Source organism: Lederbergia sp. B243.17, from assembly GCF_057657925.1.
This window is the reverse complement of record NZ_JBWBKF010000097.1, coordinates 1-57,201: the sequence shown is the minus strand read 5'-3', so window position 1 is coordinate 57,201 and position 57,201 is coordinate 1. Positions and strand designations below refer to the sequence as shown.

60 protein-coding genes, 1 other RNA gene, 1 pseudogene and 1 other annotated feature (1 of these 63 only partly in view) are annotated in these 57,201 nt (G+C 47.4%); of the genes and pseudogenes, 55 read left to right on the top strand and 7 right to left on the bottom strand.

Annotated elements, in window-relative coordinates:
• From secDF to dtd, 6 genes are all read left to right on the top strand, one after another.
• Positions 1-1,271, top strand: the 3' portion of a protein-coding gene (gene secDF, locus AC0TWI_RS20440; protein WP_488128188.1) for a protein translocase subunit SecDF. The gene continues 997 nt to the left of window position 1, outside the view; 1,271 of the gene's 2,268 nt are visible here — the last part of the coding sequence; the start codon falls outside the window, past its left edge; it ends in the stop codon at positions 1,269-1,271.
• A 123-nt stretch (positions 1,272-1,394) separates the two neighbouring features.
• Positions 1,395-2,294 carry a cation diffusion facilitator family transporter gene (locus AC0TWI_RS20435; RefSeq protein WP_488128187.1) on the top strand — a complete coding sequence of 300 codons (900 nt, stop codon included), beginning with the start codon at positions 1,395-1,397 and terminating at the stop codon, positions 2,292-2,294.
• A gap of 60 nt (positions 2,295-2,354) precedes the next feature.
• Positions 2,355-4,724 carry a single-stranded-DNA-specific exonuclease RecJ gene (gene recJ / locus AC0TWI_RS20430; RefSeq protein WP_488128186.1) on the top strand — a complete coding sequence of 790 codons (2,370 nt, stop codon included), beginning with the start codon at positions 2,355-2,357 and terminating at the stop codon, positions 4,722-4,724.
• Positions 4,715-5,227, top strand: a complete 513-nt coding sequence (locus tag AC0TWI_RS20425; protein WP_488128185.1) for an adenine phosphoribosyltransferase — start codon at positions 4,715-4,717, stop codon at positions 5,225-5,227. The genes recJ and AC0TWI_RS20425 overlap by 10 nt, the downstream gene beginning before the upstream one ends.
• A 207-nt stretch (positions 5,228-5,434) precedes the next feature.
• Positions 5,435-7,624, top strand: a complete 2,190-nt coding sequence (locus tag AC0TWI_RS20420; protein WP_488128184.1) for a RelA/SpoT family protein — start codon at positions 5,435-5,437, stop codon at positions 7,622-7,624.
• A gap of 15 nt (positions 7,625-7,639) precedes the next feature.
• A complete protein-coding gene (gene dtd / locus AC0TWI_RS20415; RefSeq protein ID WP_488128183.1) occupies positions 7,640-8,077 on the top strand; it encodes a D-aminoacyl-tRNA deacylase in 438 nt (145 codons plus the stop codon).
• 47 nt (positions 8,078-8,124) lie between these two features.
• Here the strand turns inward: dtd and AC0TWI_RS20410 are convergent, their stop codons facing one another.
• Positions 8,125-9,396 (bottom strand): N-acetylmuramoyl-L-alanine amidase family protein, encoded by a 1,272-nt coding sequence (locus AC0TWI_RS20410; RefSeq protein WP_488128182.1) that lies wholly within the window; start codon positions 9,394-9,396, stop codon positions 8,125-8,127.
• A 256-nt stretch (positions 9,397-9,652) separates the two neighbouring features.
• Here AC0TWI_RS20410 and AC0TWI_RS20405 point away from each other — a divergent pair, with 256 nt between their 5' ends.
• The 5 genes from AC0TWI_RS20405 to AC0TWI_RS20385 all read left to right on the top strand — a co-directional run bounded on the left by AC0TWI_RS20405 (position 9,653) and on the right by AC0TWI_RS20385 (position 14,670).
• Positions 9,653-9,829, top strand: a complete 177-nt coding sequence (locus AC0TWI_RS20405) for a hypothetical protein (RefSeq protein WP_488128181.1) — start codon at positions 9,653-9,655, stop codon at positions 9,827-9,829.
• Between the two features lie 51 nt (positions 9,830-9,880).
• Positions 9,881-10,119 (top strand) — a binding site (T-box leader).
• Between the two features lie 60 nt (positions 10,120-10,179).
• Positions 10,180-11,454 (top strand): histidine--tRNA ligase, encoded by a 1,275-nt coding sequence (gene hisS, locus AC0TWI_RS20400; protein WP_488128180.1) that lies wholly within the window; start codon positions 10,180-10,182, stop codon positions 11,452-11,454.
• Between the two features lie 14 nt (positions 11,455-11,468).
• Positions 11,469-13,262, top strand: a complete 1,794-nt coding sequence (gene aspS / locus AC0TWI_RS20395; protein ID WP_488128179.1) for an aspartate--tRNA ligase — start codon at positions 11,469-11,471, stop codon at positions 13,260-13,262.
• A gap of 65 nt (positions 13,263-13,327) precedes the next feature.
• Positions 13,328-13,516: non-coding RNA, 6S RNA (ssrS, locus tag AC0TWI_RS20390), on the top strand.
• A 380-nt stretch (positions 13,517-13,896) separates the two neighbouring features.
• Positions 13,897-14,670, top strand: a complete 774-nt coding sequence (locus AC0TWI_RS20385) for a tRNA threonylcarbamoyladenosine dehydratase (protein ID WP_488128178.1) — start codon at positions 13,897-13,899, stop codon at positions 14,668-14,670.
• Between the two features lie 52 nt (positions 14,671-14,722).
• Here AC0TWI_RS20385 and AC0TWI_RS20380 read toward each other — a convergent pair whose 3' ends face one another.
• Positions 14,723-15,994 carry a replication-associated recombination protein A gene (locus tag AC0TWI_RS20380; RefSeq protein WP_488128177.1) on the bottom strand — a complete coding sequence of 424 codons (1,272 nt, stop codon included), beginning with the start codon at positions 15,992-15,994 and terminating at the stop codon, positions 14,723-14,725.
• A gap of 217 nt (positions 15,995-16,211) precedes the next feature.
• On the opposite strand from AC0TWI_RS20380, the gene AC0TWI_RS20375 reads away from it, so the two are divergent.
• From AC0TWI_RS20375 to mtnN, 26 genes are all read left to right on the top strand, one after another.
• The gene (locus AC0TWI_RS20375) at positions 16,212-16,868 is read left to right on the top strand and encodes a YczE/YyaS/YitT family protein (protein ID WP_488128176.1); all 657 of its coding nucleotides are present in this window, start codon (positions 16,212-16,214) and stop codon (positions 16,866-16,868) included.
• The gene (gene cymR, locus AC0TWI_RS20370; protein WP_488128175.1) at positions 16,868-17,293 is read left to right on the top strand and encodes a cysteine metabolism transcriptional regulator CymR; all 426 of its coding nucleotides are present in this window, start codon (positions 16,868-16,870) and stop codon (positions 17,291-17,293) included. The genes AC0TWI_RS20375 and cymR overlap by 1 nt, the downstream gene beginning before the upstream one ends.
• Before the next feature lie 21 nt (positions 17,294-17,314).
• On the top strand, positions 17,315-18,457 hold the full coding sequence (locus tag AC0TWI_RS20365) for a cysteine desulfurase family protein (RefSeq protein WP_488128174.1): 1,143 nt from the start codon (positions 17,315-17,317) through the stop codon (positions 18,455-18,457).
• A gap of 14 nt (positions 18,458-18,471) precedes the next feature.
• The gene (mnmA, locus tag AC0TWI_RS20360; protein WP_488128173.1) at positions 18,472-19,587 is read left to right on the top strand and encodes a tRNA 2-thiouridine(34) synthase MnmA; all 1,116 of its coding nucleotides are present in this window, start codon (positions 18,472-18,474) and stop codon (positions 19,585-19,587) included.
• Positions 19,588-19,697: 110 nt separating this feature from the next.
• Positions 19,698-20,375: a tetratricopeptide repeat protein gene (locus tag AC0TWI_RS20355; protein WP_488128172.1), complete on the top strand. Its 678-nt coding sequence runs from the start codon at positions 19,698-19,700 to the stop codon at positions 20,373-20,375.
• A gap of 12 nt (positions 20,376-20,387) precedes the next feature.
• Entirely contained in the window at positions 20,388-22,775 is a 2,388-nt protein-coding gene (gene recD2, locus AC0TWI_RS20350) for an SF1B family DNA helicase RecD2 (protein ID WP_488128171.1), read from the top strand.
• A gap of 79 nt (positions 22,776-22,854) precedes the next feature.
• Positions 22,855-23,325, top strand: coding sequence for a PRC-barrel domain-containing protein (locus AC0TWI_RS20345; protein WP_488128170.1), 471 nt, complete (start codon positions 22,855-22,857; stop codon positions 23,323-23,325).
• Between the two features lie 21 nt (positions 23,326-23,346).
• Positions 23,347-23,535, top strand: a complete 189-nt coding sequence (locus AC0TWI_RS20340) for a hypothetical protein (protein WP_488128169.1) — start codon at positions 23,347-23,349, stop codon at positions 23,533-23,535.
• 166 nt (positions 23,536-23,701) lie between these two features.
• Entirely contained in the window at positions 23,702-24,619 is a 918-nt protein-coding gene (locus tag AC0TWI_RS20335; protein WP_488128168.1) for an ArsR/SmtB family transcription factor, read from the top strand.
• Between the two features lie 197 nt (positions 24,620-24,816).
• Positions 24,817-26,076 (top strand): extracellular solute-binding protein, encoded by a 1,260-nt coding sequence (locus AC0TWI_RS20330; protein ID WP_488128167.1) that lies wholly within the window; start codon positions 24,817-24,819, stop codon positions 26,074-26,076.
• A 129-nt stretch (positions 26,077-26,205) separates the two neighbouring features.
• Entirely contained in the window at positions 26,206-27,111 is a 906-nt protein-coding gene (locus AC0TWI_RS20325; RefSeq protein ID WP_488128166.1) for a carbohydrate ABC transporter permease, read from the top strand.
• Positions 27,112-27,114: 3 nt separating this feature from the next.
• Complete coding sequence (locus tag AC0TWI_RS20320; protein WP_488128165.1) at positions 27,115-27,945, top strand: carbohydrate ABC transporter permease; 831 nt, start codon at positions 27,115-27,117, stop codon at positions 27,943-27,945.
• A gap of 14 nt (positions 27,946-27,959) precedes the next feature.
• Positions 27,960-29,765 (top strand): glycoside hydrolase family 2 protein, encoded by a 1,806-nt coding sequence (locus tag AC0TWI_RS20315; RefSeq protein ID WP_488128164.1) that lies wholly within the window; start codon positions 27,960-27,962, stop codon positions 29,763-29,765.
• Positions 29,765-30,709 carry a glycoside hydrolase family 43 protein gene (locus AC0TWI_RS20310; RefSeq protein ID WP_488128163.1) on the top strand — a complete coding sequence of 315 codons (945 nt, stop codon included), beginning with the start codon at positions 29,765-29,767 and terminating at the stop codon, positions 30,707-30,709. Before AC0TWI_RS20315 ends, AC0TWI_RS20310 begins: the two co-directional genes overlap by 1 nt.
• Positions 30,710-30,899: 190 nt before the next feature.
• Positions 30,900-31,973, top strand: coding sequence for an AI-2E family transporter (locus tag AC0TWI_RS20305; protein WP_488128162.1), 1,074 nt, complete (start codon positions 30,900-30,902; stop codon positions 31,971-31,973).
• Between the two features lie 507 nt (positions 31,974-32,480).
• Positions 32,481-35,114, top strand: a complete 2,634-nt coding sequence (gene alaS / locus AC0TWI_RS20300; protein ID WP_488128161.1) for an alanine--tRNA ligase — start codon at positions 32,481-32,483, stop codon at positions 35,112-35,114.
• An 81-nt stretch (positions 35,115-35,195) separates the two neighbouring features.
• Positions 35,196-35,462: an IreB family regulatory phosphoprotein gene (locus AC0TWI_RS20295; protein ID WP_488128160.1), complete on the top strand. Its 267-nt coding sequence runs from the start codon at positions 35,196-35,198 to the stop codon at positions 35,460-35,462.
• Between the two features lie 3 nt (positions 35,463-35,465).
• The gene (gene ruvX, locus AC0TWI_RS20290; RefSeq protein ID WP_488128159.1) at positions 35,466-35,882 is read left to right on the top strand and encodes a Holliday junction resolvase RuvX; all 417 of its coding nucleotides are present in this window, start codon (positions 35,466-35,468) and stop codon (positions 35,880-35,882) included.
• 13 nt (positions 35,883-35,895) lie between these two features.
• A complete protein-coding gene (locus tag AC0TWI_RS20285; protein WP_488128158.1) occupies positions 35,896-36,180 on the top strand; it encodes a DUF1292 domain-containing protein in 285 nt (94 codons plus the stop codon).
• Between the two features lie 902 nt (positions 36,181-37,082).
• Complete coding sequence (gene mltG / locus AC0TWI_RS20280; RefSeq protein WP_488128157.1) at positions 37,083-38,243, top strand: endolytic transglycosylase MltG; 1,161 nt, start codon at positions 37,083-37,085, stop codon at positions 38,241-38,243.
• A 7-nt stretch (positions 38,244-38,250) separates the two neighbouring features.
• Positions 38,251-38,892, top strand: coding sequence for an O-methyltransferase (locus tag AC0TWI_RS20275; protein WP_488128156.1), 642 nt, complete (start codon positions 38,251-38,253; stop codon positions 38,890-38,892).
• Between the two features lie 18 nt (positions 38,893-38,910).
• On the top strand, positions 38,911-39,546 hold the full coding sequence (gene udk, locus AC0TWI_RS20270) for a uridine kinase (protein WP_488128155.1): 636 nt from the start codon (positions 38,911-38,913) through the stop codon (positions 39,544-39,546).
• A 167-nt stretch (positions 39,547-39,713) separates the two neighbouring features.
• Entirely contained in the window at positions 39,714-40,190 is a 477-nt protein-coding gene (gene greA, locus AC0TWI_RS20265; protein ID WP_488128154.1) for a transcription elongation factor GreA, read from the top strand.
• Positions 40,191-40,327: 137 nt separating this feature from the next.
• Positions 40,328-42,103, top strand: a complete 1,776-nt coding sequence (locus AC0TWI_RS20260; protein WP_488128153.1) for a peptidoglycan D,D-transpeptidase FtsI family protein — start codon at positions 40,328-40,330, stop codon at positions 42,101-42,103.
• Positions 42,104-42,159: 56 nt separating this feature from the next.
• Positions 42,160-42,822, top strand: coding sequence for a YrrS family protein (locus AC0TWI_RS20255; protein ID WP_488128152.1), 663 nt, complete (start codon positions 42,160-42,162; stop codon positions 42,820-42,822).
• Between the two features lie 21 nt (positions 42,823-42,843).
• A complete protein-coding gene (gene mtnN / locus AC0TWI_RS20250) occupies positions 42,844-43,536 on the top strand; it encodes a 5'-methylthioadenosine/S-adenosylhomocysteine nucleosidase (protein WP_488128151.1) in 693 nt (230 codons plus the stop codon).
• A 256-nt stretch (positions 43,537-43,792) separates the two neighbouring features.
• On the opposite strand, the gene AC0TWI_RS20245 is transcribed toward mtnN, so the two are convergent.
• On the bottom strand, positions 43,793-45,586 hold the full coding sequence (locus tag AC0TWI_RS20245; protein WP_488128150.1) for a M3 family oligoendopeptidase: 1,794 nt from the start codon (positions 45,584-45,586) through the stop codon (positions 43,793-43,795).
• Between the two features lie 314 nt (positions 45,587-45,900).
• Between AC0TWI_RS20245 and AC0TWI_RS20240 the strand changes: the two are divergent.
• Positions 45,901-46,254: pseudogene (locus AC0TWI_RS20240) on the top strand (sigma factor); the annotation flags it as partial.
• A gap of 377 nt (positions 46,255-46,631) precedes the next feature.
• Here AC0TWI_RS20240 and AC0TWI_RS20235 read toward each other — a convergent pair.
• From AC0TWI_RS20235 to AC0TWI_RS20220, 4 genes are all read right to left on the bottom strand, one after another.
• Positions 46,632-47,588, bottom strand: a complete 957-nt coding sequence (locus AC0TWI_RS20235) for a DUF6414 family protein (RefSeq protein WP_488128149.1) — start codon at positions 47,586-47,588, stop codon at positions 46,632-46,634.
• 22 nt (positions 47,589-47,610) lie between these two features.
• Positions 47,611-48,186, bottom strand: coding sequence for an ImmA/IrrE family metallo-endopeptidase (locus tag AC0TWI_RS20230; protein WP_488128148.1), 576 nt, complete (start codon positions 48,184-48,186; stop codon positions 47,611-47,613).
• Positions 48,187-48,213: 27 nt separating this feature from the next.
• Positions 48,214-48,906 (bottom strand): hypothetical protein, encoded by a 693-nt coding sequence (locus AC0TWI_RS20225; RefSeq protein WP_488128147.1) that lies wholly within the window; start codon positions 48,904-48,906, stop codon positions 48,214-48,216.
• A 98-nt stretch (positions 48,907-49,004) separates the two neighbouring features.
• Entirely contained in the window at positions 49,005-49,427 is a 423-nt protein-coding gene (locus tag AC0TWI_RS20220; RefSeq protein ID WP_488128146.1) for a helix-turn-helix domain-containing protein, read from the bottom strand.
• 165 nt (positions 49,428-49,592) lie between these two features.
• On the opposite strand from AC0TWI_RS20220, the gene AC0TWI_RS20215 reads away from it, so the two are divergent.
• The 17 genes from AC0TWI_RS20215 to AC0TWI_RS20135 all read left to right on the top strand — a co-directional run bounded on the left by AC0TWI_RS20215 (position 49,593) and on the right by AC0TWI_RS20135 (position 57,162).
• Entirely contained in the window at positions 49,593-49,823 is a 231-nt protein-coding gene (locus AC0TWI_RS20215) for a helix-turn-helix transcriptional regulator (protein ID WP_488128145.1), read from the top strand.
• Positions 49,823-50,518, top strand: coding sequence for a BRO family protein (locus AC0TWI_RS20210; RefSeq protein WP_488128144.1), 696 nt, complete (start codon positions 49,823-49,825; stop codon positions 50,516-50,518). Before AC0TWI_RS20215 ends, AC0TWI_RS20210 begins: the two co-directional genes overlap by 1 nt.
• Positions 50,518-50,649 (top strand): hypothetical protein, encoded by a 132-nt coding sequence (locus AC0TWI_RS20205; protein ID WP_488128143.1) that lies wholly within the window; start codon positions 50,518-50,520, stop codon positions 50,647-50,649. The genes AC0TWI_RS20210 and AC0TWI_RS20205 overlap by 1 nt, the downstream gene beginning before the upstream one ends.
• A 64-nt stretch (positions 50,650-50,713) precedes the next feature.
• On the top strand, positions 50,714-50,986 hold the full coding sequence (locus tag AC0TWI_RS20200; protein WP_488128142.1) for a helix-turn-helix domain-containing protein: 273 nt from the start codon (positions 50,714-50,716) through the stop codon (positions 50,984-50,986).
• The gene (locus AC0TWI_RS20195; protein WP_488128141.1) at positions 50,968-51,246 is read left to right on the top strand and encodes a hypothetical protein; all 279 of its coding nucleotides are present in this window, start codon (positions 50,968-50,970) and stop codon (positions 51,244-51,246) included. Before AC0TWI_RS20200 ends, AC0TWI_RS20195 begins: the two co-directional genes overlap by 19 nt.
• A 286-nt stretch (positions 51,247-51,532) precedes the next feature.
• Positions 51,533-51,748 (top strand): YqaI family protein, encoded by a 216-nt coding sequence (locus tag AC0TWI_RS20190; protein ID WP_488128140.1) that lies wholly within the window; start codon positions 51,533-51,535, stop codon positions 51,746-51,748.
• 98 nt (positions 51,749-51,846) lie between these two features.
• The gene (locus tag AC0TWI_RS20185) at positions 51,847-52,023 is read left to right on the top strand and encodes a hypothetical protein (protein WP_488128139.1); all 177 of its coding nucleotides are present in this window, start codon (positions 51,847-51,849) and stop codon (positions 52,021-52,023) included.
• Entirely contained in the window at positions 51,998-52,897 is a 900-nt protein-coding gene (locus tag AC0TWI_RS20180) for a hypothetical protein (protein ID WP_488128138.1), read from the top strand. The genes AC0TWI_RS20185 and AC0TWI_RS20180 overlap by 26 nt, the downstream gene beginning before the upstream one ends.
• Positions 52,854-53,675 carry a PD-(D/E)XK nuclease-like domain-containing protein gene (locus AC0TWI_RS20175; protein WP_488128137.1) on the top strand — a complete coding sequence of 274 codons (822 nt, stop codon included), beginning with the start codon at positions 52,854-52,856 and terminating at the stop codon, positions 53,673-53,675. The genes AC0TWI_RS20180 and AC0TWI_RS20175 overlap by 44 nt, the downstream gene beginning before the upstream one ends.
• A 15-nt stretch (positions 53,676-53,690) precedes the next feature.
• A complete protein-coding gene (locus tag AC0TWI_RS20170; RefSeq protein ID WP_488128136.1) occupies positions 53,691-54,686 on the top strand; it encodes a hypothetical protein in 996 nt (331 codons plus the stop codon).
• Positions 54,652-55,449 (top strand): ATP-binding protein, encoded by a 798-nt coding sequence (locus AC0TWI_RS20165; RefSeq protein ID WP_488128135.1) that lies wholly within the window; start codon positions 54,652-54,654, stop codon positions 55,447-55,449. Before AC0TWI_RS20170 ends, AC0TWI_RS20165 begins: the two co-directional genes overlap by 35 nt.
• Positions 55,450-55,451: 2 nt before the next feature.
• Positions 55,452-55,640 (top strand): hypothetical protein, encoded by a 189-nt coding sequence (locus AC0TWI_RS20160; RefSeq protein WP_488128134.1) that lies wholly within the window; start codon positions 55,452-55,454, stop codon positions 55,638-55,640.
• On the top strand, positions 55,637-55,792 hold the full coding sequence (locus AC0TWI_RS20155; RefSeq protein WP_488128133.1) for a hypothetical protein: 156 nt from the start codon (positions 55,637-55,639) through the stop codon (positions 55,790-55,792). The genes AC0TWI_RS20160 and AC0TWI_RS20155 overlap by 4 nt, the downstream gene beginning before the upstream one ends.
• Complete coding sequence (locus AC0TWI_RS20150; protein ID WP_488128132.1) at positions 55,789-56,193, top strand: hypothetical protein; 405 nt, start codon at positions 55,789-55,791, stop codon at positions 56,191-56,193. The genes AC0TWI_RS20155 and AC0TWI_RS20150 overlap by 4 nt, the downstream gene beginning before the upstream one ends.
• Entirely contained in the window at positions 56,148-56,765 is a 618-nt protein-coding gene (locus AC0TWI_RS20145) for a dUTP diphosphatase (protein WP_488128131.1), read from the top strand. The genes AC0TWI_RS20150 and AC0TWI_RS20145 overlap by 46 nt, the downstream gene beginning before the upstream one ends.
• Positions 56,755-56,988, top strand: a complete 234-nt coding sequence (locus AC0TWI_RS20140) for a helix-turn-helix domain containing protein (RefSeq protein WP_488128130.1) — start codon at positions 56,755-56,757, stop codon at positions 56,986-56,988. Before AC0TWI_RS20145 ends, AC0TWI_RS20140 begins: the two co-directional genes overlap by 11 nt.
• Before the next feature lie 12 nt (positions 56,989-57,000).
• The gene (locus tag AC0TWI_RS20135; RefSeq protein ID WP_488128129.1) at positions 57,001-57,162 is read left to right on the top strand and encodes a DUF6011 domain-containing protein; all 162 of its coding nucleotides are present in this window, start codon (positions 57,001-57,003) and stop codon (positions 57,160-57,162) included.
• The last annotated feature ends 39 nt before the right edge of the window (positions 57,163-57,201 follow it).

Below are 57,201 nucleotides of genomic sequence, written 5' to 3'. Positions count from 1 at the left end.
TGAAAGAAGAGATCAAGGTCGGGCGTACGATCAAATCGGCATTCCAGGCCGGCAACAAATCGTCATTCGTTGCCATCCTTGATGCGAACCTTACAACCTTGCTGGCAGCAGCCGTCCTGTTCTATTTCGGGAATAGCTCAGTTAAAGGCTTTGCGACGATGCTCATTATTTCCATTCTTATGAGCTTCCTGACAGCCGTGTTCGGCTCTCGTCTACTGCTTGGTTTCTGGATCGACAGCAGACTGTTCAGAAATTCTCCAGGCTGGTTCGGCGTCAAGAAGAAGGATATCCATGATATCTCCGAAAACTTTAATACACATAACCTGAAAACACCGTTTGACCGTTTTGACTTTGTAAAAAATCGCAAAAAGTTCTATATCCTTTCCACTGCACTGCTCTTGGCCGGAATCATCGTCCTCGGTGTATTCCGTCTCAACCTTGGAATTGACTTTTCGAGCGGAACACGGGTGGAAATCGATGCAGGCAAAACCGTTACAACCGAAGAAATTAAAAAGGATTTGGATGCAATTGACATGCCTTCCGATAACATTGTCCTTTCCGGCAACAAATCGGATATCGGGGTTGTCCGTTATAAAGGCGTGATGGACAAGCAGGAGATCGCCTCATTGAAGGACCATTTTAGCAAGAAGTACGGTTCAGAACCGAACGTGAGCACTGTATCTTCGACTGTTGGTAAGGAGCTTGTGAAAAATGCGATCTATGCGCTGCTGATCGCGGCAGTGGGAATTGTCATCTACGTGTCGTTCCGTTTCGAATGGCGGATGGGACTTTCCTCAATCCTCGGCCTAGTGCATGATGCGTTCTTCATCCTTGCGTTCTTCAGCCTGACCCGGCTTGAAGTCGACATCACGTTCATTGCAGCCGTTCTGACGATTGTCGGATACTCGATCAATGACACGATTGTCACTTTTGACCGGATCCGCGAAAACATGACCGATAAGCGGAAGATTAAGACGGAAGAAGAAATCGCTGAGATTGTCAACAAGGGCTTGCGCCAGACGCTGACACGTTCTGTTAATACCGTTCTTACGGTTATCATCACTGTTGTTGCGCTGTTGATTTTCGGAAGCGAATCGATCCGCAACTTCTCGCTCGCTTTGTTAGTCGGCTTGTTGGCAGGAACCTATTCATCTATTTTCATCTCAGCCCAGCTGTGGTATGACTTGAAAGTGAGAGAACTCCGGAAAACGGGACCGATCAGCACAGTGAAAGAAAAGAAGAAATGGACATCTGACGAACCTCAGGTGTAATAAAGATTTACCGATTCGGCAAAAACCGCAGACATCCTGCGGTTTTTTGCATCTGATGGGGAAATGCTATAGCATGGAGCAACTGTTTGTTACAATAGTTCCAAGGAATGTAAGGAGGTAGCCATGACAGAAAAAGACCGTTTCAAGCAGGCTGAATTTGCCGCTTGGCTTGGAATCATCGTCAATGTAATTTTAACGATCGTAAAAGGGGTTTTTGGCGTAATCTCTCATAGTAAGGCGCTGATAGCGGATGCCGTGCACTCAGCATCGGATATCGCCGGATCTCTTGCAGTCTATGTCGGGCTGCGTGCGGCAAAACAGCCGCCTGATGAGGATCACCCGTATGGACACGGAAAAGCGGAGTCGATTGCGGCCATCATTGTCGCTGTCTTGCTCTTTATAGTCGGTGTCCAAATCGGGAAATCCTCTATCGAAGCATTTTTCACGAGAGTCGAAGCGCCAAGCGGGCTCGCGATTTATGCCGTCGCCTTTTCGATTGTCGTCAAAGAGGCGCTGTTCCGTTATAAGTACGCGCTTGGGAAAAAGCTGAACAGCGAGGCGCTTATCGTGAATGCATACGAGCACCGGTCTGATGTTTACTCTTCGATTGCTGCGCTGATCGGAATCGGGGCATCGATCATCGGGAAAAAGGTGGACATTCCCTGGCTTGTCTATGGGGATGCCGTCGCTGGTCTTGTCGTATCCATTCTCGTATTGGTGATGGCATGGAAACTCGGAAAAGACTCGATTCACACAGCGCTTGACCATGTTCTACATAAGGAGGACACAGTTAAGTTTTTCGATATGGTCAGTTCCGTTCCCGGTGTGCTTAGGATCGATGAATTATACGCACGGGAGCATGGATATTATGTCATTATTGATTTGAAAATTTCAGTTGACCCAAACATCACCATCGAAGCGGCCCATATGATTGGAAAGCAGGTAAAGGCGAAGCTGATGGAAATGCCGGATGTCCACAATGTGCTCGTCCACATCAATCCCTATTCGGAAGATGCGCAATGATTCTATCTTCCAATCGCTCTTCCTGGATTGTATAATGAGTTAGTCAAGAGGAGTGAGAAAATGCTTTTGCCAAAAACGCGCTGGGTTGTTGATCAAACGAATGAAGACGCCCGCGCTCTATTAATGGATACATTGAATCTTTCGCCCCTCGTTGCTGCTTTGCTGGCAAATCGGGGCATCACTGACCCCGCAGAGGCGGAATTATTTTTACATTGTGAGAGACAAGATTTTCATGATCCCTTTATGATGGAGGGAATGGAGAAGGCGGTTGACCGTATTAAAAAGGCAGCGGCATCCGGAGAAACGATTCTCGTATACGGGGATTATGATGCGGATGGCGTAACGAGCACATCAATTATGATGACAGTCCTGCGCGATCTTGGAGCCAATGCATCCTACTACATACCGAACCGGTTCACGGAAGGATACGGGCCGAATGAGGCTGCCTTCCGGAAGGCGCATGAAGCGGGTGTATCACTCATCATTACGGTGGACACCGGCATTTCCGCGCTTCATGAAGCGGAAGTGGCAAAGGAACTTGGAATGGACCTGATCATCACCGATCACCATGAGCCGCGGCCGGAATTGCCGGATGCGTTTGCAATCGTCCATCCGAATTTACCGGGGACAGGCTATCCTTTTCATTACCTCGCAGGGGCCGGCACGGCCTTTAAGCTGGCGCATGCTTTGTACGGGGAAGTGCCGGAAGCATTGCTCGATCTTGCCGCTATCGGGACAATCGCGGACCTTGTTCCGCTAAAAGGGGAAAACCGGCTGATTGCCTCTCGAGGATTAAAAAGGCTAACGCAAACGGACCGTCCGGGTTTGAGGGCGTTATGCCAAATCAGCGGTGTGTCGCCGGCTGAGGCGACAGAAGAGACGGTCGGCTTTGCCATCGGCCCGCGTCTTAATGCGGCGGGCCGTCTGGACCATGCCGGTCCGGCGGTTGAGCTGCTTTTGGCGGAGGATTCTGAGCAGGCACGCATGCTGGCAGATGAAATAGATGGAATGAATAAAGAGCGCCAGGCGATCGTTGCTGATATTTCGAAGGAAGCGATCAGGATCGTCGAGGAAAACTTCCCGCTTGAAACGAATTCTGTCCTGGTCGTCGGCCAGGAAGGATGGAACCCGGGAGTGATCGGGATTGTAGCATCCCGGCTTGTCGAGCGTTTTTACCGCCCGGCGATTGTCCTGAGCTTTGACAGAGAGACCGGAATGGCGAAGGGCTCGGCCCGAAGCATCCCGGGCTTCGATCTGTTTAAAAATCTGTCGGCCTGTGCGGATCTCCTTCCGCATTACGGCGGCCATACGATGGCAGCTGGTATGACGCTTGCAATTGATGACGTTGATGAATTGCGTGACAGGCTGAACAGGGCCGCAGAGGAACAGCTTGAAGAAAAAGATTTCATCCCTGTCACCCGGCTTGATGCTGAGGTTGACCTTGGCGACATCAGTCTCTCTTCGATTGCGGAGCTCGGAAAGCTTGCCCCATATGGGATGGACAATCCGAAGCCCGTTATCAAAATCGATAAAGTGAAAACGAAGGATATCCGGAAAATCGGGAGCAGCCATAACCACCTGAAGATGATGCTTGATAATGGCGAGGCACAGCTCGATGCGATCGGCTTCCAGCTTGGCCATCTTGCAGACGGCATTTCACCGGTTTCCGAAGTGTCGGTGATCGGTGAATTGTCGATTAATGAATGGAACCAGATGAGAAAGCCGCAGATTTTCCTCAAGGACGTTGCAGTCAGTGAGTGGCAGCTGTTTGATTTCAGAGGGCATAGACAGCCAAAACAATGGCTTCCGCTTTTGCCGGATAATAACCTGCTATTCGTATTTTTCCGGGCGGAAAATGCCCGCTTGCCATTCCCGATGCCAAAAGGCGCCGAGACGCTGCTTGCAGAAAATGCGGAGGCAGCAAAGGCAGCGATTCTTGACGGCAAGCATATAGTGCTCTATGACTTGCCTGAAAATCTGGCTCAGGTGGAAAACCTGATCGGCGGCAAGTCGCCTGCCCGCATTTATCTTCACCTTGCACATGAACGGGAGCAGTTTTTCAGCCAGCTGCCGACCCGGGAGCATTTTAAGTGGTATTATGCTTTTCTGCTGAAAAGAAAAACGTTCGATGTGAGCAAACACGGGAAAGATCTTGCAGCCTACAGGGGATGGCCAAGCGATACAATTTCCTTCATGTCAAAAGTGTTTTTTGAACTGGGATTTGTTACAATGAATGATGGAGTTCTTTCCATTCAACCAGGAAAAATGAAGAAAGACTTATCCGAGGCTCCCGCTTACAAGAAAAAGCAGGCGGAAATCGAAGTGGAGAATAAATTATTGCTTTCGTCTTTTCAACAGGCCAAGCAATGGTTTGATGAGAGGGTCGCAAACCCTGTCCTACATGAGGAGGAAACAAAAGCATGGACTTAAAACAATATATTACGATAGTAGAGGATTGGCCAAAGCCGGGCATCAGATTTAAAGATATCACGACCCTGATGGACAATGGCGATGCATACCGCTATGCGACCGACCAGATTGTCGAATACGCAAAAGAAAAAGGCATCGACCTCGTCGTGGGTCCTGAAGCACGTGGATTCATTATCGGCTGCCCTGTCGCCTATGCGCTCGGAGTAGGGTTCGCCCCTGTCCGGAAGGAAGGAAAATTGCCGCGGGAAACGATTAAGGCTTCATACGGAAAAGAGTATGGAAAAGATGCCCTTACCATCCATAAGGATGCGATCAAGCCGGGCCAGCGTGTTCTGATCACAGACGACTTGCTTGCTACAGGAGGAACAATAGAAGCGACAATCGAACTTGTGGAAAAGCTTGGCGGTGTCGTGGCAGGTATCGCGTTCCTGATTGAATTGACGTACCTCGAAGGAAGAAATAAGCTAGAAGGCTATGATCTTCTGACATTGATGCAGTTCTGATAGGAGAGACTGCCCGGAAAGCCGCATGCCGGCTTCCCGGGCAGTCTTTATCTTATCTTCAATTTCTACAGCACTTTTCGACAAATTTCTTCAAATGCCAACAAAAATCCAACAATGCCTTTACAAGAGACGCTTCTTTCTTGATAATATAGATTATACCCATTTTCAAAATAGACTTTTTCTAATTTTTATAAAAAGGTGATCCTCATGGCTAATGATCAAATTTTAACGGCTGACGAAGTGATTCAGAAGACAAGCAAATATTTAAATGAGGAACACGTTGCACTTGTTAGGAAGGCATATGAGTTCGCGCGTGAAGCCCATCAGCACCAGTTTCGCAAATCCGGCGAGCCATATATCATCCACCCGATTCAGGTGGCCGGAATCCTTGCCGACCTGGAAATGGATCCGGCGACGGTGGCTGCGGGGTTTCTTCATGATGTCGTCGAAGATACGGATGTGACCATCGCCGACATTTCTGCAGAATTTGGCAGTGAAGTTGCCATGCTTGTCGACGGCGTGACGAAGCTCGGAAAAATCAAGTACAAGTCACAGGAAGAACAGCAGGCGGAAAATCACCGGAAAATGTTTGTCGCCATGGCCCAGGATATCCGGGTCATATTGATAAAATTGGCGGACAGACTTCATAATATGCGGACGCTTAAGCATCTGCCGCCTGAAAAACAGCGAAGAATCGCCAACGAAACACTTGAAATTTTTGCCCCTCTAGCCCACAGACTCGGAATTTCAAAAATCAAATGGGAGCTGGAAGATACCTCTCTCCGTTATTTGAATCCACAACAATATTACCGGATCGTCAACCTGATGAAACGAAAGCGCAATGAACGCGAGCAGTATTTGGAAAATGTCATGAATGAAGTGAAAGAACGACTTGATGAGGTGGAGATCAAGGCGGAGGTCTCAGGCAGGCCGAAGCATATTTACTCCATTTACCGGAAGATGGTCTACCAGCATAAACAATTCAATGAAATTTATGACTTACTCGCTGTCCGGATCATCGTGAACAGCATCAAGGATTGCTATGCCGTCCTTGGCATTATCCATACATGCTGGAAGCCGATGCCCGGCCGTTTCAAAGATTATATCGCCATGCCGAAGCCGAACATGTACCAGTCGCTACATACGACAGTGATCGGCCCGAAAGGCGAGCCGCTTGAAGTGCAAATCCGGACGAAGGAGATGCACCGGATTTCTGAATACGGGGTTGCTGCCCACTGGGCGTACAAAGAAGGGAAACAGATGGACCAGGCTGCCTCTTTTGAGAAGAAGCTATCCTGGTTCCGTGAGATTCTCGAGTTCCAGAATGAATCCGAAAACGCGGAGGAATTCATGGAGTCGCTGAAAATCGACTTGTTTTCTGATATGGTTTTCGTCTTCACGCCGAAAGGGGACGTTATTGAGCTGCCTTCCGGTTCTGTTCCGATTGACTTTGCCTACCGCATCCACTCGGAGATCGGCAACAAGACAATCGGGGCGAAAATTAACGGGAAGATGGTTACGCTCGATTACAAGCTGAAGACCGGCGACATCATTGAAATTCTGACTTCGAAGCATTCCTACGGCCCGAGCCAGGACTGGCTGAAGCTGGCCCAGACTTCACAGGCGAAAAACAAGATCAGGCAGTTTTTCAAAAAGCAGCGGAAAGATGAGAACATCGTCAAAGGCAAAGAAATGGTTGAGAAAGAAATCCGTGAGATGGATTTCGAGCTGAAGGAAATCCTCACTTCGGATAACGTTAAAAAAGTCGCAGAAAAGTTCAACTTCCCGAATGAGGAAGACATGTACGCAGCTGTCGGCTATAACGGCATCTCGGCTATACAGGTCGCCAACCGCCTGACGGAAAAATGGCGGAAAAAGCGAGATGAGGAAGAAGCGATTAAGGAAATTGTCGCTGATCCGAAGCAGGAAGAACGGAAAAAACGCCATGATGCAGGAGTGACTGTCAAAGGAGCGGATAATCTGCTCATCCGACTGTCCCGCTGCTGCAATCCGGTTCCTGGCGATGACATTGTCGGCTTTATCACGAAAGGACGAGGCGTTTCGGTTCACCGGGCGGATTGCCCCAACCTTGATGCGGATGAGATGGAGAACCGACTGATCCCGGTCGAGTGGGAGTCGGGCAACGATCAGGCGAAAGAATACAATGTAGAGATCGAAATTTACGGCTATGATCGAAACGGCCTGCTCAATGAAGTTCTTCAGACAGTCAGTGCCTCGAAAACGAATATTACAGCCGTAACCGGCAGGTCAGACCGAAACAAGATGGCGACGATTATTATGACGATTTCCATCCGCAATATCGCCCATCTCCACAAAGTGGTGGACAAAATCAAGCAAATTCCGGATATATATGCGGTCCGCAGGATCATGAATTAAAGGGGAAAACCGAGCATGAGAGTGTTACTGCAAAGATGTAAAAACGCAAGTGTAGAAGTGAACGGAGAGATTGTCGGCCGGGCGGGCAGCGGCTTTATGCTGCTTGTCGGCGTCACCCATGAGGATACGGAAGAAGCGTGCAATTGGCTGGCTGAGAAGATTGTTCACCTCCGTGTGTTCGAGGATGAAGAAGGGAAGATGAACCGCTCCTTGTTGGACGTGGGTGGAAGCATCCTTTCCATTTCGCAGTTCACACTATACGGTGATTGCAGCAAAGGCAGGAGGCCGAACTTCATGGAGGCAGCCAAACCCGAGCTTGCCGAGAAGCTATACGATTACTTCAACGAACAGCTGAGGGAAAAAGGCGTCCACGTTGAGACTGGTATCTTCGGAGAAATGATGAACGTTTCTTTGACGAACGACGGTCCGGTTACGCTGATGCTGGAAAAGTGAAATAAACAAGCGGGAAGAGACGATTGTCTCTTCCCGCTTGTTTTGTTTTATTGCTTGAAGTAGGCATCTAAACCTTCATAAATCGCCTTGGCTGCTTTTTTCTGGTATCGCTTCGTTTTAATAATGTTTTCTTCTTTTCGATTGCTCATGTAGCCCAACTCAAGAAGAACGGCAGGTGTCGAGTTTTCCCGGATAACGAAATAGTCGCCAAAGCGGACGCCGCGGTCACGAGTGCTGGATGTCGCGGCCAATTCAGTATGAATCGCTTCGGCCATCGCTTTTTCAAAAGGATAATAATAGTACGTAGTATGGCCCTGGATGGTGTCATTTTCAGCGCTGTCATAGTGAAGGCTGATAAACGCATCCGCTTCGTTTGTCACGGCGATGTCTGTTCTGCTCTGGAGGCTTTTGTACTTGTCGCTGGAGCGGGTCATGATTACGGAGGCGCCTGCTTTCTCCAAATAATCGGCCAAATAATCCGCGGTTTTCAGCGTAAGGTCTTTCTCCAATGTTCCTCTTGCACCAGATGCCCCTTGGTCGCGGCCTCCGTGCCCAGGATCAAGAACGATCGTTTTTCCGGCGAGCCCTTTACTGTCGCTTTTCTTTTTTGGCTCGTCCTCTTTTGTGACAATCCAGCTGGCCACATAACCGGATTTTCCGTTTTTAACCTGGATCTTGAACCAATCGCCGATTTGTTCCAGTACTTGAAAAATTTCACCTGATGAAGCCGTTGCGATAACTCCTGATGAGAGGTCGGCACCCTCGCGGATGTTGGTTCCATCATGAACGATTTTGATCGAGCCTTGTGGAGCAGCACTTTCTTTCGCTGTTTCCGCTTTTTCAGAAGAAGAGGAGACGAATTCGGCGCTTACCCAAGCCGATTTTCCCTCAAAATCAATTTCAAGCCAGCCGTTCGTTTTTCTGATGATATGTACTGTGTCACCTTCATGCAATTTCCCCGTGATCGCCGCATCCTGTCCAGGTGCTTCTCGGACGTTCAGCCGATCCGCTGTCACTTTCCCGGTTGATGTTTGCTTGCGCTCGCCTTCTCTGGCGGCGAGCCAGTCCGCTACCCAGCCTTTTTTCCCGTCCGGCAAGGTGATTTCGTACCAGCCATCCCGATGATTTTTAAAAGGATACGTTTCTCCTTCATGAATCTGGGTAATTACAGGATATGAAGTGCCGGGCTGCTCCCGGACATTCACCCCGTTATCTGTGACGATGATTTTTCCTGTTTCCGCTCCAATCTTTGGCGTATTCAATATACAAAACGCCAGGATGAGCAGACCGGCACAGAGTAAAACGATTTTTTTTTGCATTTATTCTGACCGCCTTTCCCATTATGCATTTTACCATCGGCTCGTAAAAAAGGAAAACGTTCTTACGGGCTATATTCGAGAAAAAAGAAGCAAACCCTCTCTGTCCAGCATAATTATTTAAAAATAGGACATACTTAACAGGAATATTGAAGCAAAAACGTTCCGCTGCCAGACTGCCTTTTTGAATCAATAACGTGAAGTTGGCTGCGCAGTCTCATAAGGACAGACCAAAAACGCAGACGAAGGAGGCGTACGGATGAGAGCAGAGGAGAATTTTCGTCAGGCGGCAAACAGAGGGCTTCCGCCTGTAGATTTCAGCTTAAGAAATCAATTGGATATGGAATATACCGCGATCACAGCCGATACGGCGGGAGAGTACGGGATTGCCCCGGCTGATGTGAAGGATTTAAAAGGAAAACTGACAAGATCATAGGGCGGTATTGACAAACGGCGATCCTTTCCACTATGATTGTTAAATAATCATACCAGGCCAATGAGGGAGAGAGTACTCAGAGACCGGGCTGCCAAGAGAGGAAATGCCGTGGCTGGAAGCATTTCTGCAATTCGTTCTGAGGAAAGACACTCCGTAGGCTTCCGCTTTGAACGGGGCTGGACGACAGCGCTCAGTAAAGGATGGACGTGGACAGGCGTTAACTGTTTAAAGTGGAAGCATGAACGCTTCAAAAAGGGTGGCACCGCGGGAATACGGCTCTCGTCCCTTGTTTTTCGGAACAAGGGACGGGAGTCTTTTTGTATTTACATAACGAATAAGGGGGTTAAACAATGTCCATTCAAATACCTAGGGGTACACAGGATATCCTGCCGGGAACGGTGGAAAAGTGGCAATGGATTGAATCGGCTGCACGTGATCTATGCCGGCGCTATCAGTATCACGAAATCCGTACGCCGATGTTTGAACAAACAGAATTGTTTCAGCGCGGGGTCGGCGACACAACCGATATCGTCCAAAAAGAAATGTATTCGTTCCAAGACAGGGGAGGGCGTGATTTAACGCTTCGTCCTGAAGGAACTGCGGCAGTCGTCCGTTCTTTTGCTGAACATAAAATGTACGGAAATGCGGAGCAGCCCGTCAAATTGTATTACATGGGGCCGATGTTCCGCTATGAAAGGCCGCAAGCGGGAAGATACCGGCAATTTGTCCAGTTTGGTGTGGAAGCGCTCGGAAGCAAGGATCCGGCAATTGATGCGGAGGTCATTTCAGTGGCCATGCAATTTTACCGCCAATTGGGCTTGAAAAAACTTCGCCTCGTCATTAACAGTCTGGGGGATGCGGAAAGCCGCACGGCCCACAGAAAAGCGCTTGTCGATCATTTCTCGGGCCGGATCGATGAATTTTGCGGAGACTGCCAGGCCCGTCTTGAAAAGAATCCGCTCCGTATCCTGGACTGCAAGAAGGACCGGGATCATGAGCTGATGGCGACGGCTCCGTCGATATTGGATTATTTGAGCGAGGAATCTGCTGCTTATTTTGAGAAGGTGCAGAGCTATCTGACAGAGATGGGCTTTGAGTTTATCGTCGATCCGACGCTTGTCAGGGGCCTTGATTACTATAATCATACCGCGTTTGAAATCATGAGTGAGGCGGAAGGATTCGGCGCAATCACTACTCTATGCGGAGGCGGCCGATATAACGGGCTTGTCGAGGAAATCATGGACGGTCCGAGCACACCGGGCATCGGTTTTGCACTGAGCATCGAACGTGCACTCAGCGCGTTGGAAGCGGAAAGTGTGGAAATCGACTTTAAGCAGTCTGCTGATCTTTATGTAATTGCACTTGGTGAAAAGGCCCAGGATTATTCTGTCGGTCTTCTGCAAAAGCTTCGCAATGCCGGATATTCTGCAGAACGTGATTATATGGGCCGCAAGCTTAAAGCACAATTCAAATCTGCGGAAAGGCTCGGTGCCAAATATGCACTGATTCTAGGCGATGACGAGCTGGAAACCGGATCGGCATCGTTGAAAAACTTAGAGACTGGGGAGCAGGAACAGTATCCGCTCCATAATTTTATAGAAGAATTCGGCAAAATCAGCCGTTGAGGAGGAAGCACTTCATGTATGGAAGAACGTATTATTGCGGTGAGATCACCGAGAAGGCGATCGGCGAAGAAATAGTGTTAAAGGGCTGGGTCCAGCGGAGGCGCGACCTCGGCGGACTGATTTTTATCGATTTGCGCGACAGATCAGGGATTGTCCAAATTGTGTTCAATCCTGAGGTATCAAAAGAGGCACTGGCGACAGCGGAAAAGATCCGTAACGAGTATGTGCTGGATGTTAAAGGAAAGGTTGTCGGCCGCCAGGAGAATACCGTCAACCCGAATTTGAAAACCGGCAAGATCGAAGTGCTTGTCTCTGACATTACGATTATCAATGAGGCGAAAACACCGCCGTTCGGCATCGAAGACAAATGTGAGGCGGCAGAAGAAATTCGCTTGAAATACAGATACCTGGACCTGCGCCGGAAGGAAATGTTTGATGTCTTCAAGCTGCGCAGCGACATTACAAAAACAGTCCGCAATTTTCTTGACAACGAAGGGTTCCTTGACATCGAAACACCGATTTTGACGAAGAGCACCCCGGAAGGCGCACGCGACTATCTCGTGCCGAGCCGTGTTCATCCAGGCGAATTCTATGCGCTCCCGCAATCACCGCAAATTTTCAAGCAGATGCTGATGGTCAGCGGTTTTGACAAGTACTATCAGATCGCTCGCTGCTTCCGTGACGAAGACCTGCGTGCGGACCGCCAGCCGGAATTTACCCAAATTGACATCGAGATGAGCTTTATGGGCAAAGAGGAAATTCGCGAAATGGTGGAAAGAATGCTCCAAAAAGTGATGAAGGATGCAAAAGGGGTAGAAGTGAGCACTCCGTTCCCAACGATGACCTATGCGGACGCGATGGCAAGATACGGATCTGACAAACCGGACACCCGCTTCGAAATGGAGCTGCAAAATGTATCTGACCTTGTAGCCGACTCAGGCTTCAAAGTGTTTGCCGGTGCAGTGGAAGGCGGCGGCGAAGTAAAAGCGCTCGTCGTGAAAGATGCTGCTTCACGCTATTCACGGAAAGATATTGACGGCCTTGGCGAGTTTGCCGCCCGTTACGGTGCAAAAGGTCTTGCGTGGATGAAAGTCGAGGAAGAAGGATTGAAAGGCCCGATTGCTAAATTCTTTGGCGAAGAAGACCAGGCTGCCCTGACTTCTCGTGTTGGTGCCGAGACGGGTGACCTTCTCCTGTTCGTTGCCGATAAGAAAAAGGTCGTAGCCGAAGCGCTCGGTGCACTCCGCTTAAAGCTTGCGAAAGATCTTGGACTGATCGACGAAGCAAAATACAACTTCCTTTGGGTGACAGACTGGCCGCTTTTGGAATACGACGTGGACGAAGACCGTTACTATGCCGCGCACCATCCGTTCACCATGCCGGTAAGAGATGAACTCCACCTGCTGGAGACGGACCCTGCCAGCGTCCATGCTGAGGCATATGACGTCGTTTTGAACGGCTACGAACTCGGTGGCGGTTCTCTCCGGATTTTCGAGCGCGACATCCAGGAAAAAATGTTCGCGGCACTCGGCTTTTCGCCAGAGGAAGCAAAAGAACAGTTCGGCTTTTTAATGGACGCTTTCGAATACGGCACACCGCCGCATGGTGGAATTGCACTCGGACTTGACCGGATGGTCATGCTTCTGGCCGGCCGCCAAAGCCTCCGTGACACCATCGCCTTCCCGAAAACGGCGAGCGCCAGCGACTTGCTCATGAAGGCACCTGACGAAGTGAGCGGAGCCCAGCTGGAAGAGCTCAGCCTTCGCACAACAGCGACCAAGGAAGAGACTGGTACTAAAGAACGGTAATGCAAAATGAAGCGCTTTCTCGTTGAATTTTCAAAAACGCTGTGCTAATATAAAACCAATAAAAGAAAGTCCTGATGTGTTCGTCTTTACACCTTTTCGTTTTGACCGACAAGTTTTAACCTAGGGAGTCTGGAGTTTCCGGACCGAGCGCAAGCCTCCTCCGAGAGGACGCGCGAGGCCTGGGGCAGGACACCCACCTGCTGAGAGCGGGTTCAAAACATAGGATTTACATGGACGGCACGATTGGGACTTTCCTAAACTGAGAACTTACAAGCAGCCGCTTTCGAGCGGCTGCTTTTTGGTGTTGTTTTGGAGGCTTTGGCTGCAAGAGGGCGGTGTGGCATGTGGGATACGGCCATGTGCCCGATAGTTAAGATGTATCCCAGTGAGGGTCACATAGAATGCTCCAATGTGCCCGATGAGTGAGCAGTTCGCTGGCGAGGGTCACATAGAACGCTCCAATGTTCCCGACGAGCAAGCAGTCCACATGAGAAAGTTACATAGATGCCTGTTCCATCCCAAAAGCATTCAAAAAGAGGAAGTTTCCTGGCTGTCAAAGGTATTTTTAATTGCATGTTTTGCTTTTCTCCATTAATCTGAAAAGATACTACATGAATGTCTGGAGAGGATAGTTATGCTGCATCAATTTTCCCGTAATGAGCTGGCGTTTGGCAAGGAAGGGCTGGATATTCTGAAGGGTTCCACGGTTGCCATTCTAGGTATCGGAGGTGTCGGCACGTTTGCTGCTGAAGCTCTTGCCCGTTCCGGAGTCGGTAAGCTGATTCTCGTTGACAAGGACGATGTGGACATTACGAATGTGAACAGGCAGATTATCGCTTTGCTTTCCACAGTCGGGCAGCCGAAGGCAGATTTGATGAAGGAAAGAATTGCCGACATCAATCCTGATTGTGAAGTGGTTGCACTGAAAATGTTTTATACGGAAGAGACGTATGAGAAGTTCTTTGCCGAGAAGCCCGATTATGTGGTGGATGCATCCGACACGATCGTTTACAAAATTCACCTGATCAAAGAGTGCCTGCGACGCGGCATCCCGATGATTTCTTCGATGGGAGCGGCGAACAAAATGGATCCGACCCGCTTCATGGTCAAGGACATTTTCAAGACGCATACCGATCCAATTGCAAAAGTGATTCGGACAAGGCTTAGAAAAGAGGGCTATAAAAAAGGCGTTCCGGTCGTTTTTTCGGATGAAAGCCCGATTGTCATCCGCGAGGACGTCAAGAAGGTTGTCGGCAAGGAGGATTCCGAAATCCGCAAGGTGCAAATGCCGCCGGCCTCGAATGCATTCGTCCCGTCTGTTGCCGGATTGATCATGGCAAGCTATGTGGTGCGTGACCTGCTGAAGGATATTCCGATTCAGCGTGTATCGGATAAAGGACAAGCGTAAGCTGGAAAACAAACATCCCGTACCAATGCATCGCAAGGTACGGGATGTTTTTTTACGATTTTTTATGGATATTGTCATAGATGGCAGAGAGCGCCTGCTCGAACTTGCCCGTCTTTTTCGGCTCGTAGTACTTTTTGTTTTTCAGCTTGTCTGGGAGATATTGCTGGCTCACCCAGCCGGATTCGTAATCATGCGGATATTTGTAGCCGATCCCTCTGCCGAGCTCAGCAGCGCCTTTATAATGGGCGTCTTTTAAGTGAGCTGGGACTTCTCCGGATAACCCGGCACGGATGTCAGCAAGGGCTGCGTCGATTGCAGTAATCGCCGAATTCGATTTTGGCGAAAGGCATAGTTCAATTACGGCATTGGCGAGCGGGATCCTCGCTTCCGGGAAGCCGATCTTTTCAGCAGTCTCCACTGCTGCGAGCGTCCGCGGGCCGGCCTGCGGATTGGCGAGACCGATGTCTTCATAGGCGATGACAAGCAGCCGTCTCGCAATGCTTGGCAAATCGCCGGCTTCAATCAAGCGGCCGAGATAATGGAGCGCAGCATTCGCATCGCTCCCTCTAATTGATTTCTGAAAACCGCTCAGCACGTCATAATGGGCATCACCGTTCCGGTCGTGAGCGAGTCCCTTTTTCTGCAGGCATTCCGCGGCGATGTCCGCTGTAATATGGATTTTTCCACTGTTCTCAGGCTCTGTTGATAAAACGGCGAGCTCAAGGGCATTCAATGCGCTTCTCGCATCTCCGTTCGCCGCGCGGGCAAAGTAATCGAGGGCATCCTCGTCCAGCTCAAGCGGGTACTCGCCAAGCCCCCGTTCTGCATCATGGATTGCCCGCTCTAATGTTTGTTTCATCTCTTCCTCGGTCAAAGGAAAGAGCTCGAAAATCTGACATCGGCTTCGGATCGCCGGATTGATTGCATGGTACGGGTTGCTCGTCGTCGCCCCGATCAGGACGATTCTTCCATTCTCAAGATGGGGGAGCAGGAAATCCTGTTTTGCCTTGTCCAGCCGATGCACCTCGTCCAAAAGAAGGATGACTTTTCCACTCATTTTCGCCTCTGCCGCGACAATTTCCATGTCTTTTTTATTATTCGTCACTGCGTTCAATGTGCGGAAGGCATAGCGGGTACTCCCGGCAATGGCACTGGCAATCGACGTTTTGCCGATTCCGGGCGGACCGTACAGGATCATGGAAGACAGTTGCTTCGCTTTTACCATCCGGCTGATGATTTTTCCGTCGCCGACAAGGTGCTGCTGCCCGGCAACCTCTTCAATCGTCCGCGGCCTCATACGGTACGCCAATGGCTGTTGATTCATGGACATCTCTCCAAACTTTTGTTCTCATCATCATCTTCCTCCATCATAGCAAATCAACTGCAAATATGCATTCGTCTTTGCATCATCGTTTAAAAGGGGGAAGCAAAATCCAGCACCACACGATTCCAATGATAGGATCTTTGGAGCAGGCCCCTTGCAAATATGCATTCAATGGTGTGAATATGATATAATGTGTGAATGCAAAGGAGCCAGGTACATGCGAAAAAAGGATCATTTGATTGCCCGCTTACTGATATTTACAGTCGGCCTGCTTATTATGGCTCTCGGCATTGTGCTGATGATCAGGTCTGATCTTGGCGCCTCGCCATGGGATGTGCTGCATGTCGGGCTATTTTACCAATTTGGACTTACGGTCGGTTCTTGGTCGATCCTTGTCGGCTTTCTTATCTTGGGAAGCGCCGCGATCATGCTGAGAGAATGGCCGCAGTTCGGCGCTTATTTGAATATGCTGCTTGTCGGCATTTTTATTGATATGTACATGGCAATGCCATTTATAACGCAGCCTCAAACATGGCCGGGAAAAACGGTGATGTTCCTTGTGGGCATGCTTGTTTACGCATATGGAATGGGAATATACTTGTCCGCTCAATTGGGGGCCGGTCCGCGCGACAGCTTTATGCTCGCGCTCACTGAAAAAGCCGGGTGGCCTGTCGCAAAGTCAAGAAGGGCGATGGAAGTGATCGTCCTGGTCATCGGCTGGATGCTAGGCGGCCCAGTATTCATCGGCACCGTCATTTTCAGTTTGGCGGCGGGAACATGCATTGGCATTGCCCTTCCGCAATGCCAGAAGTGGACGGAAAGATGGATGAAACGCGAAGATTCGGGCAAGAAAATAGAACGGGGTGCAAGTTAATGAAGATTTCGACGAAGGGCCGCTATGGTCTGACCATAATGATTGAATTGGGAAAGCGTCATGGGGAAGGACCGATTTCATTAAAATCGATCGCGAAGACGTATAACTTATCCGAGCATTATCTGGAACAGCTCGCCGGGCCGCTCCGGAATGCCGGCTTGATCCGCAGCATTCGCGGTGCTTACGGCGGATATATGCTGGCAGATGAACCGGCAAACATTACTGCAGGCGACATCATTCGGGTTCTGGAAGGCCCGATCAGCCTTGTGGAGGCAATTGATGATGAGGAGCCGGCAAAGCGTGACCTGTGGATGCGCATCCGTGATGCAGTCAAAGGCGTACTCGATCACACGACAGTTGAAGACTTGGCAAATTTCGAAGACGAGAGCCAAGACGGCCTCGATTCCTATATGTACTATATTTAATCGTTGAGAAGGGTGAAAAGGATGGAAAAAATATATTTGGACCATGCAGCGACAACGCCTGTTCATCCGCAGGCCGCCGAAAAAATGGCAGCAATGATGACGGAGAATTTCGGAAATCCGTCCAGCATCCACTCATTTGGCAGAGAGGCAAGGAGAATCCTTGATGAATCAAGGACGATCCTGGCCGACAGCATCCATGCGAAATTTACGGAGATTGTCCTGACAGGCAGCGGCACGGAAGCGGACAACCTGGCGATTATTGGAACCGCTAGAATGAACCGAGAGCGGGGAAAACATATCATCACGACTTCTATCGAGCATCATGCGGTCCTCCATGCCTGCCAATTTTTAGAGAAGGAAGGCTTCGAAGTCACTTGGCTTGAGCCGGATGAAACAGGCAGAATCCTTGTGGAAGATGTGAAAAAGGCGCTCCGTGATGATACAATTCTTGTAACCGTCATGTATGGGAATAACGAAGTCGGCACAATCCAGCCAATCCGGGAAATCGGGGAGCTGCTGAAGGATCATCCGGCCTATTTCCATACGGACGCTGTTCAGGCATACGGGGCTGTCAAGCTTGATGTGGACGAACTGAAGGTGGATCTGCTTTCGGTGACGGCTCATAAAATCAATGGCCCGAAAGGAACCGGCTTTCTTTATGTCCGCACAGGGACGAACCTTGCTCCGGCTACGTACGGCGGTGAGCAAGAAATGAAACGCCGGGCTGGAACGGAGAATCTTGTTTCAATCGCCGGTTTCGCTGAAGCAGTCAAGGTGATGGAAGCATCGCGCGAACAGAAGTTAGAACAATACAAAGAAATGACAAACACCTTTTTGTCGATTTTGGACAGAGAAGGGATTCAATACAAAGTGAACGGGTCAGAGGATTTCCGTCTGCCCCATGTACTCAATATCAGCTTTCCAGGAACGGACGTAGAATCAATGCTTGTCAACTTGGATATGGCCGGTATAGCCGCATCAAGCGGTTCCGCCTGCACAGCCGGATCGGTCGAACCGTCGCATGTGCTTGTGGCGATGTTCGGCAAAGAGTCTGGGCGTGCGCGAAATTCGATCCGTTTCAGTTTTGGCCTCGGCCTTTCAGTCGAGCAAGTGAAGGAAGCAGCCCAAAAAACAGCGGAAATCGTCCGCAGGCTGCAAAAGTGAAAGGAAGATGAAAAATGAACAAAGCACCTGAACAAACACGGGTCGTTGTGGGCATGTCGGGTGGCGTCGATTCATCAGTTGCAGCCCTCTTGCTAAAAGAGCAAGGCTACGAAGTAATCGGCATTTTCATGAAAAACTGGGATGATACCGATGAAAATGGAGTATGCACGGCAACAGAAGACTACCAGGACGTCATCCGGGTATGCAACCAGATCGGCATTCCGTATTATGCCGTCAATTTCGAAGAACAATATTGGAATAAGGTTTTCACTTATTTCCTTGATGAATATAAAGCCGGCAGGACACCGAACCCTGACGTGATGTGCAACAAAGAGATCAAATTCAAGGCGTTCCTTGACCATGCAATGAAGCTTGGCGCCGATTATTTGGCAACTGGCCATTATGCACAGGTCGACCGGAGCGGTGGAGAAGTAAAAATGCTTCGTGGCGCAGATGACAACAAGGACCAAACGTATTTCTTGAATCAGCTGAGCCAGCAGCAGCTGGAAAAAGTCCTTTTCCCGATTGGGGAAATCGACAAAAAGCAGGTACGGGAAATCGCTTTGAAAGCTGGCCTTGCCACCGCAACGAAAAAAGACAGCACCGGCATTTGCTTTATCGGCGAACGGAACTTCAAGGAATTCCTGAGCGGTTATCTGCCTGCACAGGAAGGAACAATGGAGACGCTCGGGGGCAAGAAAGTCGGCAAGCATGACGGGCTGATGTATTATACGATCGGCCAGCGCCATGGTCTTGGCATCGGAGGCGCGGGAGATCCGTGGTTCGTCGTCGGCAAAGACTTGAAGCGCAATGTCCTCTATGTTGAGCAAGGGTTTGATCATCCATCCCTTTACTCCACTTCGATCAAAGCAACAGATCTCAGCTGGGTATCAGATACAGAAAAACCGGTTGAATTCCAATGCACTGCGAAATTCCGTTATCGCCAACCGGACCATGAAGTGACCGTACGGCTTTTGCCTGGAAAAGAAGCGGAAGTGATCTTCAAGGAACCGGTCAGAGCGGTTACGCCAGGACAGGCTGTCGTCTTCTATGACGGCGAGGAATGCCTTGGCGGAGGTACAATCGATCAGATTTTTAAAAATGAAGAAAAATTGCTGTACGTAGGCTGAACATTAGAGCAGTTCCTCCAAGGCCGGATTAGCGGCAGGGAGGAATGCTCTTTCTTTTTTAAAGGATATGATATAATTTCTATACAAAATCAACGTTCGGAGAGTGACATATGGATAAAAACTTTGAAGGCATCCAGTACTTACAGCAAGGAAATATTGAAAAAGCGGTCCAGCTTTTTACAGAAGCAATTGAGGAAAATCCGCAGGACGCGGTCGGCTATATCAATTTCGCCAATGTGCTCATTTCAGTGGGAGACCCGGAGCGCGCAGAACAATTTCTGAAGCGAGCGCTTGAAGTGGACGATCAGGCGTCTGCTGCCTACTACAGTTATGGAAATCTTTATTTTAACAAAGAAGATTTTGAACAAGCGGCAAAAATGTTCGAAAAGGCAATGAAACTTGATCCTGAATCGAATGATATCGCCTATATGCTCGGCATGTGCTTCGTCAACCTTGGCCGGGATGCGCTTGCCCTTCCGTACTTGCAGCGGAGCGTTGAATTGAATGAAGAGGACGCCGAGGCAAGATTCCAGTACGCCATTGCACTGGCTAAAGTCGGAGAATACGATGCAGCGATTCCACAGCTAGAGAAGGTTTTGGAAACCACACCGGATCATGCCGATGCCCTATATAATCTCGGCGTAGCATTTGCCGCGGCAGAGGAGGATGCATCCAAAGCACTTGGATATTTCGAACAGGCCCTCAGCATCCAGCCGGATCATGCGCTCGCCGCGAATGGAAAGAAGTTAATGGAAGCGGTGCTGGCCGAGGAGGAAGGGGAAGAATAAGGAGGGTCCGCAATGGAGCGGCAAGATTCACTTGATCTATTTTCCGAAAATGAACAATACATAAAAGGACGCCACCTCGTGACGATTTTTCACAATGAGCAAAATATGTATTCGGTCGTCCGGATTCGTATTTCCGATACGAATCTGGAAATGACGGATAAGGAAGCGGTAGTCACCGGCTACTTTCCTCGGATCCATGAAGAGGAGACGTATGTATTTTACGGCATCATGAAGGATCACCCAAAATTCGGCATGCAATTCCAGGCGGAGCGTTTCAAAAAGGATATTCCGCAGACGGAAGAAGGGGTCGTCGCCTATCTTTCAAGTGAACTGTTCAAGGGAATCGGACGCAAGACGGCGGAGCGGATTGTCAAGGCACTCGGCGAAGATGCCATCTCCAAGATCCTCTCGCAGCCTTCCCTTTTGGACACCGTCCCGAAACTCCCTCCGGAAAAAGCAAAGGACCTGTATGATACGCTTGTCGAACACCAGGGGCTTGAACAGATCATGATCAGTCTCAACCAGTACGGCTTCGGCCCGCAGATTTCGATGAAGATCTATCAGGCCTATAAAGAGGAAACGTTGTCCATTATCCAGAAAAACCCTTACCAGCTGATTGAAGATGTGGAAGGAATCGGGTTTGGCAGAGCAGATGAACTCGGTTCTCAGCTTGGTATCAGCGGCAGCCATCCGGACCGGATAAAAGCGGCGTGCCTGTATACGCTGGAAACGGAATGCCTGCAGAACGGCAATGTGTATGCGGATGTCCGCGAGCTGCTCGTCAATGTTAAAAAGCTGCTCGAACAAAGCCAGCCGTTCGAGATTGACTATACGAGCATCTCTGCAGAATTGATCAAGCTGGAGGAAGAAGGGAAAATTATCGGCGAGAATAAGCGCGCCTATATGCCCTCCCTTTATTTTTCCGAAAAAGGAATCGTCACAAGCATCCACCGCCTGCTGGAGCAGACTCAATATGCCGACCAGTTTCCTGAATCGGAGTTCCTGCTTGCTCTCGGCGGCCTGGAAGAACGGATTGGCGTCGAGTATGCCCCTTCTCAGAAGGAAGCAATTCGCACGGCGCTTATGAATCCGATGATGATTCTGACGGGCGGCCCGGGTACAGGGAAAACGACGGTCATCAAAGGGATTGTCGAGCTGTATGCGGAGCTGCACGGCCTTTCGCTTGACCCGAAATCATACAAAGAAGAACCGTTTCCTGTCCTTTTGACAGCGCCGACGGGGCGTGCCGCCAAGAGGATGGCCGAGTCAACGGGGCTTCCGGCGATGACCATTCACCGGCTGCTCGGAATGACGGGCCAGGAAGACCTTGATTCAGAAGGGGGGAGAGAGGTCGAAGGCAGGCTTCTCATCGTGGATGAGATGTCGATGGTCGATACGTGGCTTGCCCACCAGCTGCTGAAAGCTTTGCCGGATGACATCCAGGTGATTTTTGTCGGCGATGAGGACCAGCTCCCGTCTGTCGGACCCGGTCAAGTGCTGAAGGATCTGCTCCGTTCAGGTGTCATACCGACTGTACAGCTGACGGATATTTACCGCCAGGCAGAAGGATCTTCGATTATTGAGCTGGCCCATGCAATCAAGCAGGGAGGCTTGCCAGCCAATTTTTCAGCACAGCAGAAGGACCGTTCTTTCATCCGCTGCGGCAGCGGCCAGATCGCCGAAGCGGTGGAGCAGATCGTCAAAAATGCGAGGCAGAAAGGATTTGCAGCCAAGGATATCCAAGTGCTCGCTCCGATGTACCGCGGACCGGCGGGGATCGACAACCTCAATAAGATCCTCCAGGAAATCTTCAATCCGAACCCTGATGGAAGCAGGAAGGAGCTCTCGTTCGGTGAGGTGAAATACCGGATCGGCGACAAGGTCCTTCAGCTCGTCAACCAGCCGGAGCAGAATGTATTCAACGGCGATATGGGCGAAATCATCTCGATTTTCTATGCCAAGGAAAACACCGAGAAGCAGGATATGATGATCGTCTCGTATGAAGGGACGGAAGTGACGTATTCCCGTCAGGATTTCAATCAGATCACCCATGCTTTCTGCTGCTCAATCCATAAATCTCAGGGCAGCGAATTTCCGATCGTCATCCTGCCGGTTGTCAAAAGCTACTACCGGATGCTGCGGAGAAACCTGCTATATACCGCGATTACGAGAAGCAAAAAATTCCTGATTATGTGCGGGGAAGAATCCGCATTCCGTTCAGGTGTTGAACGGGAAGACGATCAGAAGCGCAAAACCTCGCTGTACGAAAAACTGACGGACAGCGAACACCTTTCGGAGGAAACGAAGGCGGCAGCGGAGACGCCTTTGACGGAAGACTCGATTATGCTGATCGATCCGATGATCGGTATGGGTACCGTGACGCCATATGACTTTGTCTAAATATCCGCTTGGAAAATGTTGCGACTAATGAAATCCCGCCAACGGCAAAAAATAAGTCTGTTCGGAAAGGCGGGATACTTTGCGGACATTTTCTCTCTTAAAAGGCATGCCTGTATATGGAAATGACGGTGAAATGCTTGGAGAAGTGCTGGACATCTGCATCCGGGAAGACGGGACTGTAACGGACGTCCTCCTCCTTGGAAAAGGGCTGGTCGGCCGTAAATACCGGGTGCCGGTTGCAGAAATCCGCACGTTCGGGGATGATGCGATTCTGCTGAAAAACAAAGGGGAGCTTCCCCAGTATGAGCAGCAGGAAAATGAATTCACGATGAACTGCAAGCGTCCCCTCTCGGGAAAAACAGCGTTATCGAAAGACGGAGAGCAGCTTGGCCTTCTCGATGATGTATATTTCCTTGAGGAAATGGGCACAATCGTGGCATACGAACTGACCGATGGTTTCTTTTCTGACATATCGCAAGGAAAGAGAGTAATACGGACTCCAAACCCACCACAGATTGGAAAGGACGCCATCATCATGTCGGTTAAATAAGCTGCGAGGTGGCATATACCCATGATGAAATGTCCGAATTGCCAAAGCAAGGATCTGGGGAAGATCGGAATCAACCAATACTACTGCTGGAACTGCTTCATTGAACTTTCTATCGGCGGAAGAACCATCCACACCCATCAGGTGGAAGAAGACGGTTCACTAAGCTCGCTGGATGATTTGTTTGATGAGCGGGAGAGAAAATTGAGTTAGAAAATGGGGGGCTGATGAAGGAAGCCGATAGGCGTTTCCTTCATCCAGTCCCCTTTTTTATTTCCTTTTTTATACACTTTTTTTAAGGCTCACAACTTCTTTCCTTGTATTCACCACCTGTCTAACGATATTATTACAGTAAAGTATGAAATAAAAGGAGACTGACGTGAGAAACTTACAATTAACTTTGCATGAAGCGATTGAAATAGCAAAGGCGCTCTCAAACGAGCATCGGGTGGAGATTTTAAAACAATTGACAGGCGGCCCGAGAAACGTAAATGATATATCGGAGCTGTTAAATATACCTTTTTCGACTGCAGCAGCACATATTAAAAAATTGGAAGAAGCAAATTTAATAAAAACTGAAATTGTTCCGGGAAGAGGAAATCAAAAAGTCAGCTCAAAGCTTTATGACCGTATTACGATTGATCTGGAGGAAAAAGAGCCGTTAGTTGATGATGAAATTACTTTTGAGTTAAATATTGGGGAATATGTTCATTGCCAGGTTGAACCGACTTGCGGCCTAATCAGTGATAAAGGGATTATTCATATTTTGGATGACCCGAGATCTTTTTTTGAACCAGAGCGGAAAAATGCACAGTTGATCTGGTTCCGCTCTGGTTATATCGAATATCATTTTCCGAACCGTGTTCCTTATGGAACAGAAGTGGAAGAGTTAAGTTTTTCTGTTGAACTTTGTTCAGAAGCACCATACCATAATATGGACTGGCCCTCAGATATTTCGTGTTCCATAAATGATCAGGAGATAGGACAATGGACAAGTCCAGCTGATTTTGGTGGTGAGCGAGGATTTTTAACACCCTCTTGGTGGGAAACTCATAATACGCAATACGGCCTGTTAAAATATTGGAATATCAATAGTGAAGGCAGTTTTATTGATGGTGTTAAAATTTCAGATGTCACAATTGATCAGCTCAAGCTTCAGGAGAGGCCTTATATTTCATTAAAACTTGGAGTAAAAAAAGATGCATTGAATCAAGGAGGCATCAATATATTTGGATCGAAGTTCGGAAACTACGAACAGGGCTTGATCATGAAGATAAAATATGCCCGTATCAGTTAAATCCGCTCATAGTGAATGGTTTCAGTGTAGCTCCTTGAAGGGGCTTTTTTTATTCTTATGCACTTTTTACGGCCTTTTTTGTGATTGTCTATCCGCTAAAAAAATTATTATTACATAAATACTTGATTCATTACACTAAATCATGTAATAATGAATTCAACGTTATGAAAGCGCTTATTAAAAAGGAGGGTTTACAAATGAAGTTTAGTAAATGGATTCTTCTTGTTTTCTCGGTTGTTCTTGTTCTTGCCGGATGCAGCAGTAATAAGTCTGCATCAAAGGATGGCCGCGTAGAAATCACCTTCATTAACGGCTTTACTGGCGGTGATGGAGCCTATATGAAAAAAATTACGGAAGGCTTCAATAAGTCACAGGATAAATACCGGGTTGTTGAAAGCCAAGAAAAAGAGCATTATACCAAATTTAAATCTGGGAATTATGATTTAGTCGTAATCCATGGCAACAATCTTGAAACGTACCGACTTGACGGACTGATTGCTGAAGCTGACTCAATGTATGAAAAGGCCGGGTTTAAGGAGTCTGATTTTCACCCAGCTGGAATGGAATTGGCGGAGCTTGATGGAAAACGATACGGTTTCCCGCTGGATATCCACCCGCTTACCATGTTTTATAACAAAGATCTTGTAACCGAAGCTCCTAAAACGTATGAAGATTTAAAAGCTTTGAACGCTGAATTGCAAGCAACAAACAAGGATTTATATGCATTGGGCATTCCATCTTCTGGTCTGGTTGAATTCTATATGCTCATGATCGCCTCTCAAAATGGGATTGATCTAAAGGATGGCGATAGCCTGAATTTTGCGCAGCCCGAGTTCGCTGATGCTTTAATGACATTCCACGATATGGTTTGGAAAGACAAGGTTTCGCCTGCCAATTTAGGGTTGGATGGGGAATTTAAAGCATTCATGAAAGAGGCGGAATCAGGTTCATCTGTTCAAACAGCTGTTGCTTTGACTGGCCCATGGTTCTATGGGGCGGCGAAAGAAAAATATGGAGATGCATTGGGAATAGCACCAATCCCGCAAATTGGTAAACAGCCTGCTGCTTATGGAAATGCTCATATGATCTCCCTTTCCTCTAAAGTAAAAGATGAAGAAAAACTAGAGGGTATTGCCGAATTCCTTACCTACTTGTATACGCCGGAGAATCTGCTTAATTGGGCTGAAGGGGGCCAGGCGCCTGTTCATATGGCAACAATCGAAAAAATCAAAGCCGAGCCAGAAAAGTATGAAATCGCTTTTCAAAACCAAAAACAGTTCGATGATTATGTGAAACCGCCGCAAGTGTACCAATACGGCGAGCAAATTCGCTATATGAATGAAAAGGTATTTAGTCAGCTTGTTACAAAAAAAGATTTGTCAAGAGATCAATTAATGAAGGAACTGGAAACAGCAACAAAGCAAGCTCAGCAAATTGCGCAAACGAAGCCAAAGTGATTAGAGAGAGTTAAGGAAGAAGAGTGACGGCTCTTTTGTCGTCACTCTTCTTTATAAGAGTAGAAATCTACCATTTTACAATGATCCTAATCTCAGAAAATGATTACTAGACATAGGAGGTTACAAAACATGCAAAAAGGCGCCACATCAAAAACCTCGGCATTTATGATGGTAACTCCCTTTTTTCTATGTTTTCTTTTGTTTTGGGCGATACCTGTGCTTGTAGGAATCTATGTAAGCCTGCATAACTGGAATCTCTCTTCTGGCAATAATGGATTTGTCGGTCTGCAAAATTATGTAGATATTTTAACGCCTGGCACGCTCTACAACGATTATTTCAAAGTGGCATTAAAAAACACACTTGTTTTCGTTGTCATTAGTGTCCCGCCTCTCGTATTGATTGCGTTAATTTTGGCGTTGATCATTAATCAGTTGCCGGCGAAGTTGAAGCCTTTATTCAGGACGATCTATTTTGTTTCCTATTCCATATCGGTCACCGCTGTCTCTGCTATATTCCTGTGGCTTTTTAACGAAAACGGCGGGTTTATTAATAGTGTGCTTGTATCAGGAGGTATATTGAAGGAGCCTGTCAGTTGGCTCAGCCAGCAGCCTTATGCATGGTTATCCGTGCTGATAGCGACTGTTTGGTGGACGATCGGCTTCAATATGATGTTATTCATTAATGCCATCGATGAAGTGGATCCAAGTTTATATGAAGCAGCCGATTTAGATGGAGCGAATTTTTTCGCTAAATTTATCTACATCATTTTGCCGCAAATACGGAATGTTGCTTTGTTCATTGTCATTATGACAGTCATCGCTTCCTTTAATTTATATGGGCAATCGAAACTAATTACGGCAGGCGGTCCTGAACAATCGACAACTTCATTGACCATGAGCATCCAAAACACGGTCATGAGTATGAATCAGCTTGGGGCGGGTTCAGCGATGGCCATTCTTATGGGTCTTATCATGCTGCTCATCACAGCGATGCAATATGCAATGGGAAGAAAAAGAGAAAAGGAAGGGGTATGAAGCATGAATCGGACAAGAAGGAAAAATATCATGATTGTCACTCTTGCCAGCCTAATAGCCATTCTTTTTCTATTGCCGCTCATATGGATGGTGTTCACATCGTTCAAAACATTAAGTGAATCCATGTCCAGTGCTGCCATTCTGCCTAAAACGTGGACATTCCAAAATTACATCGACATTTTTTCTTCCACAACCGATGCCCCGATAATCCGCTGGATTCTTAATACAGCTATCATAACGGTCATCGGAACGGTTTTAGTTGTGGCAATCGATATTCTGGCGGCGTATTCACTTGCCAGATTGAATGTTCCAGGCAAAAAGATATTTCTCGGCATGATTGTGGCCGCTTTGACGGTGCCGGGGATTGTTACCCTATTTCCTGCATTTTATATTTTCAAAAGCCTCAATTTGCTGGATACATTCTTTCCATTAATATTGCCTTATACGGCCGGCACGATGGGAGTCTTTCTGATTTATAACTTTCTCCTCAGCTTTCCAAGGGATTTGGAAGAGGCTGCCTATATAGATGGAGCGTCACAATGGGATATTTTGAGGCATGTTATTTTCCCTTCCATTAAGCCAGTCGCCACCACATTAGCGATTATCACATTCATGGCCATTTACAACGATTATCTTTGGCCTTCCCTCGTTGTAAATTCGAATGAAATGAAAACGATCAGCTTAGGGATCGCTACGCTTATTCAGGGGGCAAATTTCGTGAATCCGGCAAAAATGATGGCTTCTACTGTCATAGCTACCATACCAGCCATTACGATTTTCCTCTTTGCGAATAAATACTTTGTCCAAAGTGTTACCAATTCAGGTATAAAATAAAGGAGACAGATAATATGAGACGCCAAGAATATCCTAGACCACAGCTTGTCAGAAAAGACTGGGTGAATTTAAATGGAACTTGGAATTTTTCGTTTGATGATCAGAATATCGGCCTGCAGCAAGGCTGGCACCAAGATCCAGTTTTATTGAAAAAGAAGATTGACGTGCCCTTTGCGTATCAAACAGAATTGAGTGGAATCCATGATCCATCATTTCATGATTGGGTCTGGTACAGCCGTCAATTTACCGTCCCATCCAGCTGGAAGGACAGGCAGGTCATTCTTCATTTCGGAGCAGTGGACTATCGTGCTTGGGTTTATGTAAACGGAGAATTTGTCGGGTTCCATGAGGGAGGCGGTACGCCATTTTCCTTCGATATCACACATTGCCTGACAGGAAAAGACGAAACCGTAACAGTGAGGGTACATGATCCGTCATCCGATGAAACGATTCCCCGCGGAAAACAGTTTTGGGAAGAGGAGCCCGCTTCGATTTGGTACACAAGGACCACCGGGATTTGGCAGACGGTCTGGTTGGAGTCCGTCCATCCTGTGCATTTTGATACAATCAGGTTTACACCTGATGTAGATGGAGGGAACATTCAGCTCGAGTGGGAAGTGCAGGGCGACTACATTGGCAAACAAGTAGACATCGAGATTTCTTTTCAAAATAAAATTGTCGCAATGGACTCAGTGACATTGCAAGAGACGTATACGAAACGTTCGATCAATCTTTTCAACCATAAGATTTTCCGTACAGGTTATCATCATGATGGCTGGTGCTGGACACCCGAAAATCCCAATTTGTTTGATTGTGTGTTGACTTTGAAAGAGAAAAATGAAGTTTTAGACAAAGTAACCTCTTATTTCGGAATGAGAAAGATCCACACCGAAAATGGAATGGTTTTTCTAAACAACAAACCATACTACCAAAAACTTGTATTAGACCAAGGCTACTGGCCTGAAGGATTGTTGACAGCCCCTGCAGATGAAGCGTTCGTGAAAGATATCGAGCTCGCAAAGGAAATGGGCTTCAATGGTTGCCGGAAGCATCAAAAATTTGAGGATCCCCGATTTTTCTATTGGGCGGACCGTTTAGGGTTTCTCGTCTGGGCCGAGTGTGCATCATCTGCCTCTTACAGTGAAAAATCAGCTTCACGTTTAACGGGCGAGTGGATGGAAGCGGTCGAAAGAGATTATAATCATCCTTCGATTATCACGTGGGTTCCTTTGAATGAAAGTTGGGGCATCCCGAATGTTCGGATCGATAAACAGCAGCAAAATCATTCTCTCGCCATGTATCATCTGCTTAAGGCATTAGATCCAACCAGGCTGGTCATTTCCAATGACGGCTGGGAACTGACAAGGACTGATATTTGCGCGGTTCATAATTACAACCACGGCTCGAAAGAGGAGGTCGCCAAGCAAGAAGTGTTCAGGCAATCCTTATCGACAAAGGAACAACTGCTGCAATCAATGCCTGCCAAGAGAAACATCTATGCCGAAGGGTTTCGTCATGAGGGAGAGCCTATTATTTTGACGGAGTTCGGCGGGATTGGATACAAAGTCGGCGACGACAGCGGTTGGGGCTATACGTCCGTATCGGGAAGTGAGGAGTTCCTCGAAGATTACAAGCGGATTATCGGGCATGTTTACCAATCTGAAATCCTCCACGGCTATTGCTATACACAGCTGACAGATGTCGAGCAGGAAATTAACGGACTGCTCACATATGATCGAGAACCAAAATGCGATCTGCAGGAAATCAGGAAGATCAATGAGCAATGGCATGATGAAATTGTCAAAAAGGAAAAGGCGTGATGGAAAGAGGATTTCGAACAATCAAATCCGTCTTTACCGCCGATATTCACATGAGAGATCCATTTGTCTTCACCCATCATAAAGAAAAGAAATATTATTTATTTGGAACTACGTTTGCTGATGGGTGCGGGGACGTGGATCCGGTTTTTGAAGTGTATGTTGGCGATGATCTGCTTCATTGGGAAGGGCCTTATCTTGCCTTCCAACCCCCTGCCGGTTTTTGGGGAGTACGCCACTATTGGGCGCCCGAAGTATTTGAGATAGACGGGAAGTTCTATATGTTCGCGACGTTTAAGGGTGGAATTGGTGAACATCGCGGAACCGGCATTTTGATAGCTGATCATCCCGCGGGTCCCTATGCACCGCATAGTGAAAAGGCCGTTACTCCAAATCAGTGGGAGTGCTTGGACGGAACTTTTTATGAAGACCCAGATGGTCAGCGCTGGATGTTTTTTTGCCATGAATGGACGCAAGAGTATGAAGGGAAAATAAAAGCAATCCGTTTGAAGCAAGATCTTACAGCTTCATACGGTGATTCAATTGAGATTCTAAATGCAGCAGAGATGCCGTGGATCCGGTCTTTTGGCGATCCGCGCATCGAAAAAGAAGGATACCTGACGGATGCGCCATTTTTATATGAAGCTAAGAATGGGGATCTTTTGCTGTTATGGTCCAGCTATTCTATCCAAAATTATGGTGATTGGGGATTGGGCGGTTATACGGTCGCAGTCGCCCGTTCAAGAACAGGAAAAGTAGAAGGACCTTGGGAACACGATTCACGCCTCTTGATGGATCGCAATGCAGGGCACTCAAGTCTTTTCGAATCGCTTGATGGTGAGCTTTATCTATCCACCCACTATCCGGACACTCCGCATGGATCAGAACGTCCGTTATTCTTAAAAGTAGCAGAGGCAGTAGACGGCCTGGAGGTTAAAGAAAAATAACGGTTTTTAGGCGAGCCGAGCCAAAGAGAATAGAGTTGAGTAGACCGATACACAATGAGTTGTGTGTCGGTCTTTTTGCTGCAAAATAAATGAGACATCATCCGCCGCTTTTGGCTAGTGCCTTTATATGTTTTCGGTCAAATGGATAAAACCCCCTCGTCTCCGGAACAATACAACGGGAGGGGATTGCATGAAGGAAAAGAGTCTGCAGCGGATTAAAACACTTGTACTTATCTTGCTTATATTATTGATATTATACTGTCTTCTGCTGCTGAAACCGTTCTGGCAGCCAGTGCTGCGCGCCGTTTTTTTCGGACTTCTCCCGTTTCTTGGAGGCGGATTTATCGCCTTTTTACTTCAGCCGCTCGTTGCCAGGCTGGAAAATGCCGGCATGAAACGAGTTTTTGCTATAATCCTGATCTATTTGATCTTTTTCGGCGGCGGCGGATATGGTCTCTATGTCGGGTTTCCGGTAATCATCGAACAGGTTGGCGAATTATCGGAAAGGGTGCCTGCACTCGCAGAGCAGTACCGCAGCTGGTTAAGGCAGATTGATGACAAGACGGAAAAACTCCCCCCTGCTATCCGGGAGCAGGTGGGGCAGCGGATCAGCGATTTTGAAGGCTGGCTGGAACAATTTCTTGAAAAAATCATTTCGGTGCTTGTCGAAGGGGTCAATTTCTTGATTGTGCTGGCGGTTATCCCGTTCGTCGCCTTTTATTTCCTAAATGATATCGGCCAGGTGAAGAAGGCTGCATGGTATGTGACGCCGAAAAAATGGCGGGAAAGCGGGACGGCTTTTGTCGGGGCTGTAAACCTGTCGCTCGGAAAATACGTCCGGGGCCAGCTCCTTGTCTGTTTGCTGATTGGAGCCGCGGCGGCCGTTTCGTTCTGGTTGCTCGGGCTCGATTATCCAATCCTGCTCGGCATCATCGTCGGCATCACAAATGTCATCCCGTATTTCGGGCCGTTTATCGGCGCCGTCCCGGTCGTTTTGATCGCCGTTATGTCATCAGTGAAGCTTGCCATTTTTGCCATCGGCATCATCTTTGTTCTTCAGTTTCTAGAAAGCAATTTCCTGTCGCCGCATATTATCGGCAAATCGATCAATGTTCATCCGCTATTCATTATCGGTGCGCTCATCTTGGGCGGCGAAGTTGGAGGGATTGCTGGCCTCGTGCTTGCCATCCCCTTTCTAGTGATCATTAAAATTGCAATCGTCCATGCAAGAGACCATTTTATCCGTCTGAACCGGACGTCCTGAGTACCGCTGGGGTAATATGGACCATGCGAGTCCTCGGATATCAACTAACTTTCGGAATATATGTCGCAACTGGGGAATATATTACCGAACTGGCGCACGCATGCCGTGAGTGGAGAATATATATTATCGAGTTGGCAATCGAGCCAGGCGAAATATACGGCAAATTGCCCGAAGTAAATCGCGGACGGCAACCTCTGATTGACAAACGGCCGCTTTATTTCTATAATCTCCATATAAAGCAAAATGACAGGCAAATTGAAGAAGGATCCATGGTTCCATTACCCTTTGGCCAGAGAGGAATTTCCCAGGCTGAAAGAAATTCCCGAAGAAGGCTGGAAACCGCTAATCCCGAGAGCAGCTAATCCCTGCCGTTTTTCCGCGTTAAGGAATCATTGAGATAATGGGAGAAATCTTTCCCATTAATCAGGGTGGTACCGCGAACACAAGCTTCGCCCCTGTCCAGGGGTGGGGCTTTTTTGTTTTTTATTAAAGATTGGAGGAAGAAAAATGAAGTATTTAACGGGTGCCGAAATCAGGCGGATGTTTTTGGATTTTTTCAAGGAAAAGGGCCACAGTATTGAACCGAGTGCTTCGCTCATCCCTCATGATGATCCGACTCTGCTTTGGATCAACAGTGGAGTGGCTACGCTGAAAAAGTATTTTGACGGCCGCGTCATTCCTGAAAATCCGCGGATTACGAATGCTCAGAAATCGATCCGGACGAATGACATTGAAAACGTCGGAAAAACGGCAAGGCACCATACGTTTTTCGAAATGCTTGGGAATTTTTCCATCGGCGATTATTTCAAGGAAGAAGCGATTGAATGGGCATGGGAGTTCCTGACAAGCCCTGACTGGATTGGCTTTGACCCGGAGAAATTGTCCGTGACAATCCATCCTGAGGACGATGAAGCCCATAACTACTGGCATGAGAAAATCGGCTTGCCGGAAGAACGGATCATCCGGCTCGAAGGGAACTTCTGGGATATCGGTGAAGGTCCGAGTGGCCCGAATACGGAAATTTTCTATGACCGCGGGCCGGAATACGGAGATGATCCTGAAGATCCGGAGCTGTACCCAGGTGGGGAGAATGAGCGTTATCTGGAAATCTGGAATTTGGTATTCAGCCAATTCAACCATAACCCGGACGGTTCTTATACGCCGCTGCCGAAGAAAAACATTGATACAGGGATGGGGCTTGAACGGATGGCATCGGTCGTGCAAAACGTTCCGACCAACTTTGATACTGACCTTTTCATGCCGATCATCAAGGAGACAGAGGCGCTTTCCGGCAGCCGCTATGGCAGCAATGCTGAAGCCGATACGGCATTCAAAGTCATTGCCGACCATATCCGTACGGTTGCTTTCGCCGTGGCAGACGGGGCTCTTCCTTCAAATGAAGGCCGAGGCTACGTGCTCAGAAGGCTGCTTCGCCGGGCTGTCCGCTATGCGAAGAAAATTGGAATTGATAAGCCGTTCATGTACAAACTTGTACCAGTTGTCGGCAGCATCATGAAGGATTATTATCCAAACGTTGTGGAAAAAACCGACTTCATTGCACAAGTGATCCAAAATGAGGAAGAACGGTTCCATGAAACCCTCCATGATGGTCTCGAAATTCTTTCTTCCATGATCAAAAAAGCGAAGGAAACAGGCAAGGACACTCTTTCAGGCAGTGATGTGTTCAAACTGTACGATACCTATGGATTTCCGGTTGAGCTGACAGAGGAATATGCCGAGGAAGACGGTATGAAGATTGACCATGATGGCTTCGAAGCGGCAATGGAAGAACAGCGTGAAAGAGCAAGATCCGCGCGCCAGGATGCAGGCTCGATGCAAGTGCAGGGCGGCGTGCTCGGCGACATCCGAGTGGAAAGTGAATTCATCGGATACGGATCACTTGAAAGTGCAGCGACTGTGCTCGTTCTTCTGAAAGACGGCGAAGTGGCAGAGCAAGCGGCAGCAGGGGAAGAAGTCCAGTTCATTCTCGACAAAACTCCATTCTATGCGGAAAGCGGCGGCCAGATTGCGGATAAAGGAACGGTTTCGGGTGATGGGTTTATTGTCCGTGTGACGGAAGTACAGAAGGCCCCTAACGGACAGAACCTCCATAGCGGCAAGGTGGAGGAGGGAACGTTCAAATCAGGAGCGGCTGTTGCGGCGAAAGTTGATGCAGAAAGCCGGAACAAAATTATTAAAAACCATACGGCGACCCACTTGCTCCAGCGCGCTTTGAAAGATGTTCTCGGGGAGCACGTCAACCAGGCAGGATCCCTTGTTACGCCTGACCGTCTCCGTTTTGACTTCTCCCATTTCGGCCAAGTGCAGCCGGAAGAACTGGAAAAGATCGAACAGATCGTAAATGAAAAAATCTGGGCGAACATCTCGGTCAATGCCGATTACAAGAATTTGGATGAAGCGAAAGAAATGGGAGCGATGGCACTCTTCGGAGAAAAATATGGAGAGATCGTCCGCGTCGTTTCAATCGGTGATTACAGCCTGGAACTATGCGGAGGCTGCCACGTACCGAATACGTCCTCTATTGGGCTGTTCAAAATTGTCTCCGAAAGCGGAATCGGCGCAGGAACCCGCAGGATAGAGGCAATGACAGGAGAAGGTGCATTCAAACTGATGAATGCTGAAATTGAACGACTTCACCAGGCAGCTGCCATTTTAAAAACGAAACCGAAAGAAATCGTTCATCGTGCAGAAGCAATCCAGGCTGAAATGAAGGAGCTTCAGCGCGAGAATGAATCGCTGACAGCGAAGCTCGCCAATGTCGAGGCCGGCGCGATCTTGGATAATTTGGAGGAAGTCGACGGCATTAAGCTTCTATCTGCAAAGGTCGGAGCAGCTGATATGAATACACTGCGGAATATGGCCGATGATCTGAAAAAGAAAATCGGTTCCGGGGTGATTGTTCTTGGTTCCGCCCAAGGCGAGAAAGTGAATATTATCGCGGCGGTTACGGAAGACTTGATCAAGCAAGGGTACCATGCCGGAAAATTGGTGAAAGAAGTTGCTACCCGCTGTGGCGGAGGCGGCGGCGGCCGCCCAGATATGGCACAGGCCGGCGGAAAAGACCCTGAAAAGCTTGCCGATGCGCTTAACTATGCAAAAGAGTGGGTAAAATTAATTTGATTCCATCAAGAAATCATGTACAATGAAGGTAATGTTTAACAATCTGGCCTTTTCACGGCAGTCTTAAGAGAGGTGTTGTATATGAGCTCTTTTGATAAAACGATGCGTTTCGATTACCAAGAGGATCCGATGGAGCATGATGTCAAAGAGGTTTTACTGCAAGTTTACGGAGCGCTCGAAGAAAAAGGATATCACCCGATCAATCAAATTGTCGGCTATCTCCTGTCTGGGGATCCCGCCTATATCCCTAGGCATAAGGACGCACGTAATATCATTAGAAAGCTGGAACGCGACGAAATCATCGAAGAGCTGGTGAAATCGTATTTAAAACAACATCGTGAGGGATAATACATGAGATTGATGGGTTTGGATGTTGGTTCCAAAACCGTTGGCGTGGCCATCAGTGATGAGCTCGGCTGGACAGCCCAGGGCATCGAGACGATCGCGATCAATGAGAACAAGGAACGGTTCGGATTCGACCGGATCGGCGAACTGATCCACCAGTATGGAGTCGAGAAGATCATTGTCGGCCTGCCGAAGAACATGAACAATACAATTGGGCCGCGCGGTGAAGCATCCCAAGCCTATGCTGCGAATCTTGAACGGCTGTTCGGTCTTCCAGTCTTGCTCTGGGACGAGCGGCTGACGACCATGGCGGCTGAAAGAGTGTTGCTGGAAGCAGACGTTAGCAGGAAAAAACGCAAAACAGTGATCGATAAGATGGCCGCCTCCATGATCCTTCAAGGATATTTGGACAGCCAACAATAATGAGGTGAAAAAAATGGAAAATGAAAAGCATATTACAGTAGTCGATGAAAACGGAAACGAGCAGCTTCACGAAATACTATTCACATTTGACTCTGAAGAGTTCAACAAATCGTATGTATTGTACTTCCCTGTTGGAGCAGAAGAGGATGAAAACGAAGAAATCGAAATCCACGCTTCCGCTTATGTTCAAAATGAAGAGGGCGAAGAAGGCAGCCTTCAGCAGATTGAAACAGAAGAAGAGTGGGACATGATCGAAGAAATGCTGAATACATTCCTTGAAGAAGAAGAAGAGGAATAAAATAGAGCAAACCTGACTGAGGGGTTGTCCAGAGAGCATCAGCGCAAGCTGATCCTTTGCGACGGCCCCGTTTGTTTTGTAGGCAAAGAGGCACGTTTCCATAGCCTACGGAACCCGGCCGAGGGTCACATAGAAGACCCCTATATGCCCGAAAGTGACCGCGAACTGAGCCGAGGGTCACATAGAAGATCCCTATGTGCCCGAAAGCGGCCGCAAACTAAGCCGAGGGTTACATAGAAGGTCCCTATGTGCCCGGAAGCGACCGCGAACCGAGCCCAAGGTCGCATAGAAGGTCCCTATGTGCCCGAAAATGCCCGCGAACCGAGCCGAGGGTCGCATAGAAGGCCTTATGTGCCTGAGAGTGAACGTGAAGCCGGCCGAAGGTCATTATAGTATTCCGTGTATGTAACGAATGTGAACCTAACGCTAAAGGGGACTGGGAATATTCCTATGTGACGGAAGACAGCCGCTCCCTGCTGCTTTCGCACGCCCTACAGCAAAATCATCCTGTGATCACTCAACCCATCGGGCCGCACGCAGTTCTGGGCCGGTAACAATTCACCCCCACAGATTTCCGTCCAAAAAGATTCTTAATAATAGAAGAAGCCGGTGTATGGGCTTCACGTAATGCGAGTGAGAAGAGCGGATAGGCGGTGTCTTCTTCGTGACGACAGCTTTTCCAAGCTCTGATTACGCGAGAGTGAAAGATAAGTTATCTCAAGCCAAACGTTTCTCCTTCTTGTCAATTCTGTCGAAGCTTTTTTGACAGTCAATTGACTCTCCGGACATGAACCGGCAGGCGATTTCCAGTTTCGCCATTTTCCGCGTGAATTTCAGGGGAAATATAGTATAATATACGAAGCGTCAGCGAAAAGGTGCTTGACGGAGGGAGGACTGCCGCCATGGCCAAGGGGGAAGACCGCGAAATAGACAAGCAGAAGATAAAGGAAGCGATGCGTAATCATCTTCTTGAGCGGAGAAAAGAGGCGAGAACGATCAGGAAAATTGTCGGTATCATAGCGTTAATTCTACTATTGGCGATAGCCGGGACGGCTCTTGCTGGTTATTTATACGTTGCATCAGCGCTAAAGCCGATGCAGCCGGACAATCATAAACAGGAAAACATTGAAGTGCCAATCGGCTCTTCTGCCACATCAATCGGCAACTTGCTTCAGAAAAAAGGAATCATCAAAAACGGTACAGTCTTCAAGTATTATGTGAAATTCAACAATATCTCCGGTTTCCAGGCAGGGAATTATCAGCTGACTCCATCCATGTCACTTGAAGAAATTACGAAGACGCTGCAAACCGGAAAACTCGTCCGGGAAGCCATGTTCAAAATCACCGTGCCGGAAGGATTGCAGCTGGATGAAATTGCGGCGATCATCTCTAAACAGACCGGCCATAAAAAGAGTGACATTATGGACAGGCTCGATAATAAGGATTTCATTAAGCAGCAGATCGAGAAGTATCCGAACTTGCTGGATCCATCCATCTTGGAGAACGCGGATATTAAGCATCCGCTCGAAGGCTATCTGTTCCCGGCAACCTATCCAATTTACGAGGAAAAGCCAACCGTCGATTCGGTTATCGATACGATGATAAAACAGACAAGTCAGGTCGTAACGAAATACAGCGCCCAGCTGGCTGAAAAAGACATGGACATCCATGAGCTGCTTACGATGGCATCGCTGATTGAGAAAGAGGCGACCGCGGAAGTGGACCGTAAAATGATTTCAAGCGTTTTCTATAACCGAATGGAGACGGACATGCCGCTGCAAACCGATCCGACTGTTTTATACGCGCTTGGGAAGCATAAGGAACGGACGACCTACAAAGATTTGGAAGTTGATTCCCCATATAATACGTATCAGCATAAAGGACTGCCGCCTGGACCGATTGCCGCAGCCGGAGAATCTTCTATTGAAGCAGCTCTTGAACCTGAAGAGAGCGATTATCTTTACTTCCTCGCTGAATACGGAACGGGCAAGGTGCACTTCTCAAAAACACTTGAAGAGCACAATGTACTGAAGGAAAAATATATCACGAACAAAAGGGAGTAGTCACAGGATGGAAGATTTGATCAATCAATATTTGGACAGCCTCATCCCGGACCGGTCCCCATTTTTTCAAGAGCTTGAACGGTATGCAGAGGAAAACCGGGTGCCGATCATGGAGCCGTCGGGCATGAATGCGATGCTGCAGCTCATGAGGATCCAAGAACCGAAAAAAATCCTGGAGATTGGAACGGCGATTGGCTACTCGGCACTCAGAATGGCAGATGCGCTGCCTCAGGCAGAGATTGTCACGATTGAAATGGATGAAGACCGTTATGCTGTTGCAGTTGAAAATGTCAGGAAATCGGCCCATGACAACAGGATTACGATCATGAAGGGAAACGCGCTTGAGCTTTTTGATGAGGCAGGCAAGCTCGGCCCTTTTGATGCGATTTTCATCGATGCGGCAAAAGGGCAGTATGCAAAGTTCTTTGAAGGGTATACTGCTTTTCTGAGCGAAAAAGGCTGCGTATATACGGACAATGTCCTGTTCAAAGGACTTGTCGCCGGTGCGGAGACCGAGAAGAAGAGACTGCGGAACATTGCTGAGAAGATCAGGAAGTTCAATGAATGGCTTATGGAGAGGGAGGACTTTTCCACCGTCATTCTCCCGGTCGGGGACGGTTTGGCTGTCAGCAAGAGAAAGCCGCAATAGGAAAGGAGTCTTCTTGTAATGAAAAGGAAGCCAGTTATCATCGGCGTCGCCGGAGGATCGGGATCTGGCAAGACGAGTGTAACAAATTCAATCTACGAAAACTTTAAAGGCCATTCCGTACTGGTCATTGAACAGGATTACTACTATAAAGACCAAGCTAGCCTTCCATTTGAGGAAAGGCTGAAGACAAACTATGACCATCCCCTTGCGTTTGATACCGATCTTTTGATTGAGCATATCGAAGCGTTGCTCCGATATGAAGCGATAGAAAAGCCGGTATACGACTATACGCTCCATACAAGGTCGGAAGAAACCATTCATGTGGAGCCAAAAGAGGTTATCATACTTGAGGGGATTCTGGTGCTTGAGGACGAGCGGCTTAGAAACTTGATGGACATCAAACTATTTGTCGACACGGATGCCGATCTCCGCATCATCCGAAGGCTCAGGAGGGACATCCAGGATCGCGGGCGGACGCTCGATTCGGTCATTGCCCAATACCTGAATGTCGTAAGGCCGATGCATAATCAGTTTATCGAACCGACAAAACGCTATGCGGATGTGATCATCCCGGAAGGCGGAAAAAATGTCGTGGCCATTGACCTTGTTGCCACAAAAATCCAAACAATTCTTGAACAAAAGACATTTTTGTAATACGATAGCATAGATACTAATAGATGTACCGTGAGGCGCGCCCTTTTTCATGGGCGCGCCAAGATTATAGACGGAGCGTCCGGGCGGGATTCATCCGCCCGGTGCTGTCATGCATAGAAAAGCATCCCGGACAAGCCGGGAGGGCATCTGATAAGGAGTGAAGGGAATTGGCAATGGAAAAAGTTTTTCCTATGACTGAAGCCGGAAAAGAAAAGTTGGAACAAGAACTCGAATATTTGAAATCAGTAAGACGTAAAGAAGTAGTGGAGCGGATTAAGATCGCCCGCAGCTTCGGAGACCTATCCGAGAACTCAGAGTATGATTCCGCGAAGGAGGAGCAGGCATTCGTAGAGGGCCGGATCACGACGCTTGAGAACATGATCCGTAATGCGAAGATCATTCAGGAAGACGAGCTGAACTCTGATACCGTCGCCTTGGGCAAGACGGTTACTTTCGTAGAGCTTCCGGATGGAGACGAAGAAACCTATACGATTGTCGGCAGTGCCGAAGCAGATCCGTTTGAAGGCAAAATCTCCAATGATTCACCGATTGCGAAAAGCTTGCTCGGCCATAAAGTGGACGAGGAAGTCGTCGTTCAAACGCCGGGCGGCGAGATGAAGGTACGCCTCGTGTCCATTAGCTAATCAATATCGAAAATAGGACAAGCATAAAAGCGCATATCTACACGGTATGTGCTTTTTGTGTTTCACCGGAGAATGGGCATGACTGCTGATTGAGGCAGGGAAAAAACGGCAACACTGTTTTCTGAGGTGATGCCCCCGTGACGAAACGGCGGATGAAAATAGTGATTGCCGTCATTTTTATTGGCATTTTAGGACTAGCGGTCAGGCTGATGCAAATCCAGCTTTTCCAGACGGAGGATTTTTCCAAACACCATGTAAACCTGCTCCAGGAGAGCGTCAGGCAAAGAACGCAGGAGCTTATGATTGATGACGGTCGCGGCCAGTTCCTGGATCGCCATGGCCATCCGCTTTCCTATGAAGAGGAGAGGGTGCTTGTGCTGTTCCCTTTTTTGCGCAACCACGACTGGGAACCGGACAAATTGGCTGAAATCTTAAAGGTGGAGAAAGAGGAGATCATCAAGGCCATCGACCGGGAGGATGAACCGTTCGTTTTCGGCAAAAACAACCCGTTAGCACTTAGTGAGAAGGAGGCTTCCGAAATCAATCAACTGGAAATGCCAGGTGTTTATGCGATTGTAAGAAAGATTGCTCCACCAAACCGTCCGGCCGCCCAGCTGCTCGGGATTACGGGAGAAAACCGGGAAGAGTACCAACGGGAGTACCCTGGCCAAGCGTTCGTTCCCGGCAGGAAAATCGGCTTGACCGGGATGCAGAAGAGCTTTGAAGAACTGCTCCAAGCAGAGCGTGAAGAGAAACTGATTTACCATGTAAACGGAATCGGCCAGCCGCTTTTCGGTATGGATGTGAAATACACTGGCAGCGGGAATCCTTTTTATCCTCTTAAAGTGAAAACGACGATCGATAAAGAGATTCAGGAGCAGATGGAGATGCTGCTGGATCGTCATGGCATCCGAAAGGGCGGTGCTGTCCTGCTCGATATTGAAACGAACGAGCTCATTGCCGCTGTCTCGAGGCCGGTTATGGATCGGGACGATCCGTTTTCCGGGGAAGGGGCCAAAAACATGCTATTCGAGCAGCATATCCCCGGATCGGTCTTTAAAACGGCAGTCGCGGCCGCCGCCATTGACAAAGGGATGGTCGATGAAAAGGAGACATTCGACTGCAGTCTCGATCTGTACGGAAAACCAGCAGCCAGAGAGCTCGGCCCGCTGAATTTGGAAGAGAGCTTTGCGAGAAGCTGCAACCGCACATTTGCCGAACTGGCGTCACGCCTCGCGAATGAGGATCCGGGCGCCTTAGAGGAATATTCTGACAGGCTTGGGTTGACGGGTGAGCTGAGCTGGACTGGGGAAGTATTCCGGCTGGACGGCTTCAAGCAGTTTCAGGCTGCAAAAGGGAGAATCTATACGGAAGAAGGAGCGAAGCGAGATGAAAGACTTGCAGCCCAGACGGGAATTGGGCAGCAGGAAGTCCGGCTAACTCCCCTTGGTGTCGCGAATATGATGGCAACCATAGCCAGAGGCGGAGAAAAGATGAAAGTGAGAACGGCAAGAGAAATCCAGTACGGCAACGAGACCCCGCTATACACATTTGACCGCCAGACGGAAGACCGGCAGCTGTCCAAGTACACAGCGATCCGTCTGCAGCGGCTTTTAAAATCTGTAGTCGCTGATGAAGAAGGGACGGGACGCTACTTTTCCGGCTTGCCTTACGAAGTTGCCGGGAAAAGCGGGACAGCGGAAACCGCAGTTTACAATAATGCAGGACAGCTTCACCATAAATGGTTCGCCGGGTATTTTCCATTCGATCGGCCCAAATATGCGCTTGTCACCGTTAACCTTGAAGTCGCTATTGATGAAGGCGGCGTCAATCCTCTATTTGCCGATATTGTTAAAATGCTCTATGACCATGAGTCTCAAGGCTCAGACAACCTTGAAATGAATGGATTTTGATTCAAGTTTCCTTCCGGCCATGATATTATATGGTCAGGGAAACGGAGGGAAGCATCATGCCAATCAATATGAATGAAAATGGTCCCCGTTCTGCACAAAGAGCAAAGAGACGGAAGACCAATTTGATCTTAAATACGTTAATTGCTATTGTCATCGCATTGATCCTCATTATCGGAGGAAAGATTTTCTTCGGTGGGGAAAACCCGAATGAACCTGAAAAGCAGGCGCCGGCTACTGAAAACAAGGAGCAGGCATCCAATTCGGATAAAGGTCAGGCTGTAGAATCCGAGCCGAGTGAAGATGAACCGGCCGAAGATGAAAACGAGCCGGATGAAAATGAAGAAGAAGGGGAAGAGGAAGAAACAGGTGAGTTGGTGGAAACACCGGGAGACGAGGCAAATGTGGAAAAGGTCATTGTCAATCCTGCCTGGAAGCCGGTAGGAACGGAGCAAACCGGGGGACATCAGCCGTCATACAGCAAGGGATCTGCCGATTGGAATGAAAAGCTGAAGGCGGCCGCGTATGCGACCGGCATTCCTGATCCTGATGCCATGACGCTATGGTGGATCGAAGGCGGCGGTGACCCGCAAAATCAATCCGTCCTGACAATTCAGGAAAAAGGGTCAGATGACGTATACCGTGTCTACATAGACTGGGTGGAAGGCGAAGGCTGGAAACCGACTGAAGTGAAAAAGCTGATTGAGAACGATAAGAAATAAATTGGGGAAAGAGGGTACAACATGAAGATAGCGATTATCGGTGCAATGGAAGAAGAGGTCTCTCTACTGAGGAGCAAGATGACTGGAAAGAGTACAGAGGAAATCGCCGGGTGTGAATTTACGACGGGAAACCTGGACGGGAAAGAAGTCATCCTCCTGAAATCCGGCATCGGCAAGGTGAATGCAGCCATGTCGACGAGCATCCTGCTCGTAAAATACAAACCTGATTATGTCATCAATACCGGCTCAGCAGGCGGATACAATCCTGATCTCCGTGTAGGAGATCTTGTCATCTCAGATGAAGTCCGGCATCACGATGTCGATGTAACGATCTTTGGATATGAGTATGGCCAGGTGCCCCAGCTTCCGGCAGCCTTTGCTGCAGATGAAAAGCTGATAGAAATTGCAGCGGCAGCAGCGGCGGATCTTTCCGGCATCACGTCAGCAAAAGGGCTGATTGCGACAGGGGATTCCTTCATGAATGATCCGGCTAGGGTTGAATTCGTCCGAGGAAAATTCCCGGCTCTCCAAGCTGTGGAAATGGAAGGAGCAGCAATCGCCCAAGTGGCGCATCAATTCGGTGTGCCATTCGTCGTCATCCGTTCACTATCCGACATCGCCGGTCAGGAATCCCATATTTCCTTTGACGAGTTTCTCGAAACAGCGGCCGTCAATTCGGCAACTCTCGTCCGCGGCATTGTCAGCCGCCTGTAAGATAGGCTTGTAGGCATCGACCGAATGAGGGGCAACGTGTTCCGAAGTGGCGAATGTCCAGATGGGACAGGCTTGTGGCCGGTAGGCACCGCATAGGAGTGCGTTCCTATGTGTCCCCGGGAGGAGCATCTGTGTAGCGAGTCTCACAGAGTGATGCAAATGTGTCCGAAAGCAGAGTATGTACGCCGCGTTGAGCGCATTGCCAATAAAAATGGAGGAGGAGAAAAACGGTCTGTTTTTCCCCTCCTCTTTTTGCTTATTTATTTGTCATTTCCATAAATTCCTCTACATCCTTAATGCAGAGCTTGACGCCTTCTTCCCAGAAGTCGCGCTTCGTCAGGTCAACGCCAAGGTGTTTTTCCGCAAGGTCTTCCACGGTCATTGAGCCGGTATCCCTTAGCAGGGCCATGTACTTTTCTTCATAGCCTTTCCCTTCTTTAACCGCCTGTGCGTAAATGCCGAGCGAGAATAGGTAGCCGAACGTATACGGGAAGTTGTAGAACGGTACATCTGTGATGAAGAAATGCAGCTTCGAGCCCCAGAAAAGCGGATGGTATTCGTCAAGCGCATCGGCATAAGCCTCTTTTTGCGCTGTTTCCATCAGTTCGTTCAGGCGCTGTTTGCTGACCATGCCGTTTTTCCGCTCCTCATAAAATCGAGTTTCAAACAGATAGCGGGCATGGATGTTCATGAGCAAAGCCACTGATCTTTGTATCTTGTCTTCCAGCAGCGCAAGCTTCACATCTTCTTCTTTTGCCCCGTTTACGGAGGCATCTGACACGATCATTTCCGCAAAAGTGGAAGCTGTTTCCGCCACGTTCATCGCATAACTTCTATTTAAAGGATGCGTGTCACGGAGTGCGTAGGAATGGAAGGCGTGACCAAGCTCATGGGCCAGCGTCGATACGTTGGACGGCGTTCCCGAATACGTCATGAAAATTCGCGACTGGGTACTGAGCGGGAAGCCTGTGCAGAAGCCGCCTGGGCGCTTCCCTGGCCGGTCTTCCGCTTCAATCCAGCGGTCCTCAAACGCCTTTTCTGTGAATGCTTGCAGCTGGTCTCCAAAATCGCCGAAATGGTCCATGATGAACTCGGCGCCCTCCTGGTAGGAATACGTAATATCGGCTTCGCCAACAGGTGCATCAAGGTCATACCAGCTTAGCCTTTCAACGCCGAGCAATTCAGCTTTTCGCTTCAGGAAATCGGCAAAAGGCTTCTTGTTATCGGAAATGACTTCCCACATGACGTCCAGCGTTTCCTGCTTCATCCGGTTATAGGTCAATGCCTCATGCAGTACATGATCCCAGCCTCTTTCCTTGTAGACTGCAAGGCGGAATCCGGCAAGGTGATTCAATGTGTCTGACAGCACGCCCGACTTGTCGTTCCATGCATTTTCCCATTCTGCGAACACATTTTTTCTAACGTTCCGGTCAGGGCTTGAAAATTTGTTATGTGCCTGGCCAACTGACAGCTGGACAGTTTCTCCGTCTTCCTTGTAAGGAATTTGAATGCTGCTGACGATTGTGTCGTAAAGATCGCCCCAGCCGTGGTAGCCGTCGATGCTCAAAGCGTTGATCAGCGCCTCTTGTTCTTTCGGCAGCATTTCCTTCGCTTTCCGCCGGCGCTCGTTGAGAACGAAACTGATTTCCTTCAAGCTTTCTTGCTCAAGCAGGCCATTCCACACCGACTCGTCAATCTTCGTCAGTTTTTCATTGAAGTTTGTCAAAACTGTACTGAATTTTGCGCTGAGCGATGTCACTTTGCCGCGCAGTTCGTTCGCCTTATCATCGTGCATATCCTGCGCCTGCAGGCAGCTGACAAATGCGCCGGCTTGACGCATATTGAGCGCAGCCTCTTCGAAGTGCTTCAGCAGGGAGGACAATGTTTGATCCTGGGCATCCGCCGGGATTTGCCAATCCTGCACCGCCTGGTCAAATTCTCCGATCTTTTCTCCAAGCTTCTCTAGAAACTCCGCAAATTCTGGGGAATGGCTTCCGCCTGCAAAAAAGACGTCGAGATCCCAAGTTTCTTTGTATGTATTTGTAGCCATGCGAACTCCTCCTCAATCCTGGTTTCATCCACCATTATAAATGAAAGAGTGAAAAATTCCTAATCTTTCGGCACTAGGCTTTGCGCGAATAAGCAATGTCACTATAAAGACCGATTCGGAAGAACAGGACAGGCAGGATTATAGTTTTGCAGCTCGTTCCAGTTCAAATCGGCGTCAAAAATATATTCCACGCAGATCAGGCCATCGTCCATCATCTTCCGGTCAAAATCTGGGAATCTTTCTGCGTACAAGCAAGTGGAGCCCGGGCGACTCATATACATTGGAGGAGAGACAGACATGGAGGTGATGAGGAGTTGTCTGCACTTTTGGCTGCAATCGGCTTCCTGTTCAAAGAACTGGCGTTTTTGGTTTCATACGTAAAAAACAATGCCTTTCCCCAGCCGCTTTCCGCAGAGGATGAGCGGAAGTACTTGAGGTTAATGGCAGAGGGTGATGATCACGCCCGAAATCTCCTCATAGAACATAATTTGCGTCTCGTTGCCCATATCGTCAAAAAATTCGACAATACGGGAGAAGACGCGGAGGATTTGATCTCAATCGGGACGATCGGCTTGATCAAGGCAATTGAAAGCTATTCGTTCGGGAAAGGGACGAAGCTGGCGACCTATGCAGCAAGATGTATAGAAAATGAGAATCTAATGTCATTAGATATGCATACATAGAACAAAAGACAGCTGGGTGTGATTGCCCGGCTGTCTTTTACATTTTCCTCTGATTAAGCACAAAACGTTTTAAAAAGAAATCCCGACTGCTTAGAAAACTGAAGATGGGGGAAGACTTTAAGTACATGCTCGAAAAAATGTTTCTTTTATGACGGTCCTATTTAAAAACATCGTGTATAATGAAGTTAACGAAGATGAAAGGATGGTGTTGGATGTGCTTCATATTCATAAAAAGGTCATTAAGGATATCGGCAATAAAGTTATAAGATCCGAAAGAGAATCTGAAGCATTCTTTAAAAAGATTGAAAATGAAATATCAGAACACCACGAGCAAATGAAAAACCGGCGTAAAAAATTTAGTCTTATTCAAAATAAATAGCTATTGGCGAAATTATTAAGTCACCTTGTTTAACCACACCGATGGGTTGTAAAGCAAGATTTAAAATTTTCGGCAAGTCGAAAAACGGGTCATTACCACTAAAGTCGTCAGCATTCGTGATGTTTACTTTGCTTGTCACTTTCCCTAACAAAGTGATTTGCAATTTTGTTCCTCCGTATTTAAATGTTAATTCGTTTGCACTTTCTCTTAGATATTCACTCTTCAAGGGTGCAATATTGTCTCCAGCAATGATAAAAGCGTCATTTGGAAGGATGTCGAGAATATAATCAAGCATATTTGCAATTTTATTATATTCTTCTTTGAAACTCTTTTTTAACTCGGTGACATAATCACGTCGAGATCGAAGCAAACTACGCAAATCTTTTTTCTCCATACCTTCTTTCATTTGTTTAAATTCCAAATCCATCTGAGCAATTTCCTCTTCAACATCATTAAACATGAAAGTAAGCAATTTTTCTGGCTGTAACATTTTTCGAATATGTTTAAAATCAATAATCTTAAAGTGGGATGTGAATTTAACAAACTTTCCTTCTAAATCCTCTGTATCTAAATTAAATACTATCTCCTCATCATTTAAATGTTTTTCCAAACTAGCAAGAGCATTGTCGTGAAGTTGTTTAGAAATGATTTCTTTGCCTGTTTCGGTTTGAGACATTATGCTTTTATCTGATGCAAATTTTCCTGGCTTAAATGTTCCCTTAAATTCACCCTCAGGAGATTTAAAGACCAGTGGAATTTCAAAGTTCCCCGTTTTAAATATTGCCTCTATCGCTGATTGGCTTTCATGTCCGAAAGTTTTTTCTGAAGAATCGTATACCTGCTCCTCTCTTTCCCTATTTGTTCCTGTAGGAAGTCCGTCGTTGTATTGTGCTAAATATGAGTGTAATAGCCCTGTATCTAAATAAATAATCTCTTTCATGATAATAATTCCCCCTTATTTTTCATTCAATCCACTGCACCGTCCCCAGCTTCCCGCCAACATTCCATATCGCATCAACATGCCGGTTATAGATCAATTCCATTCGATAGTGCACAAACTCCTCAGGTACAACGAAATAGTCGGCTATGTCACTGATTAGCACAGCTTCATCCATCGCAGCTTCATAAATATGCCTGATGAACTTTGAGGGCATCAGCAGATAAGCGGACATTCTCTTTGCCTGGTTTTCTGTTTTCGCGACACAAACAGGATCGGCATCCAGCTGCGCCTGGTAGTGGGCGTACAGGTGGCAGAATTCCTCGGCGAGCAACAGTTTCTTTTCAATGTAGTCCAACTCAGGCTTCAAGTAAATAAGACCCCGACGACCTTCTGTTGGCACTGAGTACGCTTTCAGATGTTTAATAGCTTCCCAAAGTGCTTTACTCATATAGTTAGGGTCAAGCGGTTTAATTTTCATGCCGTACTTCCAACAGATTTCATGCATGTCAATCTCATCTGGATATGTATAGCAAAAACGGGAGAGGACCTTATTGGCCCGTTCCTCCCAGGAGTCAGTTTGAAGTTTTTCTAGCTGCATGATACTCACGCCTTTGATCTAGTTGCGTTAATTTTTGATTTTCCATCCAGGGTCCAGCATTTTCGGATCAGCTAAAGCAGTGCCATCTTCATACTTAAAATATACATGCACTATTTCCGATGGATCACCGCCAAAGATATGAACTCTGGTTTGCCCAACGATAGAAGAGCCGAACTTATCTACAAAATACTGTTTCTCGTTATCGTTTAATAGTTTCACTTCATTAACAACATACGCATAAATTACATCATAACTGTCATCGTTAAGGGGAGAAATATTGGTTATGATTCCTTCGCTTTCGTTCATTACCCATTCATAACCTTCAGCTAAGTTTATTTCATCCTCTTTTGTATAGGTTGCCTTTTTTTCACTTTCAGCCTTTTTAGCTTCCTCCTTTTTTTTCTTTTCAGCAGCAGCTTTCTGTTTCTTCTCGTCCTCTTTTTTCTTCTTTTCAGCTTCAATCTTTTGTGCATCAACCTTTTCGGTTTCACTCTTATTTGAACTTGCAGGAACAACGTTTTCTTTGGCTTTGTCGGTAGCGGAATTTGTATCAGAATCAATTGTAGGATCGATTGCATAACCAACCATGATTAAAGCAAAACCAACCACCGTAACCAATACTGCTCTTTTCTTTGGCTTTTTTCTCAACCAAACCATCACCAACATTACTAGTCCAACAAAAAATGCCAGTAATCCTACTACACCTAAAAAGGCGCCCATGTCCTTCCTCCTCTAGTGCTATTTTCTCAACAAGTTAACTCGGTATATGTACCTAGATCTTATCTAAAAATATACACGGCTTTTCAACCGTGGTCTTGTTAATCTTCAAATTCTCCAAAACCATCTCCTGGATCCTCTTCATCATCTTCAAAAAACATCTTTTTCATTTTATAGAGCTTGATCAGTTCTTTGACCTTTTCTTCTGGATTGGATGCAAGATCATGGAGCATAATAGGGTGTTTTTTTAACTCATTAAAAAGAAGGTACTCTTCTTCTGATAGGACAATCTCTTTCCCAGCCACTGTCACATTGTTACTTGGCCGGCCACTTAATAAATAATCCACACTAACATCAAACATTGCCGCAAGCTTCTTGATAGTTTCAATATCTGGTTCTCTTTTAGCCTTTTTGTTTTCATAATGACCGTATGCTTGACGTGTTATCCCAAGTTTATTTGCAACATCTTGTTGTGTTAGTTTTTTATCACCTCTAAGCTTCTTTAAACGATCTTGAAAGTCCATAGTCATTCTCCTTATAAGTGCCAATTATGTTCAATTATACAGCAACAAAAAGTTGCTAAAAGAAAAGGAAACAAAATATTGCATTATGTATTGACAGAAACAATATGTTGCGTATAATAAGAATTATAAGGCAACAAAACGTTGCTAAAGAGTGGAGGTGCTAACTTGAGAACTTGGCTTGTTACATCAAGAAAAAACAAGGGATTGTCGCACCAAGATGTTGCAGATGCTGCGAATATCAAGCGACAATATTACGGAATGATTGAAAATGGCGATAGAACGCCAAGCGTGAAGATCGCTAAAACAATCGGCCGATATCTGGAGATTGACTGGACGCTTTTTTTTGAAAATCAAGGAAACAAAACGTTGCAAAAGAAAAGGGAGGAAGTGAGCTAATGAACCAACTAACAAGAATCTTCGACGGTCAAGAGTTAATCGTCATAGAAGTAAACAACGAACCAAAGTTTTTGCTGAAAGATGTGTGCAGCATTTTGGAAATCGGTCATGCGGCAACGGTCAGAAAGCGTCTCGATGACGATGTGGTTTCAAACCACCCCATCCAAGACTCACTTGGCAGGATCCAGCAAGCAACGTTTGTAAACGAGGATGGCCTATATGACGTCATCCTGGACAGCCGCAAACCAGAAGCAAAACGTTTTCGAAAATGGATTACATCAGAAGTGCTGCCATCGATCCGGAAGACCGGTGCGTACAATACCAGCAATATCATTCCTCTGAACGACAAACAGTCACTGATTGCGGTCATGAGGCTCTCAGCTATGACAGCAGAGGAAACCGAAGAGTTGAAACAGGTGACGGAGAATCATTCAAACAAACTGCAGCTCCTTGAAAAGAAAATAGACAACGAAATCACACTAGACCACGGCGAACAGCGCAGGCTCCAAAAAGGCATCGCCTCCAAAGTGTACGAGCTCTGCGACAATCCGGCGGACCGGCCGAAGCTGTTCAAAGAGTTGTACAGGGAGATCAAGGACCGGTTCGGTGTCTCATCTTACAAAGATGTAAAGCGTCATGAATTGCAGGCTGCCATTCGCTATGTTGAAAGCTGGATTCCAAGGAGGGTTAGCTAATGAAAAGAGAAATCAACGTCATCAAAGGTCCTCTCTTTGAAAAAAACAAACAGGCGGCACAGAGGTATCTAGCTGAAATCATCAAGAGAGAGTTACAACAAGGCAAAATTCCTATTAAATCAATCTCTTAACCCTAGTTTACTTGTTTCCTATATATATGAGTATTCAAATTTTGAATAGAAGGGGGTGAGCATTATGGAGTTTGGGGGAGTAATCAGAGCCCTTCGGCAAAGAAAGGGGTGGAGCCAGGAGGACATGGCCGCAAAGTTGTTCGTGAGCCAGTCCGATATCAGCAAATTTGAGAATGACCGGATGCTGCCAGACATACCGACTTTTCTGCGGATTGCGCAAGTCACACAGGCGCCAGAAGTGATCGTGGCTTTCTTATACGGCATGGACGGCATCAGTATCATACAGAATCTAACTCAGTTGATCGGAGGATTTATCAGATGGAATTTTCTAATTTAGAACAGCAGTTTCTACACCAAGACCTACATAAAGCCGTGAAAGAGATCGTGTGCATCATGGATTGCTCAGTCAGCTTGGTTGTTGCAAACAAAATGGAAGACTACCGGGGAGCAGCAGTCGCTGCAGAGGACATGGCAAAGTCGTACCGGGAGCTTGAGCGTTTGCATAACAACAAAGTTGAGCAGGACAGCATGTTGGAATTAGTCAGAGAGTTGAAGGCAAGGGGAGTAAACATATCGCTTGTCGGGAGGTTTGATTGATGGATTTGTTCGAAGCATTCCTGCTATCGACCGGCTCTTTAGCCATAGGGATCATGATTGGAGCGTTTATGCGTGAAGATAAGAAAAAAGCAACAAAATGAGCTGGCACTCAAATTGTTGCATCTTAATAGGTGATTTAAGTATAGCACATCCTCTTGCTGCTATACAAGACAGGCTTGGGCCTGTCGCACCGGTCGAGAGTGGGCTTCATTCACCCACCTCCTTGAAATCTTGGCCGGTGCGATGGTTCTAATCCATCAATACATACGAAAGGCAGGTGAGAGACATGCCATACGACATCGAGCATCCAAGCATCACACAGATCGAGCGCAATGGCTATCCGGATATGTACCGGGAACATCACTGGGGCATCGATGCAACAGGTGAAGAGATCATGGAAGGTGATGAAATCGTCGAGATTGAAAGCGAGACGGTGCTGGTGCACAATCTCGAAAAGTTTTTGGCAGAGCAATACGGCGCAAAGTTTACGCTGGCAAAATAAAAGACCCCTGCTGGCGGGCAGGAGTCAGGCAATTTCAAATTTGATATTACGGCCATTATACCACGTCTTTGTAATGGCGAACAAGGAGGAAAAACATTATGGGTTTGTACGAGCCTGAATGTCCTATGCTACGAAGCTTTTACCAAGCATTACGGAAACACGAGGCGTCCCTGAAAGGTAGCCCTGCTTATGAAGATTTCAAAGAAGTGTATGAAACGCTGGATTATGACATGAAGGGGGAAGCGAAGCATGAACCAATTAGCCGGGCAGTTTAACCAACAGCAGCAAGGAAACGTCCTTGCTCAAGCATCAAGCAGTCGGGAGATGGAAGAGGTTAAGGGCCAAATCTTCATGGCCCGGCAGTTCCCCCGAAATGTATTCCAGTCAGAGCAACGCATTTTAGATGCTTGCAAACGTCCGTCGTTAGCACAAACGGCAGTTTACAGCTATCCAAGAGGAAAACAAAAAGTGGAAGGGCCGTCTATCAGACTAGCAGAAGTTTTGGCACAAAATTGGGGGAATTTATCCTTCGGTGTTAAGGAATTGGAACAGCGTCAGGGTGAATCGGTTGCTATGGCCTTCTGTTGGGATTTAGAGACGAACGTCAGACAGGAGAAGGTTTTTACAGTGCCACACAGTCGGAAAGCAAATGGAAATATCGTCAAGTTAGACGACCCGAGAGACATTTACGAGTTGGTAGCTAATAACGGAGCTAGAAGGGTTAGGTCTTGCATCTTAGGAGTTATTCCTGGGGATATAGTCGAGAAAGCTATTGAAGAGTGTAACAAAACGTTAGCCGGATCAAACGACAGTCCTTTAAAAGATCGTTTAGCCAGAGCGTTAAAGGGCTTTAAGGAAAAGCATCGAGTGACACAAGAACAGATTGAAAAAAGATTCGGATATAACATCGAGGCATTCACAGAGCGTGATTTAATTGATCTGGTCCAGATTTTCAACTCATTGAAAGATGGTATGAGCAAGCCGGAGGATTGGTTTGATAAAAACGATAAAAAGCCAAATCAAAGTGATTTAGCTAAGTCTTTCGAAGACAAGGACAAGGCAAAAGAAGAAGAGGCAGTGACCGAAAAGGAAGAGGTGAAGCCAAGTGCCAAAGACCTCCTTAAGGACGCCGAAATTCCTTTTGACTAAAGAGAACTATCATTCAGCTGAAGCGAATTTACGTTACTTCTCTGTTTCTCAGTTCAAAAGTTTCATCGAGTGTGAGGCCAAGACGATGGCCAAGCTGTCAGGGGAGCACAAGGAGCCAGAGACCAACGCTTTGTTGGTCGGCTCCTATGTACATGCAGCATTCGAGTCATCAGAAGTATTTCAACAATTTATTGAGGAAAACAACGGGGCGATCTTCAAAGCTCGCGGCGGCAAGTATGCAGACTTTGAAACTGCAGATCAGATGATAGAGACCATCAAAAACGATCCTTTCTCCATGTTCGCTTTAGAAGGGGAGAAAGAGGAAATCTATACAGCTCGACTGTTCGGAGTTGAGTGGAAGATCAAGGTGGACAGCATCCATCATGAGAGAGCAACATTCAGTGATTTGAAAACTACTCAGGAGCTTCATAAACGGTTCTGGAGCGTGAAGTACGATGGCTGGGTGTCTTTCGTCGAAGCGTGGGATTACGTCCTCCAGATGGCACTCTATCGCCGGGTGCTGCAAGAGAATTTCGGAAAGACCTATACGCCTTACATCGTAGCCGTAACCAAAGAGAATCCGCCGAACAAAGCAGTCGTTCACTTCGATGAATCAAGGTTCGATTTTGAATATGAGTACATCGAGATGAAGATGGAACGACTGTCGGATGTGAAGGCCGGAGAAGCGAAGCCAATCAGCTGCGGGAAGTGTGACTATTGCCGGAAAACGAAAAGGCTGAGTGACACGATTGAGGTCGGAGAATTGATCTATCAGTAAGGAGCGATCGGGGACATGGAAAATGTGATACAGGCATCGGGGTTCGTCGTCCAGCCCCGATTGCAGTTTAATTGCTTGCGGGATCAGATGATTTATCAATATCTCCTGAGCAGAGCGAACTACCAGGAGAATCATAAGAGCCTGGCGGTCGGTCAGACAGTCATCATCCTATCGGATTTAGAACGAGACGTCGGATGGACACGGAGGATGCTCAAGTCTTCCCTGGAGCGCTTGGAAGAGGCAGATTATATCTCATTCGCTACATTACCGCAGAAGCGCGGGATCTTGGTAACTGTTACTCATTATGGAGATTATCAGAAACTCGAAAATTACCGGAAAAACAGCCAAAAAAATGTACAAGAGAATGAACATCGGAATGTACATGAGGATGAACAAGAGAATGTACAAGAGAACGAAAGCGAAAAGCCTTGTGGCTCTAGGGGTGAAGACATGCCGAAAAAAGCAAATGTACAAGAGAATGTACAACAGGATGAACAAGAGAATGTACATGAGAATGAACAACTTATTAGTATAACAGCATTTATAAACAGCATTAGTAACATCAATAAAACATTAAAAGAGTACGTGGCCTCGGCTCCTGTGAAAAACAAAAACTTGGCCACAACCGAAGAAATCGAAACCTTTGTTGATTTCGCTTTGCGAACCAACGCTCTCCCAGAGGGTTGCTCTAGGAAAATCTTTATTGCTTACTTCGACTGCATCCGGCTGACGAGAAGGACATGCACCATATCAGCAAACATTCTTGTGAATTTTATAGACAAGCTGCAGAAGTATTCGTCCGACCAAATCAATTACTCTCTCTGGAAGCATATTGAGGACTATGACGACCGGAAAGAGACCTATACACTCGGCATCCTTCGCAACGTTAAGGAGCCGGAAGCCAGGCGAGGGCTAATCAAGCTGAAAAACCGGAAAGGCGGGGATCGAGTTGTTGCATCTGTCGAATCTAAGCCCAATGAAGAATTCCAGAAATACGATTTCGGTTTCTGAGAACCGTTGCGAAAACATTGATGTTGTCACGAAGCAGACCTGCAACCGCCAGCTGATGATTGAGAACGGCCGGGAGTTTTGCTTTCGATGTGAGGAAATCGCCAAAGAAGACTTGGTCTTCAAGGAAGAAAGCGAAGCGATCATCCAAAACCGAGAAGTTAACGAGATCATGCGTTTCTTTAAAGCGGAAAGCTTAATCAATAAGGATTTGGAAGATGCGACCTTCGAGAATTACATACCGGAAACTGCATCTCAGAAAGAAGCCTTGAAAGTTGCTCAGGATTATGTGTCTGAGTTTGATAAAACGTCAGGTCTTGTATTGGCAGGGCGGACGGGAGTAGGAAAAAGCCATTTGAGTGTAGCTATATCCAAGGAAATCATTCAGAAAAAATATTCATGCCTGTTCATCTCCATCCCTAAGTTGATGACATTGATAAAGAGCACCTACAACCGAAACAGCGAAAGAACTGAGCTGGATATCCTTCGATTAATTGAAAAAGTAGATTTGCTTATATTCGATGACTTAGGGGCTGAACGGGCGGATGCGACGGATGAGGGGACAGAATGGTCCAAGAAAAAAATATTTGACATCACCGATGGCCGCGCTGGAAGATCCACCATCTTCACATCGAATTACAGTGGATCGGAACTCATGCAAATGTATGGTGAACGAGATTTCGGACGCATGGTGAAAGATTGCAAGGCCATAACCGTTACCGGAGAAAACTTCAGACTGAAAAAATTTAAAAAAGGAGCAATGTGATTATGCGTAAATACCTGCTGGATCAACTCATTATCACGGTAGTGCATTGGGAAATGTTTGGCGGCGAAAAGCTGGAGCGACAGTTTGCAGGGCTGATCGAACAGGTCATGGAGGAAGAGGGATTGACGTTTGATGAAGCCGTCGCTCTGCTGGAAAGAGAAGTGAAAATCGATAAGGAGGCAGCGGCATGATCGGAGCAAAGGTGAATCTATCGCGTGAATCGGAAAGGCAGGCCATCATTCAGGACCTGCAGCTGCTCGGTAAAGATACGGGTCAGTTGGACGGACTGGATTATCACACGCTTCGGAGCATGTTAGCGGTGGCAAGGGCGGTGGCGGAATGACTCTCCTAGAAATCAAAGCCCGGCAGAAGGCCATTCTGGACGAAATCAGGGTGCTGGAGAAAGAGCATGGCGTAAGCGTGCATGACACAAACTCATGCTCCGCCTGCAAGCAGATCCGAATGCTTGGCATTGAATACGAGGACCTGACGCTTGAGCGCCGGCGGGAGAAATTGCGGCAGGATCCCCTCGAAAGCATGTATGTCAGGACAATCTTTGCTAAAGGTGAATACGCAACGAGAAAAGAAGTGGCGTACCTGTTGGAACAGGGATGGCCAATCAATAAAGTGGCTGTCCGGTTGGGGATGAGCCCGACTAGGCTTCATAACCAGTGCAGAGCATGGGGTCTCAAAAGCCGATGGAAACAAGGATGCCTGGAAATGAACAGGCATGGATTGGGGTGAAGGTGATGAACTTAGCAAAGCTGTTTGAAGCGCAAAAGAAGTTTGATGATGCAGTAGCAGAGGCGAAGGGGCTGCAGGGGAAGGACCTGCTGCCGGAAAAGATTCTTGCTCTGCAGGTGGAGATCGGAGAACTGGCGAATGAATGGCGAGGATTTAAGTTTTGGAGTGATGACCAGGAGCCGAGAACCAAGGTTCAGGGATACAGCGGATCCGGTGCGCTGTTAAAAGGTGAAGTGTCGAATCCCTTACTTGAGGAATACGCCGACTGCCTGCATTTCATCTTGTCGATTGGGTTGGATATAAAAGCAGATAAGCTAGATTATTTGAAAGTCATGAAAGCTCATGAAGCGTTCGGTATTACTTACGTCGAGGCTAACCTGACAAAACAATTCGGTCTCGTTTACTATTTCGTTTCTGGATTTGAAGATATGTATGGATCAGATGAATATACAGAAGTTTTGTTGTCAATTTTAAGGTTAGGCGAAATGCTCGACTTCACGTGGGAGCAGATTGAACAAGCTTATTACGCCAAAAATAAAGTGAATTATAAGAGGCTGGCCAGTGGCTATTGAACAAAGTTTAAGCCCGACCTACATTGCACTAGAAGAACTTGATTTCATGTGGAATGAGGAACAGATCTTCGACTTCCGGTGCATGTGGGCGCAGGGCGCTAGTTTGGTAGACATGGAGGAGCAGTTCGGCCGGCCTCAGGAAGAGATTCTGCTGCTGGCTCTAGACTTGGGTATGCGAGGCAAAATAAAACCGAGGCAGGGCGGTCTGCTCGGTCTGGCGTGAGGAGGAAACGTGATGGACTGCGGAAGATGTGGACGACCATTAAAAGACAGTAAAAGCAGGGACCGGGGATATGGCCCGGTCTGTTATAAAAAGGTTCTGGCGGAAAGGAATGAACAGCATGGGGCAACGGATGAGTGTGGAGGAGTACCGGAAGGCCAGGAAGCCGCGGAATAAATATCGGAACCGCAAGATTGAAGTGGATGGCATTGTCTT

Bases quoted from the DNA above. Each gene is read 5' to 3' on its own strand.
- AC0TWI_RS20435 (WP_488128187.1), top strand. From the start codon at position 1,395: ATGACAGAAAAAGACCGTTTCAAGCAGGCTGAATTTGCCGCTTGGCTT.
- recJ (WP_488128186.1), top strand. From the start codon at position 2,355: ATGCTTTTGCCAAAAACGCGCTGGGTTGTTGATCAAACGAATGAAGAC.
- AC0TWI_RS20425 (WP_488128185.1), top strand. From the start codon at position 4,715: ATGGACTTAAAACAATATATTACGATAGTAGAGGATTGGCCAAAGCCG.
- AC0TWI_RS20420 (WP_488128184.1), top strand. From the start codon at position 5,435: ATGGCTAATGATCAAATTTTAACGGCTGACGAAGTGATTCAGAAGACA.
- dtd (WP_488128183.1), top strand. From the start codon at position 7,640: ATGAGAGTGTTACTGCAAAGATGTAAAAACGCAAGTGTAGAAGTGAAC.
- AC0TWI_RS20410 (WP_488128182.1), bottom strand. From the start codon at position 9,396: ATGCAAAAAAAAATCGTTTTACTCTGTGCCGGTCTGCTCATCCTGGCG.
- AC0TWI_RS20405 (WP_488128181.1), top strand. From the start codon at position 9,653: ATGAGAGCAGAGGAGAATTTTCGTCAGGCGGCAAACAGAGGGCTTCCG.
- hisS (WP_488128180.1), top strand. From the start codon at position 10,180: ATGTCCATTCAAATACCTAGGGGTACACAGGATATCCTGCCGGGAACG.
- aspS (WP_488128179.1), top strand. From the start codon at position 11,469: ATGTATGGAAGAACGTATTATTGCGGTGAGATCACCGAGAAGGCGATC.
- AC0TWI_RS20385 (WP_488128178.1), top strand. From the start codon at position 13,897: ATGCTGCATCAATTTTCCCGTAATGAGCTGGCGTTTGGCAAGGAAGGG.
- AC0TWI_RS20380 (WP_488128177.1), bottom strand. From the start codon at position 15,994: ATGAATCAACAGCCATTGGCGTACCGTATGAGGCCGCGGACGATTGAA.
- AC0TWI_RS20375 (WP_488128176.1), top strand. From the start codon at position 16,212: ATGCGAAAAAAGGATCATTTGATTGCCCGCTTACTGATATTTACAGTC.
- cymR (WP_488128175.1), top strand. From the start codon at position 16,868: ATGAAGATTTCGACGAAGGGCCGCTATGGTCTGACCATAATGATTGAA.
- AC0TWI_RS20365 (WP_488128174.1), top strand. From the start codon at position 17,315: ATGGAAAAAATATATTTGGACCATGCAGCGACAACGCCTGTTCATCCG.
- mnmA (WP_488128173.1), top strand. From the start codon at position 18,472: ATGAACAAAGCACCTGAACAAACACGGGTCGTTGTGGGCATGTCGGGT.
- AC0TWI_RS20355 (WP_488128172.1), top strand. From the start codon at position 19,698: ATGGATAAAAACTTTGAAGGCATCCAGTACTTACAGCAAGGAAATATT.
- recD2 (WP_488128171.1), top strand. From the start codon at position 20,388: ATGGAGCGGCAAGATTCACTTGATCTATTTTCCGAAAATGAACAATAC.
- AC0TWI_RS20340 (WP_488128169.1), top strand. From the start codon at position 23,347: ATGATGAAATGTCCGAATTGCCAAAGCAAGGATCTGGGGAAGATCGGA.
- AC0TWI_RS20330 (WP_488128167.1), top strand. From the start codon at position 24,817: ATGAAGTTTAGTAAATGGATTCTTCTTGTTTTCTCGGTTGTTCTTGTT.
- AC0TWI_RS20325 (WP_488128166.1), top strand. From the start codon at position 26,206: ATGCAAAAAGGCGCCACATCAAAAACCTCGGCATTTATGATGGTAACT.
- AC0TWI_RS20320 (WP_488128165.1), top strand. From the start codon at position 27,115: ATGAATCGGACAAGAAGGAAAAATATCATGATTGTCACTCTTGCCAGC.
- AC0TWI_RS20315 (WP_488128164.1), top strand. From the start codon at position 27,960: ATGAGACGCCAAGAATATCCTAGACCACAGCTTGTCAGAAAAGACTGG.
- AC0TWI_RS20310 (WP_488128163.1), top strand. From the start codon at position 29,765: ATGGAAAGAGGATTTCGAACAATCAAATCCGTCTTTACCGCCGATATT.
- AC0TWI_RS20305 (WP_488128162.1), top strand. From the start codon at position 30,900: ATGAAGGAAAAGAGTCTGCAGCGGATTAAAACACTTGTACTTATCTTG.
- alaS (WP_488128161.1), top strand. From the start codon at position 32,481: ATGAAGTATTTAACGGGTGCCGAAATCAGGCGGATGTTTTTGGATTTT.
- AC0TWI_RS20295 (WP_488128160.1), top strand. From the start codon at position 35,196: ATGAGCTCTTTTGATAAAACGATGCGTTTCGATTACCAAGAGGATCCG.
- ruvX (WP_488128159.1), top strand. From the start codon at position 35,466: ATGAGATTGATGGGTTTGGATGTTGGTTCCAAAACCGTTGGCGTGGCC.
- AC0TWI_RS20285 (WP_488128158.1), top strand. From the start codon at position 35,896: ATGGAAAATGAAAAGCATATTACAGTAGTCGATGAAAACGGAAACGAG.
- mltG (WP_488128157.1), top strand. From the start codon at position 37,083: ATGGCCAAGGGGGAAGACCGCGAAATAGACAAGCAGAAGATAAAGGAA.
- AC0TWI_RS20275 (WP_488128156.1), top strand. From the start codon at position 38,251: ATGGAAGATTTGATCAATCAATATTTGGACAGCCTCATCCCGGACCGG.
- udk (WP_488128155.1), top strand. From the start codon at position 38,911: ATGAAAAGGAAGCCAGTTATCATCGGCGTCGCCGGAGGATCGGGATCT.
- AC0TWI_RS20255 (WP_488128152.1), top strand. From the start codon at position 42,160: ATGCCAATCAATATGAATGAAAATGGTCCCCGTTCTGCACAAAGAGCA.
- mtnN (WP_488128151.1), top strand. From the start codon at position 42,844: ATGAAGATAGCGATTATCGGTGCAATGGAAGAAGAGGTCTCTCTACTG.
- AC0TWI_RS20245 (WP_488128150.1), bottom strand. From the start codon at position 45,586: ATGGCTACAAATACATACAAAGAAACTTGGGATCTCGACGTCTTTTTT.
- AC0TWI_RS20235 (WP_488128149.1), bottom strand. From the start codon at position 47,588: ATGAAAGAGATTATTTATTTAGATACAGGGCTATTACACTCATATTTA.
- AC0TWI_RS20230 (WP_488128148.1), bottom strand. From the start codon at position 48,186: ATGCAGCTAGAAAAACTTCAAACTGACTCCTGGGAGGAACGGGCCAAT.
- AC0TWI_RS20225 (WP_488128147.1), bottom strand. From the start codon at position 48,906: ATGGGCGCCTTTTTAGGTGTAGTAGGATTACTGGCATTTTTTGTTGGA.
- AC0TWI_RS20220 (WP_488128146.1), bottom strand. From the start codon at position 49,427: ATGGACTTTCAAGATCGTTTAAAGAAGCTTAGAGGTGATAAAAAACTA.
- AC0TWI_RS20210 (WP_488128144.1), top strand. From the start codon at position 49,823: ATGAACCAACTAACAAGAATCTTCGACGGTCAAGAGTTAATCGTCATA.
- AC0TWI_RS20205 (WP_488128143.1), top strand. From the start codon at position 50,518: ATGAAAAGAGAAATCAACGTCATCAAAGGTCCTCTCTTTGAAAAAAAC.
- AC0TWI_RS20200 (WP_488128142.1), top strand. From the start codon at position 50,714: ATGGAGTTTGGGGGAGTAATCAGAGCCCTTCGGCAAAGAAAGGGGTGG.
- AC0TWI_RS20195 (WP_488128141.1), top strand. From the start codon at position 50,968: ATGGAATTTTCTAATTTAGAACAGCAGTTTCTACACCAAGACCTACAT.
- AC0TWI_RS20190 (WP_488128140.1), top strand. From the start codon at position 51,533: ATGCCATACGACATCGAGCATCCAAGCATCACACAGATCGAGCGCAAT.
- AC0TWI_RS20185 (WP_488128139.1), top strand. From the start codon at position 51,847: ATGGGTTTGTACGAGCCTGAATGTCCTATGCTACGAAGCTTTTACCAA.
- AC0TWI_RS20180 (WP_488128138.1), top strand. From the start codon at position 51,998: ATGAACCAATTAGCCGGGCAGTTTAACCAACAGCAGCAAGGAAACGTC.
- AC0TWI_RS20170 (WP_488128136.1), top strand. From the start codon at position 53,691: ATGGAAAATGTGATACAGGCATCGGGGTTCGTCGTCCAGCCCCGATTG.
- AC0TWI_RS20165 (WP_488128135.1), top strand. From the start codon at position 54,652: ATGAAGAATTCCAGAAATACGATTTCGGTTTCTGAGAACCGTTGCGAA.
- AC0TWI_RS20160 (WP_488128134.1), top strand. From the start codon at position 55,452: ATGCGTAAATACCTGCTGGATCAACTCATTATCACGGTAGTGCATTGG.
- AC0TWI_RS20155 (WP_488128133.1), top strand. From the start codon at position 55,637: ATGATCGGAGCAAAGGTGAATCTATCGCGTGAATCGGAAAGGCAGGCC.
- AC0TWI_RS20150 (WP_488128132.1), top strand. From the start codon at position 55,789: ATGACTCTCCTAGAAATCAAAGCCCGGCAGAAGGCCATTCTGGACGAA.
- AC0TWI_RS20145 (WP_488128131.1), top strand. From the start codon at position 56,148: ATGGAAACAAGGATGCCTGGAAATGAACAGGCATGGATTGGGGTGAAG.
- AC0TWI_RS20135 (WP_488128129.1), top strand. From the start codon at position 57,001: ATGGACTGCGGAAGATGTGGACGACCATTAAAAGACAGTAAAAGCAGG.